This is a genomic window from Streptomyces sp. NPDC111516 (assembly GCF_055635345.1).
Window position 1 is genome coordinate 113494 of the sequence record NZ_JBVKBV010000014.1, and the last position, 55348, is coordinate 168841.

General features: G+C 68.5%; 54 protein-coding genes, 1 tRNA gene and 1 riboswitch (2 of these 56 running past the window's edge). Of the genes, 31 read left to right on the top strand and 24 right to left on the bottom strand.

The annotated features are described in order from the left end of the window. Both ACZ7L9_RS24705 and ACZ7L9_RS24710 read right to left on the bottom strand, forming a co-directional pair. Positions 1-763: the 5' portion of a PTS transporter subunit EIIC gene (locus tag ACZ7L9_RS24705; protein ID WP_471418179.1), read on the bottom strand. It extends 503 nt beyond the left edge of the window; only the first 763 of its 1266 coding nucleotides appear in the window; the start codon lies at positions 761-763; its stop codon lies beyond the left edge, outside the window. 259 nt (positions 764-1022) lie between these two features. After that, positions 1023-2333: a PTS transporter subunit EIIC gene (locus ACZ7L9_RS24710; protein WP_471418181.1), complete on the bottom strand. Its 1311-nt coding sequence runs from the start codon at positions 2331-2333 to the stop codon at positions 1023-1025. Positions 2334-2555: 222 nt separating this feature from the next. On the opposite strand from ACZ7L9_RS24710, the gene ACZ7L9_RS24715 reads away from it, so the two are divergent. From ACZ7L9_RS24715 to rdgB, 4 genes are all read left to right on the top strand, one after another. After that, the gene (locus tag ACZ7L9_RS24715; protein ID WP_014046255.1) at positions 2556-2789 is read left to right on the top strand and encodes a PTS sugar transporter subunit IIB; all 234 of its coding nucleotides are present in this window, start codon (positions 2556-2558) and stop codon (positions 2787-2789) included. Between the two features lie 217 nt (positions 2790-3006). Further along, the gene (gene rph, locus ACZ7L9_RS24720) at positions 3007-3744 is read left to right on the top strand and encodes a ribonuclease PH (protein ID WP_471418183.1); all 738 of its coding nucleotides are present in this window, start codon (positions 3007-3009) and stop codon (positions 3742-3744) included. A 102-nt stretch (positions 3745-3846) separates the two neighbouring features. Next, entirely contained in the window at positions 3847-4245 is a 399-nt protein-coding gene (locus ACZ7L9_RS24725; protein ID WP_471418185.1) for a hypothetical protein, read from the top strand. A gap of 21 nt (positions 4246-4266) precedes the next feature. Next, the gene (gene rdgB, locus ACZ7L9_RS24730) at positions 4267-4869 is read left to right on the top strand and encodes an RdgB/HAM1 family non-canonical purine NTP pyrophosphatase (protein ID WP_471418187.1); all 603 of its coding nucleotides are present in this window, start codon (positions 4267-4269) and stop codon (positions 4867-4869) included. Between the two features lie 42 nt (positions 4870-4911). Here rdgB and ACZ7L9_RS24735 read toward each other — a convergent pair. From ACZ7L9_RS24735 to bcp, 5 genes are all read right to left on the bottom strand, one after another. Then, positions 4912-4994: transfer RNA gene (locus tag ACZ7L9_RS24735), tRNA-Leu, on the bottom strand. Between the two features lie 49 nt (positions 4995-5043). Beyond that, complete coding sequence (locus tag ACZ7L9_RS24740; protein ID WP_471418189.1) at positions 5044-5709, bottom strand: HNH endonuclease signature motif containing protein; 666 nt, start codon at positions 5707-5709, stop codon at positions 5044-5046. Continuing rightward, complete coding sequence (locus tag ACZ7L9_RS24745) at positions 5706-6362, bottom strand: HNH endonuclease (RefSeq protein ID WP_471418191.1); 657 nt, start codon at positions 6360-6362, stop codon at positions 5706-5708. Before ACZ7L9_RS24745 ends, ACZ7L9_RS24740 begins: the two co-directional genes overlap by 4 nt. 163 nt (positions 6363-6525) lie before the next feature. Then, entirely contained in the window at positions 6526-8022 is a 1497-nt protein-coding gene (gene proP / locus ACZ7L9_RS24750) for a glycine betaine/L-proline transporter ProP (RefSeq protein WP_471418193.1), read from the bottom strand. A gap of 135 nt (positions 8023-8157) precedes the next feature. Then, positions 8158-8625 carry a thioredoxin-dependent thiol peroxidase gene (gene bcp / locus ACZ7L9_RS24755; protein ID WP_471418195.1) on the bottom strand — a complete coding sequence of 156 codons (468 nt, stop codon included), beginning with the start codon at positions 8623-8625 and terminating at the stop codon, positions 8158-8160. A 128-nt stretch (positions 8626-8753) separates the two neighbouring features. On the opposite strand from bcp, the gene ACZ7L9_RS24760 reads away from it, so the two are divergent. The 3 genes from ACZ7L9_RS24760 to ACZ7L9_RS24770 all read left to right on the top strand — a co-directional run bounded on the left by ACZ7L9_RS24760 (position 8754) and on the right by ACZ7L9_RS24770 (position 9994). Continuing rightward, entirely contained in the window at positions 8754-9074 is a 321-nt protein-coding gene (locus ACZ7L9_RS24760; RefSeq protein WP_389987910.1) for a DUF3618 domain-containing protein, read from the top strand. A 76-nt stretch (positions 9075-9150) separates the two neighbouring features. Further along, positions 9151-9489: a GroES family chaperonin gene (locus ACZ7L9_RS24765; RefSeq protein ID WP_030923137.1), complete on the top strand. Its 339-nt coding sequence runs from the start codon at positions 9151-9153 to the stop codon at positions 9487-9489. Between the two features lie 79 nt (positions 9490-9568). Next, positions 9569-9633, top strand: a riboswitch (guanidine-III (ykkC-III) riboswitch). A gap of 40 nt (positions 9634-9673) precedes the next feature. Further along, positions 9674-9994: a DMT family transporter gene (locus tag ACZ7L9_RS24770; RefSeq protein ID WP_471418199.1), complete on the top strand. Its 321-nt coding sequence runs from the start codon at positions 9674-9676 to the stop codon at positions 9992-9994. Here ACZ7L9_RS24770 and ACZ7L9_RS24775 read toward each other — a convergent pair. Together ACZ7L9_RS24775 and ACZ7L9_RS24780 are read right to left on the bottom strand one after the other, a co-directional pair. Then, a complete protein-coding gene (locus tag ACZ7L9_RS24775; RefSeq protein ID WP_471418201.1) occupies positions 9988-12465 on the bottom strand; it encodes a transglycosylase domain-containing protein in 2478 nt (825 codons plus the stop codon). The two genes, ACZ7L9_RS24770 and ACZ7L9_RS24775, sit on opposite strands and share 7 nt — an antisense overlap. Before the next feature lie 143 nt (positions 12466-12608). After that, positions 12609-13712, bottom strand: coding sequence for a GntR family transcriptional regulator (locus tag ACZ7L9_RS24780; protein WP_471418203.1), 1104 nt, complete (start codon positions 13710-13712; stop codon positions 12609-12611). A 528-nt stretch (positions 13713-14240) separates the two neighbouring features. Here ACZ7L9_RS24780 and ACZ7L9_RS24785 point away from each other — a divergent pair. From ACZ7L9_RS24785 to ACZ7L9_RS24820, 8 genes are all read left to right on the top strand, one after another. Continuing rightward, positions 14241-15380 (top strand): ABC transporter substrate-binding protein, encoded by a 1140-nt coding sequence (locus ACZ7L9_RS24785; protein ID WP_471418206.1) that lies wholly within the window; start codon positions 14241-14243, stop codon positions 15378-15380. Continuing rightward, the gene (locus ACZ7L9_RS24790; protein WP_471418208.1) at positions 15377-16267 is read left to right on the top strand and encodes a carbohydrate ABC transporter permease; all 891 of its coding nucleotides are present in this window, start codon (positions 15377-15379) and stop codon (positions 16265-16267) included. Before ACZ7L9_RS24785 ends, ACZ7L9_RS24790 begins: the two co-directional genes overlap by 4 nt. A gap of 53 nt (positions 16268-16320) precedes the next feature. Next, a complete protein-coding gene (locus ACZ7L9_RS24795) occupies positions 16321-17085 on the top strand; it encodes a carbohydrate ABC transporter permease (protein WP_471418210.1) in 765 nt (254 codons plus the stop codon). After that, positions 17082-19010, top strand: coding sequence for a DUF8034 domain-containing protein (locus tag ACZ7L9_RS24800; protein WP_471418212.1), 1929 nt, complete (start codon positions 17082-17084; stop codon positions 19008-19010). The genes ACZ7L9_RS24795 and ACZ7L9_RS24800 overlap by 4 nt, the downstream gene beginning before the upstream one ends. Beyond that, positions 19007-19801: an RraA family protein gene (locus tag ACZ7L9_RS24805; protein ID WP_471418215.1), complete on the top strand. Its 795-nt coding sequence runs from the start codon at positions 19007-19009 to the stop codon at positions 19799-19801. The genes ACZ7L9_RS24800 and ACZ7L9_RS24805 overlap by 4 nt, the downstream gene beginning before the upstream one ends. Continuing rightward, a complete protein-coding gene (locus tag ACZ7L9_RS24810; RefSeq protein ID WP_471418216.1) occupies positions 19771-20739 on the top strand; it encodes an aldo/keto reductase in 969 nt (322 codons plus the stop codon). The genes ACZ7L9_RS24805 and ACZ7L9_RS24810 overlap by 31 nt, the downstream gene beginning before the upstream one ends. After that, a complete protein-coding gene (locus tag ACZ7L9_RS24815) occupies positions 20736-21599 on the top strand; it encodes an amidohydrolase family protein (protein ID WP_471418218.1) in 864 nt (287 codons plus the stop codon). The genes ACZ7L9_RS24810 and ACZ7L9_RS24815 overlap by 4 nt, the downstream gene beginning before the upstream one ends. Before the next feature lie 168 nt (positions 21600-21767). Beyond that, positions 21768-24419: a right-handed parallel beta-helix repeat-containing protein gene (locus tag ACZ7L9_RS24820; RefSeq protein WP_471418220.1), complete on the top strand. Its 2652-nt coding sequence runs from the start codon at positions 21768-21770 to the stop codon at positions 24417-24419. Between the two features lie 100 nt (positions 24420-24519). Here the strand turns inward: ACZ7L9_RS24820 and ACZ7L9_RS24825 are convergent, their stop codons facing one another. Further along, entirely contained in the window at positions 24520-25323 is an 804-nt protein-coding gene (locus ACZ7L9_RS24825) for an NAD-dependent epimerase/dehydratase family protein (RefSeq protein ID WP_471418223.1), read from the bottom strand. A gap of 220 nt (positions 25324-25543) precedes the next feature. On the opposite strand from ACZ7L9_RS24825, the gene ACZ7L9_RS24830 reads away from it, so the two are divergent. From ACZ7L9_RS24830 to ACZ7L9_RS24865, 8 genes are all read left to right on the top strand, one after another. Further along, positions 25544-26470 (top strand): 5-dehydro-4-deoxyglucarate dehydratase, encoded by a 927-nt coding sequence (locus ACZ7L9_RS24830; RefSeq protein WP_471418225.1) that lies wholly within the window; start codon positions 25544-25546, stop codon positions 26468-26470. Next, complete coding sequence (locus ACZ7L9_RS24835) at positions 26467-27738, top strand: glucarate dehydratase family protein (RefSeq protein WP_471418227.1); 1272 nt, start codon at positions 26467-26469, stop codon at positions 27736-27738. The genes ACZ7L9_RS24830 and ACZ7L9_RS24835 overlap by 4 nt, the downstream gene beginning before the upstream one ends. Continuing rightward, positions 27732-28883 carry a hypothetical protein gene (locus ACZ7L9_RS24840; RefSeq protein WP_471418230.1) on the top strand — a complete coding sequence of 384 codons (1152 nt, stop codon included), beginning with the start codon at positions 27732-27734 and terminating at the stop codon, positions 28881-28883. The genes ACZ7L9_RS24835 and ACZ7L9_RS24840 overlap by 7 nt, the downstream gene beginning before the upstream one ends. 235 nt (positions 28884-29118) lie before the next feature. Further along, positions 29119-29919, top strand: a complete 801-nt coding sequence (locus ACZ7L9_RS24845) for an ABC transporter permease (protein ID WP_471418327.1) — start codon at positions 29119-29121, stop codon at positions 29917-29919. A 19-nt stretch (positions 29920-29938) separates the two neighbouring features. Continuing rightward, on the top strand, positions 29939-30799 hold the full coding sequence (locus ACZ7L9_RS24850; protein WP_471418330.1) for an ABC transporter permease: 861 nt from the start codon (positions 29939-29941) through the stop codon (positions 30797-30799). A 61-nt stretch (positions 30800-30860) separates the two neighbouring features. Further along, complete coding sequence (locus ACZ7L9_RS24855; RefSeq protein ID WP_471418232.1) at positions 30861-31877, top strand: ABC transporter ATP-binding protein; 1017 nt, start codon at positions 30861-30863, stop codon at positions 31875-31877. Positions 31878-31964: 87 nt separating this feature from the next. Further along, the gene (locus ACZ7L9_RS24860; RefSeq protein WP_471418332.1) at positions 31965-32675 is read left to right on the top strand and encodes a DUF1707 SHOCT-like domain-containing protein; all 711 of its coding nucleotides are present in this window, start codon (positions 31965-31967) and stop codon (positions 32673-32675) included. 275 nt (positions 32676-32950) lie between these two features. Then, a complete protein-coding gene (locus ACZ7L9_RS24865) occupies positions 32951-34471 on the top strand; it encodes a CehA/McbA family metallohydrolase (RefSeq protein WP_471418334.1) in 1521 nt (506 codons plus the stop codon). Positions 34472-34568: 97 nt separating this feature from the next. Here the strand turns inward: ACZ7L9_RS24865 and ACZ7L9_RS24870 are convergent, their stop codons facing one another. Beyond that, positions 34569-35819, bottom strand: a complete 1251-nt coding sequence (locus ACZ7L9_RS24870) for an SGNH/GDSL hydrolase family protein (RefSeq protein ID WP_471418234.1) — start codon at positions 35817-35819, stop codon at positions 34569-34571. 146 nt (positions 35820-35965) lie between these two features. Here ACZ7L9_RS24870 and ACZ7L9_RS24875 point away from each other — a divergent pair, with 146 nt between their 5' ends. Further along, complete coding sequence (locus ACZ7L9_RS24875) at positions 35966-37348, top strand: DUF445 domain-containing protein (RefSeq protein WP_471418236.1); 1383 nt, start codon at positions 35966-35968, stop codon at positions 37346-37348. 94 nt (positions 37349-37442) lie between these two features. On the opposite strand, the gene ACZ7L9_RS24880 is transcribed toward ACZ7L9_RS24875, so the two are convergent. Next, positions 37443-37745: a hypothetical protein gene (locus ACZ7L9_RS24880; protein WP_471418336.1), complete on the bottom strand. Its 303-nt coding sequence runs from the start codon at positions 37743-37745 to the stop codon at positions 37443-37445. A gap of 202 nt (positions 37746-37947) precedes the next feature. Between ACZ7L9_RS24880 and ACZ7L9_RS24885 the strand changes: the two genes are divergently transcribed. The 3 genes from ACZ7L9_RS24885 to ACZ7L9_RS24895 are packed head-to-tail and all read left to right on the top strand — an operon-like array spanning position 37948 to position 40793. Continuing rightward, positions 37948-39492: an MFS transporter gene (locus tag ACZ7L9_RS24885; RefSeq protein WP_471418239.1), complete on the top strand. Its 1545-nt coding sequence runs from the start codon at positions 37948-37950 to the stop codon at positions 39490-39492. Further along, entirely contained in the window at positions 39489-40166 is a 678-nt protein-coding gene (locus ACZ7L9_RS24890; RefSeq protein ID WP_471418241.1) for a TetR/AcrR family transcriptional regulator, read from the top strand. Before ACZ7L9_RS24885 ends, ACZ7L9_RS24890 begins: the two co-directional genes overlap by 4 nt. Before the next feature lie 60 nt (positions 40167-40226). Then, entirely contained in the window at positions 40227-40793 is a 567-nt protein-coding gene (locus ACZ7L9_RS24895) for a hypothetical protein (protein WP_471418243.1), read from the top strand. Between the two features lie 115 nt (positions 40794-40908). Here the strand turns inward: ACZ7L9_RS24895 and ACZ7L9_RS24900 are convergent, their stop codons facing one another. After that, the gene (locus tag ACZ7L9_RS24900; protein ID WP_471418246.1) at positions 40909-41256 is read right to left on the bottom strand and encodes a hypothetical protein; all 348 of its coding nucleotides are present in this window, start codon (positions 41254-41256) and stop codon (positions 40909-40911) included. A 246-nt stretch (positions 41257-41502) separates the two neighbouring features. Here ACZ7L9_RS24900 and cpt point away from each other — a divergent pair, with 246 nt between their 5' ends. Next, entirely contained in the window at positions 41503-42036 is a 534-nt protein-coding gene (cpt, locus tag ACZ7L9_RS24905; RefSeq protein WP_471418248.1) for a chloramphenicol phosphotransferase CPT, read from the top strand. Between the two features lie 200 nt (positions 42037-42236). On the opposite strand, the gene ACZ7L9_RS24910 is transcribed toward cpt, so the two are convergent. The 5 genes from ACZ7L9_RS24910 to ACZ7L9_RS24930 form a co-directional block, all read right to left on the bottom strand. Beyond that, positions 42237-43094 carry a hypothetical protein gene (locus tag ACZ7L9_RS24910; protein ID WP_471418250.1) on the bottom strand — a complete coding sequence of 286 codons (858 nt, stop codon included), beginning with the start codon at positions 43092-43094 and terminating at the stop codon, positions 42237-42239. 381 nt (positions 43095-43475) lie between these two features. Further along, positions 43476-44540, bottom strand: coding sequence for a pyridoxal phosphate-dependent aminotransferase (locus ACZ7L9_RS24915; RefSeq protein WP_471418252.1), 1065 nt, complete (start codon positions 44538-44540; stop codon positions 43476-43478). Between the two features lie 13 nt (positions 44541-44553). Continuing rightward, complete coding sequence (locus ACZ7L9_RS24920; protein ID WP_471418255.1) at positions 44554-45111, bottom strand: 2-hydroxyacid dehydrogenase; 558 nt, start codon at positions 45109-45111, stop codon at positions 44554-44556. A 29-nt stretch (positions 45112-45140) separates the two neighbouring features. Beyond that, positions 45141-45917: a 2OG-Fe dioxygenase family protein gene (locus tag ACZ7L9_RS24925; RefSeq protein WP_471418257.1), complete on the bottom strand. Its 777-nt coding sequence runs from the start codon at positions 45915-45917 to the stop codon at positions 45141-45143. A gap of 227 nt (positions 45918-46144) precedes the next feature. After that, on the bottom strand, positions 46145-46573 hold the full coding sequence (locus ACZ7L9_RS24930) for an HIT domain-containing protein (protein ID WP_471418259.1): 429 nt from the start codon (positions 46571-46573) through the stop codon (positions 46145-46147). A 349-nt stretch (positions 46574-46922) separates the two neighbouring features. Here ACZ7L9_RS24930 and ACZ7L9_RS24935 point away from each other — a divergent pair, with 349 nt between their 5' ends. Further along, positions 46923-47711 carry an LPXTG cell wall anchor domain-containing protein gene (locus tag ACZ7L9_RS24935; protein ID WP_471418261.1) on the top strand — a complete coding sequence of 263 codons (789 nt, stop codon included), beginning with the start codon at positions 46923-46925 and terminating at the stop codon, positions 47709-47711. A 124-nt stretch (positions 47712-47835) separates the two neighbouring features. Here ACZ7L9_RS24935 and ACZ7L9_RS24940 read toward each other — a convergent pair whose 3' ends face one another. Beyond that, positions 47836-48765, bottom strand: coding sequence for an RNA ligase family protein (locus ACZ7L9_RS24940; protein ID WP_471418263.1), 930 nt, complete (start codon positions 48763-48765; stop codon positions 47836-47838). A gap of 264 nt (positions 48766-49029) precedes the next feature. On the opposite strand from ACZ7L9_RS24940, the gene ACZ7L9_RS24945 reads away from it, so the two are divergent. Beyond that, positions 49030-50028: a hypothetical protein gene (locus ACZ7L9_RS24945; protein WP_471418266.1), complete on the top strand. Its 999-nt coding sequence runs from the start codon at positions 49030-49032 to the stop codon at positions 50026-50028. 6 nt (positions 50029-50034) lie between these two features. Here the strand turns inward: ACZ7L9_RS24945 and ACZ7L9_RS24950 are convergent, their stop codons facing one another. From ACZ7L9_RS24950 to ACZ7L9_RS24960, 3 genes are all read right to left on the bottom strand, one after another. Further along, positions 50035-50634, bottom strand: a complete 600-nt coding sequence (locus ACZ7L9_RS24950) for a DUF6058 family natural product biosynthesis protein (RefSeq protein WP_471418339.1) — start codon at positions 50632-50634, stop codon at positions 50035-50037. 306 nt (positions 50635-50940) lie between these two features. Further along, complete coding sequence (locus ACZ7L9_RS24955) at positions 50941-51129, bottom strand: DUF397 domain-containing protein (RefSeq protein WP_471418268.1); 189 nt, start codon at positions 51127-51129, stop codon at positions 50941-50943. After that, the gene (locus tag ACZ7L9_RS24960) at positions 51129-51974 is read right to left on the bottom strand and encodes a helix-turn-helix domain-containing protein (protein WP_471418270.1); all 846 of its coding nucleotides are present in this window, start codon (positions 51972-51974) and stop codon (positions 51129-51131) included. The genes ACZ7L9_RS24955 and ACZ7L9_RS24960 overlap by 1 nt, the downstream gene beginning before the upstream one ends. A 200-nt stretch (positions 51975-52174) precedes the next feature. Between ACZ7L9_RS24960 and ACZ7L9_RS24965 the strand changes: the two genes are divergently transcribed. Next, on the top strand, positions 52175-52831 hold the full coding sequence (locus ACZ7L9_RS24965; protein WP_471418273.1) for an ATP-binding protein: 657 nt from the start codon (positions 52175-52177) through the stop codon (positions 52829-52831). Between the two features lie 8 nt (positions 52832-52839). On the opposite strand, the gene drmB is transcribed toward ACZ7L9_RS24965, so the two are convergent. Together drmB and ACZ7L9_RS24975 are read right to left on the bottom strand one after the other, a co-directional pair. Continuing rightward, the gene (gene drmB / locus ACZ7L9_RS24970) at positions 52840-54684 is read right to left on the bottom strand and encodes a DrmB family protein (RefSeq protein WP_471418275.1); all 1845 of its coding nucleotides are present in this window, start codon (positions 54682-54684) and stop codon (positions 52840-52842) included. Next, positions 54681-55348, bottom strand: the 3' portion of a protein-coding gene (locus ACZ7L9_RS24975; RefSeq protein ID WP_471418277.1) for a helicase-related protein. 2557 nt of this gene lie beyond the right edge of the window; the window shows 668 of its 3225 coding nt (coding positions 2558-3225); its start codon lies off the right edge, out of view; it ends in the stop codon at positions 54681-54683. Before ACZ7L9_RS24975 ends, drmB begins: the two co-directional genes overlap by 4 nt.

Sequence of the window (55348 nt, forward strand, 5' to 3'; positions counted from 1 at the left end):
CGCCGTGGGCGCCGTTGTAATCGCCCGCCTGGAACCACGGGAACGAGTTCAGCAGGTGGTGCATGCCGACGGGGATCAGCGCACGGTTGGCAACACCGAAGATGCCCGCGCCGACGGCGCCGGAGCCGACCAGCCACTCACCGAAGTTGTGCAGACCGGTGCCGAGGACCGGCCAGATCAGACCGAAGACGATGCCGATGATCAGGCCCGCGAAGGCCGACAGGATCGGGACCAGTCGACGGCCGCTGAAGAAGCCCGCCCAGTCGGGCAGCTTCGTCCGGTAGAACCGCTGGTAGATCAGGGCCACGACGATGCCCATCACGACACCGCCGAGCACACCGGCGTTGACCGGCGCGTCGTTCATGACGATCTTGCCGTCCACGACGCCGGCGACCTGGGGCAGATTGCTGTCGGTGAAGGTGGCGAGCACCTTCTGGAAGACCAGGTAGCCGGTGACCGCGGCGAGCGCGGTCGAACCATCCGACTTCTTCGCGAAACCGATCGCGATACCCACGGCGAACAGCAGGGCCATGTTGTCGAGAATCGCCCCGCCACCCGCGGACATGTAGCCGGCGAGCTTCGTGATGAAGGTCGGGAACGAGTCGCGGCCGAGCATGTCGGCGTTGCCGAGACGCACCAGCAGGGCGGCTGCGGGCAGCACCGCGACCGGCAGCATGAGGCTGCGGCCGATGCGCTGCATGACCGCCATCACGCCGGCGCCCTTCTTCTTGGTGACCGCGGGTGCGGTGTCTGCCGTGGACATCAACTTCCTCCATGGGGACAAGGCGCCGCCCGGATCTTCGACGGGGGAGACGGCGACTCGAGAAACGCGGCAGAGCGCCGCGCGGTCTGGACCACTCAGTGGTGTAGACCAGTTGTAGCACGGTATGGGATATATAAGGAACCTGTGCATTCCGACTACTTCGCATGAGCAATCACCCACGCTCCGTGACATGACGAAGACCCCCCGGACCACAAGGTCCGAGGGGCCGCTCCCGCCGGGCCCGAGCCCGGCCCAGGTGCTACTTCGTGAGGTTTCTCTCGATCTCGTCCTCCACCTCGTCGGGCTCCCGGCCCGGAGTCTGGAGATTGAACCTGGTGATCGCGAACCGGAAGATCGCGTAATAGACGGCGGCGAAGACCAGGCCGATCGGAATGATCAGCCACGGTTTCGTCGCCAGACCCCAGTTGATGACGTAGTCGATCAGGCCCGCGGAGAAACTGAAGCCGTCCTTGACCCCGAGCGCCCAGGTCACCGCCATCGACACACCGGTGAGCACCGCGTGGATCGCGTACAGCAACGGCGCGATGAACACGAACGAGTACTCGATCGGCTCGGTGATACCCGTCACGAACGACGTCAGGGCGACCGACAGCATCATGCCGCCGACCGCCTTCCGCCGATGCGGCTTGGCGCAGTGGTAGATCGCCAGCGCCGCGGCCGGCAGGGCGAACATCATGATCGGGAAGAAGCCCGAGGTGAACTGACCGGCCGTCGGGTCACCCGCCAGGAACCGGTTGATGTCACCGTGCACGACCGTGCCGTCCGGCTTGGTGAAGTCGCCGAACTGGAACCAGACGAACGTGTTCAGGAACTGATGCAGACCGATGACCAGCAGCGCGCGGTTGGCGACACCGAAGATGCCCGACCCCGCCCAGTCCAGGTCCACCAGCCACTTGGAGAAGCTGGTCAGACCGTCACCGATCGGCTGCCACACCCACGCGCACAGCGCCGCGAAGAGGAGGCCGACGAACGCCATGATGATCGGGACGAGCCGACGACCGTTGAAGAAGCCCAGCCAGTCCACCAGCTTGACCCGGTGGTACCGCTGCCAGAACCAGGCGGACAGCAGACCCATCACGATGCCGCCGAACACCCCGGGGTTCTGGTAGCCGGCCTGCGTGACCGTGGTGTCCGGCAGCACGCAGACCCCCGACCACATCCCCGCGCCGCTGAACTTGGCTCCCGCGGCGCAGGCCACCGGGAAGGCGTGCAGCACCGCGTAATAGACGAGAAATCCGGTCACCGCGGCGAGCGCGGTCGAACCGTCCGACTTCTTGGCCATGCCGATCGCCACACCGATGCAGAACAGCAGCGGAAGGCCGAGCCCCGAGTCGAGCAGCGCGCCGCCCGCCGCCGCGAACACCTTGGCGACATCGCCCCAGTGCAGCCCCTCGTCGCCGAATACGTCCGGCTGGCCCAGCCGGTTGAGAATGCCTGCCGCCGGCAGGACGGCGATCGGGAGCTGGAGGCTGCGGCCCATCTTCTGGAGGCCCTGGAAGAGGCCGCTCCACCACGTCTTCCGTGGTACTGCGGCGCTGCTCGAGCTCATCGGCGTCCTCCCGGAACAAGGCGCGGTCGGGGGTCGTTGCAGACTGGTGTAGACCAGTTGGGGTACGGTGCGTAACCCGCCTGGAAGACCGGGCACCGGTGATCGTCATCATTGGGGACGGTCCAGTCACTCGCTCGCGAAGCTGGGCCAAACGTGCGTTACGGTGACGAAACGGACCCATGGTGGGCCGTCGCACGCATGTGAACAACCAGGGAGAAGGCCATGGCCAGCAAGGCTGAGAAGATCGTCGCCGGGCTCGGCGGTATCGACAACATCGACGAGATCGAAGGCTGCATCACGCGCCTGCGCACCGAGGTCCACGACCCCAGCAAGGTCGACGAAGCCGCGCTCAAGGCCGCCGGAGCCCACGGCGTCGTCAAGATGGGCACCGCGATCCAGGTCGTCATCGGCACCGACGCCGACCCCATCGCCGCCGACATCGAAGACATGATGTGACCGGCCGCCGAATCACCGGCTGACCTCCCGGCCGAAGCCCCGGACGAGCCCTCCGGCCGCCCCCGCCGGAACCCCCGCTGAGCCGAACGAACCAACTCGGCACCAGCCACCAGCCCCCCACTAGCACCACCACCCCGCAGGCCCCGTCCGCCCCACCGAACGGGGCCTGCACCGCACCCGAACGGGCGCCATCCCCGCACCCGATAGGGTCGATGCCATGTCTCGTATCGACGGCCGCACCCCCGAACAGCTCCGCCCCGTCACCATCGAACGCGGATGGAGCAAGCACGCCGAAGGCTCCGTACTCATCTCCTTCGGCGACACCAAGGTCTTCTGCACCGCCTCCGTCACCGAAGGCGTCCCCCGCTGGCGCAAGGGCAGCGGCGAAGGCTGGGTCACCGCCGAATACTCCATGCTGCCCCGCGCCACCAACACCCGCGGCGACCGCGAATCCGTACGCGGCAAGATCGGCGGCCGCACCCACGAGATCAGCCGACTCATCGGCCGATCCCTGCGCGCCGTCATCGACTACAAGGCCCTCGGCGAGAACACCATCGTCCTCGACTGCGACGTCCTCCAGGCCGACGGCGGCACCCGCACCGCCGCCATCACCGGCGCCTACGTCGCCCTCGCCGATGCCGTCACCTGGGCCCAGCACAAGAAGCTCGTCAAGCACGGCCGCAAGCCACTCACCGACACCGTCGCCGCGATCAGCGTCGGCATCGTCGGCGGCACCCCCCTCCTCGACCTCTGCTACGAGGAGGACGTCCGCGCCGAGACCGACATGAACGTCGTCTGCACCGGCGACGGCCGCTTCGTCGAAGTCCAGGGCACCGCCGAAGCCACCCCCTTCGACCGCAAGGAACTCGGCGCCCTCCTCGACCTCGCCACCGCAGGCTGCGCAGACCTCACCGTCATCCAGCACGAGGCACTCGCCCGAACCCTGGGCGAGTGAAGAAGCAACCAAGAACGCACCACAACGCGTCGTTACGAGCACGGGCGCACGGGTCGAACCGTGCGCCCGTCCGCGTATCCGCACCCGGGGAGGAACCGCACCATGGCCAAGGCCGACCGCCACCGCCGCAGCACCGTCGCGCTGACCCTGACCGCCCTCACCCTCACACTCACCGCGACAGCCGGCTGCGGCGCCGTCGACAAGGCACTCGACTGCGTCCGCACCGCCGACGCCATCGCCACCAGCGTCGACAACCTCCAACAGGCCGTCTCCAACGCGTCGAACGACCCCACCCGGGCATCCGAATCCCTCGACGACATCGAGAAGGAACTCGGCAACCTCGGCGACAAGACCGACAACGCCGACCTCGGCAAGGCCGTCGACCACCTCCGGGCCGGCGTCGGCAACGTCCGCGACTCGATCGACAAGGGCGACACCACCCCCGACATCACCCCGGTCACCGACGCAGCCAAGGAAATCGGCAAGGTCTGCACCCCCTGACCACCCCCGATACTGGATGACATGACCCGCCTCATCCTCGCCACCCGCAACGCCGGGAAGATCACCGAACTCCACGCGATCCTCGCCGACGCAGGCCTCGACCACGAACTCGTCGGCGCGGACGCGTACCCGGAAGTCCCCGACGTCAAGGAGACCGGCGTCACCTTCGCCGAGAACGCCCTGCTCAAGGCCCACGCCCTCGCGAAGGCCACCGGCCACCCCGCCATCGCCGACGACTCCGGCCTCTGCGTGGACGTACTCGGCGGCGCCCCCGGCATCTTCTCCGCCCGCTGGGCCGGCGCCCACGGCGACGACCGGGCCAACCTGGACCTGCTCCTGGCCCAGCTCTCCGACATCGACGACGCCCACCGCCGGGCCCACTTCGCCTGCGCGGCCGCCCTCGCCCTCCCCGACGGCACGGAACGCGTGGTCGAGGGCCGCCTGACGGGCACCCTGCGCCACACCCCGTCCGGCACGAACGGCTTCGGCTACGACCCGATCCTCCAGCCGGACGGCTCCACCCGCACCTGCGCGGAACTGACCCCGGCCGAAAAGAACGCGATCAGCCACCGAGGCAAGGCGTTCCGGGCGCTGGTGCCGGTGGTGCGGGAGTTGGTGGGGTGAGCAATGGGAATGGGCCGCCCCAAGGGACGGCCCATTGCCATGTGCGGCCGGTGGGATTCGAACCCACACGGGATTTCTCCCACGGCGTTCTAAGCGCCGATCGTCTACCCTTCCGACACGGCCGCCTGCCGCATCATCGTATCGGGCAAGACGCCGAGTGTGAGAGCGGGTTTGTCAACGTGTGTTGCGGCGGCCGCCCCCTCGGCACCAGGTGTCAGTGACGGCGTGGCAGTTCGGGCACAGCAGGCGCAGGTTCTCGGCGCGGTCGTCGCTCCAGTCACCGTTGATGTGGTCGACCTCCAGAGTCAGGGGTTTCCCCTGCCAGTGCGGACCAGTTCCACACTCCGCGCACCTCTCGGGTACGCCGATCCCAGCGAGTGCCCGACGCAGCATCGTGGTCCTCGTGCGACGCGTGCCTTCGTGCTTTACCAGTACCTCTTCGGGGCGCTTGGTGGGCGTCGTGCCCGGTAGGCCGCGCTGGTGCGCCTGCCCCAGAAAGTGTGTGGTTGTGAGTCCTTCTTCGTTGATCCACTGGCGCAGCAGGGCTCGTTGACGCCGGTTGTCCGGGCGGCAGAGCCTGCGGAGCAGCTCGGCGAGGGAACGAGAGCCCGCCACAGCCTCGAGGAGCGCGCTTGCTGAAGGACGAGTTCCAGCAGTATCAAAGCCGCAGTGGCGGAAGTGAGAGATGTCGATGTCGAAGTGAGCGAAGCGCCGGAGCAGGTACCTCCTGAGCTTGCCGTAGGGGCGTGTCCCGAAGAAGGTTATGACCGCGTCGATGTCGGAGCACTTTTCTGCCGCCTCGATCAGTCGCTCACGCGTGTACTCGCGTCTCTGGCTCATGAGCCACCGAGTCCTGCTCGACGCCCCTTGGCGCGACCACGGTATGTGTCGGTCACCGAGTGGCAGTTGGGGCACAGCAACCGCAGATTTTCCAACCGGTTGTCGCGCCACTTGCCGTTGATGTGATCTACCTCGAGCGGGAGCGGCTGACCGCACCACATTGGTTCTGTGCCACAGAGCGCACACCGCTGGGCAACGCCGAGCGCCGCCATGGCGGGTTTGAGGCGGGCACCGGGAATGCGGCGGGCGTGCGGTGAAAGGTTCTCGACCAGTAGTTCCTGGGGTGTGCGGCGGAGCTGCTTCGTCCCGGTTCTTGATGGCTGGACGAAGTGTGAGGTGTCGAGGCCGTACGCCTTGATGCGACGACTGATGTTGGTGTGGTGGCCACCCACCGCCTCAAGGCCGAGGCGTCGCAGCACCTCGTGCACGCTCTTCGAGGCAGCGACCACGGGCTCAAGAATCTGCCTCGTCCAGCGAGAGCCCTCGCGCTCGAAGTGTCCGGTGTCTATGCCCATCTTCCGCATACGTTCGCGAATGTAGCTCCGTGTCGAGCTCCGTGGGTCCACTCCGAGTCTCGTCAGCGCCTCGGACAGTGTCCGTGACGACGAGGCCGCCTCTGTGAGCCGCTCTCGTGTGTAGGGGCTTACCGGCATGTTCCCCTCCGCATCCGACCGCGCGTTCGCGGTCTCGCACGGATCAACGAGCCGTTTATCGGAGAGTCACGTCCGATATCCGACAAGATGCGGAATGGTCCGCACCGCTTCAACGTCGATTGAAGCGGTGCGGACCATTTCGACGAGGCACGGAGGCCCGGGGTCAGAACTTCGGCTCAGGCGTCTGCGCCGCGCACAGTTCCGCGGCCTCCTCGTGCGTCTCCACCGACGGCGGCGAGCCGTCCAGCGGGCGCTGCGCCGTCTCCTTCATGCAGGCCACGGCGATCGCGCCGACCAGGGCCGCCGCCATCGCGTAGTAGGCCGGCATCAGTTGGGTGCCGGTCCAGCTGATCAGGGCCGTGATCACCAGAGGGGTCGTACCGCCGAAGAGGGAGGTCGAGAGGTTGTAGCCCACCGAGAGGGAGCCGTAGCGGACGTGGGTGGGGAAGAGGGCCGGGAGGGCGGCGGACATGGTGCCGAGCATGCAGACCAGGGAGAGGCCCAGCATCAGCATGCCGGTCGTGACGGCGAAGATGCCGCCCTGCCGGATGAGGACGAAGGCGGGGAGGGAGAGGAAGAAGAAGCCGAGCATGCCGGTCATCAGGAGCGGCTTGCGGCCGAAGCGGTCGGAGAGTTTGCCGACCTGGCTGATGATCAGCATCAGGAAGACCATGACGGCGAGCAGGATGAGCAGGCCGTGGGTCTCGCTGTAGCCGAGTTCGTCGGAGAGGTAGGTCGGCATGTACGACAGCAGCATGTAGTCGGTGATGTTGTACGCGCCGACCAGGCAGATGCAGAGGATCAGGGACGGCCAGTACTGCCGGAAGATGTTGGCGAGGTCTCCCTTGGTGGTGGTCTCGACGCCGTCGGCGGCCTCCGTCGCGTGGGCGGTGCCGCCCTCCAGTTTCTGGAACGCGGGGGTCTCGTCCAGGCGCAGTCGGAGGTAGAGGCCGATCAGGCCGAGGGGGCCCGCTATGAGGAACGGGATGCGCCAGCCCCAGGCTTCCATCTGGCCGGGGTCGAGTATCGCGGTCAGCGCGGTGACGAGTCCGGCGGCGCCGACGTAGCCGGCCAGGGTGCCGAATTCGAGGAAGCTGCCGAAGTAGCCCCGGCGTTTGTCGGGGGCGTACTCGGCGATGAAGGTGGAGGCGCCGCCGTACTCGCCGCCGGTGGAGAAGCCCTGGACCAGGCGGAAGAAGATCAGCAGGGTGGGGGCCCACAGGCCGATGGAGTCGTGGGAGGGGATGACTCCGATCGCGAAGGTGCCGACGGCCATCATGATCATGGTGAGGGCGAGGACCTTCTTGCGGCCGATCTTGTCGCCCATGGGGCCGAAGAACATGCCGCCGAGGGGTCGTACCAGGAAGGCGACGGCGAAGGTGGCGAAGGAGGAGAGGAGCTGGGTGGTGTCGTTCCCGGACGGGAAGAAGACATGGCCCAGGGTGGCGGCCAGGTAGGAGTAGATCCCGAAGTCGAACCACTCCATGGCGTTGCCGAGTGATGCGGCCTTCACCGCCCGTTTGACCGCCCGGTCGTCGGTGACGGTGATGTCCGACCGGCGCAGCTTCGGGTTCTTGCGTTGGCGGATGGCGCGGAAGAGGGTCGGGTGGCGTTTGACCGCTTCCGGGTCGGCCGCCTGTTGGGGGTCGGTGGCCGCCATGGCCGGGTCCTTTCCTCGGGCGGGTGCTCCAGGAAGGGCTTCTGCGCGGTCATGGCGGTCGCAAACCGGTTCGGTGGCCGAATGGGATGTCCCTCACATCGTTCGGTTGTGCGGGGCGGCGCCGGCGGGCCTGGTTCAGATGGCGAGGTCCTTGATGATTTTGGCTACGTGGCCGGTGGCCTTGACGTTGTAGAGGGCTCGCTCGACCTTGCCGTCCTCGTCCACGACGATCGTGGAGCGGATGACGCCCGTCACCGTTTTGCCGTAGAGCTTCTTCTCGCCGAAGGCGCCGTATGCCTCCAGGGTCTTCTTGGAGGGGTCGCCGACCAGGGTGACCTTGAGGTTTTCCTTTTCGCGGAACTTGGCGAGCTTCTCGGGCTTGTCGGGGGAGACGCCGATGACGTCGTATCCGGCGCCGGTGAGGAGTTCGAGGTTGTCGGTGAAGTCGCAGGCCTGCTTGGTGCAGCCGGGGGTGAGGGCGGCGGGGTAGAAGTAGACGATGACCTTGCGGCCCTTGTGGTCGGCGAGCGAGATGTCGTTGCCGTCGGCGTCGGGGAGGGTGAAGGCGGGGGCGGTGTCGCCGGGCTGGAGTCGCTCGCTCATGGTTCTCCTCAGGTGGCACGTGGGGTGTACGGGACCGAGCGTAATAGGGGTGCCGCCGGGTGCGTGGGCGGTGGAGCTGACAGACTGTCGATGAAGGTTTACCGGACGAGGACCACGGAGGCGGCGCAGTGTCGGATGCCAGGACCCCTGCGCAGATCGAGGCGGACATCATCAGCAGGCGTGAGCAGCTTGCGGTGGTGCTCGATGAGATCGGGGTGCGGGTGCACCCGAAGACGATCATGGGTGATGCGAAGGCCAAGGCTGCCGAGGCCGTGGACCGGACGGCCGGGCGGGCTTTTGTCGCGGTGAACCGGGCGGTGTCGGATGTGAAGGCGCGGTTCGTGTCGGAGGACGGTGCTCCGCGTCTGGAGCGGGTGGTTCCGGCGGCGTTGCTCGCGGTGGGTGTCGTGGGGCTGCTGGCGGTGTCGAAGCGGCGCCGGAAGAAGTGATGGTGCGGGCCGATTGCTCCGGAGGTGTGTACCCCGGAGGCGTGTGGAGCCGCGGTGGGCAGGTAGGTTGCGGGGCGTGAGCGAGAACACCGACGACAAGCTGCCCATCCGCATGTTGCATGACCGTGTGCTGGTCCGGTCCGATACGCCTGAGGGCGAGCGGCGTTCCGGTGGCGGCATCCTGATTCCGGCGACGGCTGCGGTCGGTCGTCGGCTGGCCTGGGCCGTGGTGGTCGCGGTGGGCCAGAACGTGCGGACGGTGGAGCCGGGGGACCGGGTGTTGTACGACCCCGAGGACCGTGCGGAGGTCGAGGTGCGCGGTGTGGCGTATGTGCTGATGCGTGAGCGGGATCTGCATGCGGTGGCGGCGGACCGGTTCGAGGGGTCGGTGGATTCCACCGGGTTGTATCTGTGATCGGTGTCTGTGGTCGGCGGTAGCGACAGCTGTAGTGGTGTGGGGCCTGGTGACCGGTGTCACCAGGCCCTTTACGTGTTCTTTGCTACGGTGGGGTGACCCCCGACGAGACGCGCCGTACCGGGTTTGCAAAGACGACGCACCCCCTGTTGTTCGCCTGTTCTGTTTCGTCGGAGGTGCCGTCGTGGCGTGGGTTCTGCTGATAGTCGCCGGTCTGCTTGAAGTGGCCTGGTCGATCGGGATGAAGTACACGGAGGGGTTCACCCGGCTGTGGCCGAGCGTGTTCACGGGGCTCGGGATCGTGGCGAGCATGGTGTTGCTGTCCCATGCGGCGAAGACGCTGCCGATCGGTACGGCGTACGGCGTGTGGGTCGGTATCGGTGCGGCCGGGGCGGCGGTTCTCGGCATGGTGGTCCTGAACGAGCCGGTGACCGCCGCCCGGATATTCTTCGTCTGTCTGTTGCTGGTGGCTGTCGTGGGGCTTAAGGCGACGTCGGGTCACTGACGCGGGGTCGTGGGGGCCGGGGGCGGCGTGGGAGCCGCGGGAGCCGTGGGCGGCGGGGGCGGTGCGGGGGCCGGGGTGCCTCGGGCGCCCGGGAGGAAGTCGTAGCGGTCCCTGCCGCCGTGGTGTTCGCCGCGGGGGCCGCCGTTGTCGCCGCCGTGGTCCGGTCCGCTGTTCTGTGGTTCGCCGCCGTTCGGGTTGCCCGTGTCCGGGCCGCCGATGGCGGCTTCGTTGTTTCCGGGGCTCGGCGGGCTGCTGGGCGCGGTGTTTCCGGGATTGATCGGGAGTGTGCCGAAGGGGCCCTGCGACGGTGTTCCGGTCTCGCCGGGGATGGTGCTCTCCGCGGTGGGCGAGACGGTTTCGTCGGCGCCGATTTCGAGGGTGAGGTTGAAGTCCTCGACCGTGGTACCACGCAGCGCGGCTTCGGTGTATTGGGCCCAGGTCTGGGCGGGGGCGCCGCTGCCGTTGATGCGGCCCAGTCCGAGTGCTCCGTAGAGGGGTTTCTGTACGCCGGTTTCGGGGTCCTGGCCCATGACGGCGATGACGGTGGTGAGGTCGGGGGTGTAGCCGGCGAACCAGGCTGCTTTGTCGTCCTCGGCGGTGCCGGTCTTGCCGGCGGCGGGGTGGCCGGCGCCCTGGGCGGCGGTGCCGGAGCCGTTTTCGACGACGCTGCGGAGGATCGAGGTGGTGGTGTCGGCGGCCTCGCGGCTGACGGCCTGTTCGGTGTTCCTGCCGGGGAGTTCCAGGTCCGTGCCGCCCTTGCTGACGTTGTCGACGAGGATGTACGCGCCGTGCCTGCCGTGGTTGGCGAGGGTGGCGTACGCCTCGGTCATGTCGAGGACGCTGGCGGTGGCGACGCCGAGTGCGATGGAGGGGGAGGCGGTGAGGTCGGGGGTGTTCTTGGGGATGCCGAGGCCGACGGCGGTCTGCTCGACCTTGGCGGGGCCGACGTCTTCGGCCATTTGGGCGTAGACGGCGTTGACGGACTTGTCGGTGGCCTCGCGGACGGTGATGGGTCCGTAGCTCTTGTCGTCCTCGTTGGCGGGGGAGTATCCGGTGGGTCCGTTGGGGCCTTCGACCATGCGTTTGTTGGTGCCGTCGTACACGGTGTTGGGGGTGATGGGCCGGCCGTCCTGGGTGGTGGCGTCGGCCGCGACGGCGGAGGTGAAGACGAACGGTTTGAAGGTGGAGCCGACCTGGTAGTCGCGGCGGGTCGCGTTGTTCACGTACTGCTTGGTGTAGTCGACGCCGCCGTACATGGCGACGACGCGGCCGGTGCCGGGGTCGATGGAGGCGCCGCCGACGCGGACGTTGCGGTCGGCCTCGCGGTCGGTGCTCGTCTGGGACATGACGTTGTCGTCGACGGCTTTGACGAGTGCGTTCTGTTTCTTCTTCTCCAGTGTGGTGGTGATCCGGTAGCCGCCGGTGGCCAGGGTGTTCTCGTCGATGACCTTGTTGGTGGTGAGGTAGTCCTCGACGGCCTGGACGACGTAGCCGCGCTGTCCGGAGAGTCCGGTGGGCGGCTTGGCCTTGCCGGGTACGGGGAACTTCATGGTGGCGCGTGTGCGGGCGCCGAGCCACTTCTCCTTGACCATGCCGTCGAGTACGTAGTTCCAGCGTGCGAGGGCGGCGGCCTTGTTCTCGGGGTGGACGACGACGTCGTAGGCGCTGGGGGCGTTGAGGAGGGAGGCGAGGTAGGCGCCTTCGGCGGTGGTGATGCTGCCGATGTCCTTGCCGTAGTAGGCCTGTGCGGCGGCCTGGATGCCGTAGGCGTTGCGGCCGAAGTAGCTGGTGTTGAGGTAGCCCTCGAAGATCTCACTCTTGGATTCCTCGCGGTTGAGTTTGACCGCGATGAAGAACTCCTTGATCTTGCGGGCGACGGTCTGTTCCTGGCCGAGGTAGTAGTTCTTGACGTACTGCTGCGTGATGGTCGAGCCGCCCTGGGTGCCCTTGCCGGCGAGGGTGTTCCAGGCGGCTCGGGCCATGGCTTTGACGTCGACCGCCCGTTCGGAGTAGAAGTCGCGGTCCTCTGCGGCGAGTACGGCGTGCTGGACGGTGAGCGGGACCTGGGCGAGTTCGACGTTCTCGCGGTTGATCTCGCCGGAGCGGGCGAGGACGCTGCCGTCCTTGTAGAGGTAGACGTTCGACTGCGCGGTGGCGGTGGCTTTGGCGGGCGGGATGTCGACGAGTTCGTACCCGGCGATGAAGCCGCCGATCAGGAGCAGGGCGACGACGAGGACGGCGCCGAGGACCATCCGCCAGGTGGGGACGGCGCGGCGCCAGCCGGTGCGTTTGGGCCGTCGGGGTCGCTTGGGCTGTTTCGCGACGCCGTCCTGTCGACCGCCATGTCGGCCGTCCTGTTCGCCGCCTTGTTCTCCGCTGTTGCCGCTGCTGCTGCCGTGGGCGGACGGGTCCCTGGGGGCCCAGTTCCGGGGTTCGTTCTCCCCGCCCGGCTGCTGTGGCTCGTCGCTCATGTCCGTGCAGACTCCTCGGCCGCGGTCAGTTCCCCCATAGTGCCCTTTTCTGGGAAATAAGCACCGGATCGACCGCCGACTGAACTCCCAGAGGCCCGGCCCCGGACACCAGGTGCAGGCCCGTACTCAGCCTGAACCCAGACCTAATTCATGGCACTTCCCTCATGGCGTCCGGTGGCGCGGCGTGGTCGGGTCGCGTAGCTTTGGCCCTTCCCGTGCCCCGCGAACAGTCGTGCGGATTCCTCGGGATGGTGACCCAGCAACGCGTCCACAAGGTCTTGGTGCCGGTCAGCCATGACCATCCAGTCGCCGCTGTACATCGCGCTGGACACGACTTGCAGACGCCACAGGGCGGGTTCGAGCGTTGTCCACGCCTTCAGCAGCATCGAGTTGCCACTGAACGCGCAGACGTGCCGGTGGAAGCGCAGGTCGGCCTCCCGAAATGCGGAGATGTTCCCACGTTCCGCGGCACTGCGCATACGCGTCACCTCCAGCCGCAGTCGCTCCACCTCGGCTGTGGTGAGTCTGCCGGTCGCCCGGCGAGCCGCTGCCGTTTCCAGCAGGACCCGGACCTCTCGCGCCTCCCGCGCCTCCGCCTGCGAGATCTCCGTGACGAAGTGCCCGAGCCGCGGCCGATGGGTGATGAGGCCTTCCAGTGCTAGTCGGCGCACGGCCTCGCGGGCAGGGGTTTGGCTGGTGCCCAGTGCACGTGCCACCTCGGACTCGACGACTCTGGTGCCGGCCATGAGTTCGCCGCTGATGATCCACCCACGTACCGCCTCGTAGACCCGGTCCGACAGGAGTGCGGGCGGCCGGGGCGCGACGGTCACGGGTGCGGGCATTCGCGGGTGGCGGTGCGGCACGGCGTCGCGGACCAGCCTGGCTACGGTCGACTGGGACACACCCAGGCTGGTCGCCAGGCTGCGAGTGCCGACCGCGCGCAACGGTATGACCGCCTCCTCCATGTGTGCGCGGTCCACGAGACGGGGGCGACCGCTGCGCAAACCATCGTCCAGCCCAGCCATCCCCATCTGCACGAACCGCCGCCGCCACTTGCCGACGGTCGCTGCCGTGACGCCGAGGGCATCCGCGACGTCCTTGTTCGCGCGTCCGTCGGCGCAGCCGAGGATCATCCGGCCACGTAGGGCCAGCGTCGGGTTGTCCGCGCTGTCCGCGAGGTCCTGCAGGGCCCGGCGCTCCGTCGCGGACAGCACGAGCGGGGTGGTGGGTCGGCCTCCGTTGGACATGACCGGATATTGCCCTAGCGGCGCCGCCGGGTCCAGGCCTCGGTTCTTCATAGGTTTCGACCGTACGTGGGCACCGTGCCGTCACCTGCTCGGTGACTTGTCCGCGTCGCAGCCGGACACCGGATGCTCGTGTGCCGCGAGCCGCTGCACCCAGCACCCCTACCCGCGAGAAGGGACCAACGCGACATCGCGGGCACAGCATCAGAACGGTCTCAGGGGCGAAAGGGTGAGAGGTTATGTGATGGATTTTCGACTCACGGATGGCCGTCCACCATCTATTCGTTGACATTCTTCGGTGGCCCGCTGCATCGTCCTCCTCACTGACAGCCGATGCCATCGGCCGGTGTCGGCTCGGGTTTCGCTTCAGGCTCAGGCCACTCGGAGGTTCCAATGTCTCGTCCCGCTAGAAGGCGTCTCGGCGCCGTGATCGGTGTCGCGTCGGTGCTCACCGTGTCCGCCTGCGGGGGGCAGGGTTTCACTGATACGTCGAAGTCAGGTTCCTCGGGTGGACAGACCGGTGAGATCCGGATGCTCGTCAACATCACGCCGAACCTCAACAAGCAGTTCTGGCAAGGGCTGGTCAAGCCGTTCGAGGACGCCCACCCCGGCGTGACGGTGAAGATCGAAGGCGGCGCGACACCGGTGAAGCAGGCGCTGCCGCAGCTCCTGGCCGCGGGCAACACGCCGGACGTCGTGGAGACGCTGATGGCCGACAAGACGCTTGCTCAGCAGGCGGTCGACCTGACGGACCAGCCGTGGGTCAAGGACACGCCGCTGGCCGAGGAGGCCAAGGTCGACAACCGGTCCTATTCGGTCGGTGTCGGTGTGCAGGCTCAGTCGCTGGTGTTCTACAACAAGGATGCCTTCGCCGAGGCGGGCATCACGACGCCACCGAAGTCGCTGGACGAGCTGGAAGCCGATATGGGCAAGCTCAAGGGCGCCGGGTACCTGCCGTTGCAGACCGCCGGCGGTCCGTGGGTGACCGGCGCCCAGGCCGCCGAGTTGTCCGACCCGACGGTGTTCGGCGCGAACCCCCACTGGTACCAGGACATCGCGGCAAAGCGGACGACGCCGGGCAAGGCCCTCGGTCCGATCCTGCAGCGCTACTCGAAGTGGCTCGACAAGGGTTACATCGACAAGAACGCCCTCGGCCTGGACGACACCACCGGGCCTGCGAACTTCTTCAAGGGCAAGTCCGCGATGTACATCATGGGCAGCTGGTTCGTGAATGCCGCGGACACGGCGAAGCCGTCGTTCCCGGTGGGCGTGTTCGCCGCGCCGACCGCGCCGGGCCAGGCCTACCCCGGCCCGCAGGGTGTCAGTGTCGCCGCGCCTTACATGGTGATGAAGGCGACCAAGTCCCGCGACCTGTCGACCCAGCTGGTGAAGTACCTGGTGACCGACAAGGACGCCGTTCAGAAGCAGCTCCGTCAGGACGGCGACTTCCGCAAGGGCTTCGGTGACGGGCTCACCCCGTTGGGCGCAGAGGTGCAGTCGATCCTTGACGCGGCACCGGTGCAGGTCCCGCACGTGGAGGGTTTTGGCTCCGACCGCTTGCCCGCGGGCTTCAACGACGAGTGGAACAAGCAGGTGCAGAGCCTCTACACCGGCAAGTCCGCGGCCGATGCGGTCGCCGGGATCGACGGCTGGATGGCTGCGCACCGATGAGCAGCCGTCTCGCGCAGGTCAGGTCACGGCTCACCACGGCGAGCATGGTTCTTCCTGCGCTGATCCTCTTTGTGGCCCTGCTGGTCATCCCGGTTGGTCTCTCGGTGTACCTGAGCATGACCAACTGGGACGGCTACAGTGCCAATCCGGCGTTCATAGGTCTACGGAACTACGCCAACCTGTTCCTCGACAGCGAGGTGCTGGACGCCGCGTCGGTCACTCTCCTCATCGCGGTCGGCGGAACGATCCTGCTCAACGTTCTCGGGCTGGGGTTCGCGATGCTGGTCCACCGGAGGTCACGGACCAACTCGTTTTTCCGGATTGTGCTGTTCTACCCGCACATCCTCAGCGCGTTGGTCGTCGGGTTCCTGTGGAGTGCATTGCTGGGTACCACCGGCGTGGTCAACACCCAAATCACAGAGGCCGGTGGGCAGGTACTGCCGTTCCTGGCCGACCCGACCTGGGCGCGCATGACCCTGATCGGAGTCATCGTGTGGGCCGGGTTCGGCGTCAACCTGGTGCTCTATGTCGCCGGCCTGCAGACGGTGTCGAAGGAGCTGGTCGAGGCGGCGGTCATCGATGGTGCCTCCCGCTTTCAGGTGTTCCGGAATGTCACCCTGCCGAGTCTGGCGCCCGTAGTGACGGTCAACCTGGTGCTGTCGCTGGTGTCCGTACTCAAGACCTATGACCTGGTCGTCTCGCTCACCGGAGGCGGGCCGGCCGGCTCGACACAGACTGCGGCCTACCTGATCCTCAGTCAGTCCTTCGCCAACAGCGCGCTTGGATTCGGGTCGGCGCAGTCGGTGGTCCTCATGGTGGTGACCGGGGTGCTGGCCGTGACCGTCACGTGGCTGCGGTCCAAGTCGGACCAGGCGGTGGCGGAATGAGAAGAGTCAGGCTTGCGTTTCTGAGCGCCGTGTCGGTTTTGATGCTGGTGCCGATGTACTTGCTGGTGGCCAACGCTTTCAAGTCGCAGCAGGACATCGTGGAGCATCCGTTCTCGCTGTCGTCCGACGTGTTGACGACCAGGTACCTGTCACAGGCGCTGCACAACCCGGACTTCGACATCATCCGGGGTTATGCGGTGACGATCCTGTTCGTGGTGCTGGTGAACGTGTTGTCAGTGGTGCTGGCTGGGCCGGTGTCCTATGTGATCGCCCGTCGCCAGAAGCGTCCGTACCGGCTGCTGTTGTTGATGTTCGTTGCCGGAACGTTCATCCCCAGCCAGGTGGTGCTGATCCCGGTGGTCTACGTGTTGAAGTTCCTCGGCCTGATGAACTCGATACCGGGTTTTGTGTTGTTCGAGAGCGTGCTGACGCTGCCGTTCTCGGTGTTCCTGTACGTCGGATTCATCTCCACCATCCCGCGCACCCTGGACGAGGCGGCGATGCTGGACGGCGCGGGCACACACCGCATGTTCTGGTCGGTCATCTTCCCGTTGATGCGGCCGGCGGTGGCCACCATGGTCATCCTGAACACGTTCTCGGTGTGGAACGACTTCGCCAATCCGCAGATCATCCTCGGCCCGGGCAGTGGTCTTTACACGGTCACCACCGGTATCTACGCCGCCGTGGGGCAGTACTCCACCGACTACACCGTCGTCTTCCCGACCTTGCTGCTGGCCGTCGCACCGCCGTTGGTGGCCTTCGTGCTGCTGCAGCGACACATCATCGGCGGCCTGACCACGGGGGCGGTGAAGGGATGACCAGGATCACCGCCACGGAGCCGGCCGGCCCGCCGCCGGCGTGGGCGGTACTGCAACGGCGGCTGTTCGATGTCCTGGACGAGGCGTGGCGGGTCTACCGGGCGAGGTACTGCGAACCGGACGGCACGCTGCGGTACTTCGGGGGGATGGACAGCCGCGACGGCGCGGACGACTTCTACGAGGCGTTCACCGGGTGGCCGGTGCTCTACCGGTTGGGCGGATCGGCTGACCTGCTCGCGGCGGCCAAACAGCATTGGGAAGCGGTCACCGTTCAGTTGGAGAAGCTCGGTTTCATCGTCGACGAGTTCGAACGCGGCTACGACTGGTTCCACATCGGCGAGTCAATGACGTTCTTCTACTCGCTGTGCGCCGCCGACCCCGCCGATCCGGTGTTCCGCGAACGGGCGATCCGGTTCGCGGAGCTGTACCTCCCCGGCTCGCCGTCGGGCAACTACGACCCGGCCACCCGGACCATCCGCGCCCCGCACAACGGCGGGGGCGGGCCGCGCTACGGCATCAGCGATTCATGGCACAGCTACGGCGCCGACCTCAGCGGGATGCGACCCTACGGCCTGCCGCTGGAGGACGTGCCGGGCATCCAGGTCTGGGACGACCTCGCCGACCCCGCCAATGCGCGCCGGATGGGCCAGGCGATGGCCGAACGCCTGGGCCGCGGCGATGTGGCGGTGAACCTGGCGGCGACCAGCCTCGCAGCCAACGCCTGGCTGTACGGCCATGACGACCGTTTCCGCGGTTGGGCGCTGGACTACCTCGGTGCCTGGGAGGAGCGGGCGGCGGCCAACGAGGGCGTCGTCCCGGACAACGTCGGGCCGTCCGGCGCGGTCGGCGAGCTGCACGGCGGTCGCTGGTTCGGCGGCCACTACGGCTGGACGTGGCCGCACGGCCTGCACAGTGTGGGCATGGCCGCATGCGTGGCCGGGCTCAACGGCGTACTGCTGGACCACGACCCGAGCCGGCTCGACCTGGCCCGCCACACGCTCGACCATGTCTACGTCCTGGGCGTGCACGCGTCGGTCGACGACACCGAGATGACCATGCGGGGCCGGTGGACCGCCGAACTCGGCGACGAGACCGCGGTCCCCACCCTGCTCGCGCCGCTTCGGCACGGCATGACCGGGTGGTTCGACTACCAGCCGCCACAACTGACCATGCCGATCTGGCTGTGGCAGGCCGGGCTCGCCGCCGAGGACTGGGACCGGCTGGCCGACCTGCGCCGTCGCAGCGGCTACGACTGGCGCACCGTGCACGACTTCCGCAACAAGGAGGACGCGGGCCACGAGGCGCCATGGCTGGCCTACCTCGCCGGGGACAACCCCGACTACCCCGAGCAGATCCTGCGCGTGGCGCTGTCTCAGGTGCAGCGCAGACTGGACCTGATCGCGCGGGACACGGCTGACCCCGCCGACATCAACATCCACCACTGGCAGCGGCACAACCCGGTCACCACCGAGGCGCTGCTCCAGCTCACCACCGGCAGCCCGCAGGTGTTGTACAACGGCGGCCTGCTGCCCACGCGCGTGGTCTACGGCGACCCGGACGCCGGCCGGCCCGGTCTGCCGCCGGATGTCGCCGCACTGGTCGACGCTGTCGAGTCCGGCCGCACGTCACTCGACCTGGTCAACCTCTCCGGCACGGGCACGCGCCGCGTCATCGTCCAGTCGGGCGGCTTCGGTGGCGACCGGATCGACGAGGTCCGCTACTCCGGAGCGGAAGCCGGATATCCAGGAGCAGCCACCGACTACGCCGCGCCTTGCCGCGGCCGGACGACAACCGCCGTCGCGGTCGGTGAGGAACGGGTCGAGGTGGTGCTGCCACCGGGCAGCCGAGTGCACCTTGACCTGTATTTCACCCCGCGCGCAGGCCGACCGCATCACACCTTGTTCACTACTGAGAGGGCGTCATGACCGTCACATCCGAAGAGCCGACCCCCACCCGGACATGGGACATCCCCGTGCGCGGTGAGACCCCGCCGCCCGCCGACCCGGACCTGGTCCAGCGGCTGCACGGGATCACCGCAGCCACTGCGTGCGCCCGGATGAACTCGCTGGGCGTCCGCCGGACATGGATCGACGGACCGACCGCGCTGACCAAGGGCAGCAAGGTCGTCGGACGCGCCCTGACACTGCAGTTCATGCCGCAGCGGGAGGACATCGCGGACGGCGTGACCCAGGAGTACATCGAGCGCACGACCGCGCTGTGGGCCGTGCTCGACGAGGTCGGGCCTGGTGACGTGCTGGTCGTGGAGGCCCGGGGCAGTCACACCACCGGCTGCTTCGGCGACATGCTGGTCCGCTACTTCAGGAAGCGCGGCGGTGCCGGAATCGTCGTGGACGGCCGGATCCGGGACGTGCCCCGAGTGTCCGAGCTCGACGTGCCGATCTGGTGCACGGGCGCGACGCCGCACTACGCGTCGCAGACCGAGCTGTTCCCGTGGGCCTACAACGTTCCCGTCGCGGTAGGGGGCGTGCTCACGCTGCCGGGCGACTACGTGGTCGCCGACGACGACGGCGCGGTCATCGTGCCGCGTGGACGCGCCGAGCGCCTGCTGGAAGCGGCCGCCGATCACGAGGAATGGGAGGTGTTCAGCCGGATGCGCATCGACCAGGGCGCGCCGCTGCGCGACTACTACCCGCTCACCGAGGCCACTCGGCGCGAGTACGAGCAGTGGCGCGCGGACGGCGGGCACCTGCGGTGAAAACCGTTTCCCTGCCACGTCGTCCGGACGTGACGGTCACCGCGATCGGGTTCGGTGGAGCGCCGATCGGAGACCTGTACGAGCCGATTTCGGACGAGCGGGCCCGCGCTGCTGTCGATGCGGCGTGGGACCACGGCATCCGCTATTTCGACACCGCGCCCCACTACGGGCTCGGCCTGTCCGAACGGCGGGTCGGCGGGGCACTGGCCGGCCGGTCGGGATGGACACTGTCGACAAAAGTGGGCCGCCTGCTCGAACCGGACGGCGCCGGCGGGCTGCACCGGGTTCGCGACTACAGCCGCGACGGCGTGCGCCGGTCGCTGGAGTCGAGCCTGGTGCGGCTGGGTGTGGACCGCGTCGACATCGTGTTTGTGCACGACCCCGACGAGTACTGGGATCAAGCCCGCGCCGAGGCAGTTCCGGCGTTGTGCGAACTGCGTGACCAGGGCGTGGTCGGGGCGGTCGGGGTCGGCATGAACCAGTCGGAGGTGCTCGCCAGGTTCGTTGTCGAGACCGACGTGGACCTGGTCATGTGCGCGGGCCGCTACAGCCTGCTCGAGCAGCCCGCACTCGCCGACCTGCTGCCGCTGGCCCAGCGGCAGCAGGTCGGCGTCCTGGCCGCCGGGGTGTTCAACTCCGGGCTGCTGGCCCGACCGGAGCCCGGCGCCGACGCCAGATACGACTACCGGCAGGCGCCGCCGGATGTCCTGTCCAAGGCGCGCGTGTTGGCAGCAGTCTGCCGGGAGCACGGCACGACTCTGCCGGCTGCCGCGATGTGGTTCCCCTTCGCCCATCCTGCGGTGCTCGGCGTGGTGCTGGGCATGAGTTCGGCCGAGGAGGTGCGGCAGAACCTGGTTCTCGACCCGCCGCCAACCGACCTGTGGCGCGATCTGATTGCCCGTGGGCTGCTCGCCCCCGACGTGATCGTGCCGGAGTGACGTTGCGTACCGATGCTCACCACCATCTGTGGGATCTGGCCCGTCCCCGCCCGTTCCTCGACGGTGCGGCCATGGCGGCCATCCGCCGCGGCTACGGTCTCCCGGAGTTGCGCACCGTGGCCGAGCGATGCGGCGTGGACACGACGGTCTTGGTGCAGACGCTGACCGAGGAGGCCGAGACGGTCGACTTCCTCGGATTGGCCGACGACAGCGCCGGACTGATCGCCGCAGTCGTCGGCTGGAGCGACCTCACCGCTTCGGATGTGCCCCAACGGCTTTCGTCGTTGCGGGCGGTTCGGGGGGGCGAGTTGTTACAGGGCATCCGGCACCCCGTACAGGCCGAGCCGGACCCGTGCTGGTTGGATCGGCCCGATGTCCGGCGCGGCCTCGTCGCCGTCGCGGCGGCGGGCCTCTCCTACGACCTGCTCGTCAAGCAGCCGCAGTGGGATGCTGCCTTGCGCCTGGCCCGCGCGTCGCCCGCCCTGCCGCTGGTCCTTGACCATGCCGGCAATCCGCCCGTGAACGGCGATCTGGATCGGTGGAGCCGATGGCTGGCCGACCTCGCCGCGCTGCCGAATGTGACCGTGAAGCTGTCCGGCCTGGTCACCCTCGGCAGCCGGTCGACCGACCAGCTGCGCCTGATCACCGACCGGATCCTGTCGACGTTCGGGACCGACCGCGTGATGGCAGGTTCCGACTGGCCGATCTGCGAACTGGCAGCCCCGGTGGAGTCGGTCTGGCACATGCACGAGACGTTCCTCCAGCCCCTGACGGCCGGCGAACGGCACGCCGTGTTCAGCGGCACCGCCGAACGTGTCTATCGCACCCGCCGGGCGAGCCCACGAGTAACGAATAGCTGATCCCTGCCCGCGCGGTTGGTATTGGCAGATTCGAGAAATCTTTTCCCGCGTTCCGTATTGGCTTCCTCGGATGTCATCACCAGTCACACGCGTTCAGCCGGCGAGATTGTCGCGAATACGCCACGGCCTCACCGAGCCGACGCCCCGTATAGGAAGGAACTTGAACCAATGGCCCGTTTGCGTTTCGCCGCGGCTACCATAGCCGCCGCGACGGCGCTGGCCTTCGCCTCGCTCGGCCCGGCACAGAGTGCGGCGGCGGCGAAGCCCGTCCAGCTCTATGTCGCGCCGAACGGCAACGATGAGGCGTCCGGCAGCATCGACCACCCGTTCAAGACGCTGGAAAAGGCTCGCGATGCCATCCGCGGTCTCAAGGCCGACGATGCCCGCACCGGTCGTGTCGTCGTCAACCTGCGCGACGGGGTGTATCAGCGTTCCGGATCGTTCGAGCTGACCGGCGCCGACTCCGGAACGTCCGACGCTCCGATCGTCTACCAGGCGTACCCGGGCGAGAAGGCCTCGATCGTGGGCGGCGAGTACCTCAAGGGCGCCGACTTCACCGCGGTCAGCGACCCGGCTGTGCACAACCGCCTGCCGGCGCAGTCGCGCGACCAGGTCCGGGAATACGACCTCGCCGCCGTGGGCATCACCGACTACGGCGAGATCCTGCAGACCGGATGGGGCCTGCCCCCGGCCGATGCTCTGCCCGAGCTGTTCTTCGACGACAACACGATGACGCTCGCCCGCTACCCGAACACCGGCTACGTCAAGACCGGCACCATCATCGACCCGGGCGCGAACCCGCGCGCCGAGGGGGTAGCGCCTAAGACGCGTCCACTTCCCCCGATCTACGACCACGGCGCGACGTACGGCTATACGGACCCCGAGCCGGCGAAGTGGCAGAACACCGGCGACATCTGGATGTACGGCTACTGGTACTGGGACTGGGCCGACGGAAACCTGCGCGTCAAGTCGATCGACACAACGAAGAACACCATCTCCACCGCGACGGCATCGCACTACTCGGTGCGCAAGGGCCAGCGCTACTACTACTACAACATCCTCGAAGAGCTCGACTCACCAGGCGAGTACTACATCGACCGCACCACCGGAAAGCTCTACTTCTACCCGCCGTCGTCGCTGGCCGACCAGACAGTCGGACTGAGCACCGAGACCGCGCCGCTGGTCTCCCTGGACGGCGCATCACACGTGGCGTTCGACGGACTGACCTTCGGGCTCTCCCGCGGTGACGCCGTGCACATCTCCGGCGGCACCGGCAACGTCGTGCGCCACAGCGTCTTCAAGGACCTCGGCGGGGTCGCCGCGAACATCAGCGGTGGCACGGACAACGGTCTTGACGGCAACGAGATCACGAAGACCGGTACCGGCGGCGTCATCGTCAACGGGGGCGATCGCCGGACGCTCACGCCGGCCCGGAACTACGCCAACAACAACGTCATCCACGACTACAGCAGACTGGCGCTGACCTATCACCCGGGCGTGCAGCTGCTGGGCGACGGCAACGAGGCCGCGCACAACGAGATCTTCGACGGACCGCACCAGGCGATCGCATTCGAGGGCAACGACCATGTGATCGAGTACAACGACATCCACAACGTCGTGCAGCAGACCGCCGACGCCGGCGCGATCTACGCCGTGCGCGACTGGTCCGCGCAGGGCACGGTCATCCGGTACAACTCCATCCGCGACGTCGGTGGACCGAGTGCGCCGTCGAACGACCAGAGCGGCATCTACCTCGACGACATGACCAGCGGAATCCGCGTCTACGGCAATCTGCTGCGGAACGTGCCGAGGCCGTTCCTGATCGGTGGTGGCCGGGCCAACGTGGTCGAGAACAACATGGTGATCGACAGCCCGCTCCCGCTCTCCCTCGACGACCGCGGCCTGAACTGGGCCGCATACCACTGCGCCTCAGGCGGCACCCTGCGGACGAACCTGGAGACCATGCCCTACCAGGCCGAACCGTGGCGCAGCCGCTACCCGAACCTGGTGACGATCCTCGATGACGTGCCCTGCTCGCCCAGGCACAACTCCGTGCAGCGCAACGTCTTCCTCCGCACGCCGCAGATGAGCATTGCGGCTGAGGCCCGCACCAACGGCGTGATCACCAACAACTGGGTGACCACCGAAGATCTGCACTTCGTCGACTACGCCGGCGGCGACCTGAGGCTCCAGGCGGACTCGCCGGTCTTCTCCAAGGTGCCCGGATTCCAGTCCCTGCCGCTCGACCAGGTGGGCCCGGGCAAGCCCGGTCTGGAGATCGGCGTCGAGGGCTGGACGGGCTCGGCAGTGGCGACCGACGCGCAGGCACACACCGGAAACAGCAGCTACTCTCCCCGTCCAGGCCGCGATTTCCTCACCCACTCGGTGGGAGCGGAAATCGACGGCACGGTGTCGATGTGGTTCTACGACGACGCGACGCAGAAGTCGCTGGCCGACGCCGGAGATGTGCCGACGGGCGTCGGAGCGTCGGCGCCTCGCATGCTCGGGGTGAACACCAAGACATCGACGACGCACTACGTGTATCGCGTGGGTGACACCTGGACGGTGACGGATGTCGCGCGCACAACCGGGTGGCACGAGTTCACGTGGGTGTACGACGGTACCGGGAAGGTGGCGATGTCGGTCGACGGAACACTGGTGGCCACGGCGGACAACAGCCCGACGTTCAACACCGTGCGGCTCGGTCACTGGTGGCCCCAAGGCCGCACCGGCAAGGTCTACTTCGACGATGTCAGCATCCTCGCACCGCCGGTGCCGCTGCCCGCTCTCCCGCCGCTCGGCGACGGCACCACGGGCTGAGAACACGGTCTGGTCCACCAAGCGCCGTTGAGCACGCCGCCCCGACCGGTTGTCCGGTCGGGGCGGCGTACTCACGGTGTCAGGACTGGCAAGTGTGCCGTCACGTCCCCATGTCGAGGTCCGGGGAGCAGAACGATCCGCCGAGGTAGCGGTCGAACTCGCCAGTGAGGTGCGCGACGTCGGCTGCGTGGAGTTCCGCGTCGTCCCTCGGTTCATAGCCCAGGGCCTGGGCCTCGGCCAGGCTCCATCGGCGGCGCGTGTTGGCCGAGACACCCCAGGCGATCGTGTAGCCAGGACTGGGGGCGGTGAGTGCCGCGTTCAGCAAACGGGCGCAGTCGTCGGGTGACAGCCAGGCCGAGAGCATGCGCGCGTTTGCGGGCTTCTCGAAGCACGAGCCGATGCGCAGGCAGACCACGTCCAGTCCGTAGCGGTCGTGGTACAGGCTGCCGAGTGCCTCGCCGGCTACCTTGCTGACGCCGTAGAAGGTGTCGGGGCGGGGCTGGAGGTAGTCGGCGGCTTCGGTGCCGTCGTCGGGGTGGAAGCCGGCCACGTGGTTGCTACTGGCGAAGATCACGCGTGGCACACCGGCGCGGCGGGCGGCTTCAAAGACGGTGTAAGTGCCGTGGATGTTGGTGTCGAGGATCAGTTCCCATGGGTGCTCGGTGCTCAGCCCGCCCAGGTGGATGACGGCGTCGACACCCGCGCAGGCCTCGTACATGGCGGTCAGGTCGGTGATGGAGGCCTGGATGGTCTCCACCGCTTCCCCGACGGCGGGTTCGGGCAGTGGGGCACGATCGAGCAGTCGCAGGATCCTGCCGGGTCGGGCCAGTCGGTCGCGCATCAGGGTGCCGACGCCGCCGGCGGCTCCGGTGATCAGGATGCATTCGGGCGATACGTCGGGCAATGGTTGCTCCTCTGGTGCGTACGGCCGCGTCTTGGCTTCATGGGCGACCGTTGTTCACATCGGTGAACACTCTAGATGGCCCACATGTACCCGTCGAGGGCCTTGCGAACCGGACCTACTCACTGTGTGGACCACCCTTGACGACCCTCTGGATGGCGACCTACCGTTCTCGTGCTGTTCGAGAATGTATCCGCTGTTCACATATATGAAATGAGTTACCGTGCCCTCTCTGAGCGGAGTCCTCTTCTTCCCGGTGACGCCTTTCGACGCCACCGGTTCACTCGACCTCCCAGCACTGCGTGCGCACCTGGCCGCCGGCCTTGCCGCTGGGCCCGGAGGCGTGTTCGTCGCCTGCGGCACCGGCGAGTTCCATGCCCTGGCCGCGGATGAGTACGAGCAGATCGTGCGTGCCGCCGTCGCGGAGGTGGCCGGCGCCGCCCCCGTCTACTGCGGCGTCGGTGGTGCGCTGCCCACAGCGGTCCAGCTGGCCCGAACCGCCGCGGACGCCGGAGCCGACGGGCTGCTGCTGCTGCCGCCCTACCTCGTCGCGGGGCCGCCCGCCGGCCTTGTGGCCTACACGCGCGCGGTGGCCGGTGCCACCGAGCTGCCGCTGATCGTCTACAACCGGGACAACGCCCGCTACACGCCGGCCTCCGCGGCCGCGGTGGCGCAACTTCCCACCGTCACCGGTTTCAAGGACGGCGTCGGCGATCTCGACCAGCTCAGCCGAATCATCGGCGCCGTCCGCGGGGCGCTGGAGGGCTCCGACAAGGACTTCCAGTTCTTCAACGGCACGCCCACGGCCGAGGTCACCGTCCCCGCCTACCGAGGCATCGGCGTGGACCTGTACTCCTCCGCCGTCTTCTGCTTCGCCCCCGAGATCTCGCTCGCCTTCTACGAGGCCGTCACCACCGGCCGCACCGAGCTGGCGGACCGGTTCCTGACCGAGTTCTTCCACCCCCTGGTCGAGCTGCGCAACACCACTCCCGGCTACGCCGTCTCCCTGGTCAAGGCCGCCGTCAGGCTCCGGGGCCTGGACGCCGGTTCTGTACGGGCCCCCCTTGTCGACCCCACTGAGGAACACCTGGAGCGGCTCCGGTCCATCCTGGAGGCCGGCCTCGCCCTGACGGAAAGGAGCCAGGGATGAGCAGCGTCCGCATCAGCGCGATCACGGTCACCCCGGTCGCCTTCCATGACCCGGCCCTGCTCAACGCGGTCGGCGTGCACGAGCCCCATGCGCTGCGCGCCATCGTCGAAATGGAGACGGATGCCGGCGTCAGCGGCCTCGGCGAGACCTACGCGGACGCCGCCCATCTGGACCGTCTGAACGCCGTCGCGCGCGCCCTGGTCGGCCAGGACGTCTTCGCACTCAACACGATGTTCGACCTGACGAAACGGACGCTGGGCAGCGACCGCGGGGGCGACGGCCACGGTCTCACCGGCATGATCACCACCAGTAGCACCGTCGACCGGGTCCACTCTCCCTTCGAGGTCGCCTGCCTGGACATCCAGGGCAAGCTGCTCGGCCGTCCCGTACACGACCTGCTCGGGGGCAAGGTCCGCGACGCCGTGCCGTTCAGCGCCTACCTCTTCTACAAGTGGGCCGCCCATCCCGGCCACGAGCCCGACGCCTGGGGCGCAGCCCTCGACCCGGCAGGGATCGTCGCCCAAGCCCGCACCATGGTCGAGCGCTACGGCTTCACCGCCATCAAGCTCAAAGGCGGCGTCTTCCCACCGGACGAGGAGATCGCCGCGATCCGCGCCCTGCGCGAGGCCTTCCCCGACCTGCCGCTGCGCCTGGACCCGAACGCCGCCTGGACGCCTCAGACCTCCCGGCGAGTCGGCCGCGAACTCGCGGGCGTGTTGGAGTACTTGGAGGACCCGACCCCCGGCATTCCCGGCATGGCTCAGGTGGCCCCCGAGGTGCCGATGCCACTCGCCACCAACATGTGCGTGGTCGCCTTTGACGAGATCGATCCTGCCGTACGCGCCGGCTCGGTCGGTGTGATCCTCTCCGACCACCACTACTGGGGCGGCCTGCACCGCTCCAAGCTGCTCGCGGGGATCTGCGACACCTTCGGGCTGGGCCTGTCCATGCATTCCAACTCCCATCTGGGCGTCAGTTTGGCCGCCATGGTCCACCTCGCCGCCGCCACCCCCAACCTCACCTACGCGTGCGACACCCACTGGCCGTGGAAGCGCGAGGACGAGGACGTCGTCCTCCCCGGCCCGCTCGCCTTCAAGGACGGCTCGGTCGCCGTCCCCACCACGCCGGGCCTGGGCATTGAACTCGACCGCGACGCGCTCGCCCGCCTGCACCGGCAGTACCTCGACTGTGGTCTGCGCAACCGTGACGACACCGGCTACATGAAGCGCATCGACCCCACCTACGAACTGGTCAAGCCCCGATGGTGACCAGCATCGGCTACGCCTACCCCTGGGACCTGGACGGCGACCCGCAGGCAGCGGGCCGCATCCGGGCCACCGGCGTGGACGCGGTCGCCCTGGCGGCCACGTACCACGCCACCCGAGCCGCCACCCCGCTGCACCCGACCCGGCGGCTGGTCGAGGCCGCCCATGCCGCCTGCTACCTGCCCGTGCGATCCGAAGTATGGCGCGGCCGCCGACTGGCCCCCCTCACCCCCGCGTGGCTCCCCGGGCCCGACTCCTTCGGCCGGGCCCGGGATCAGCTCCGCCTGCCGGTCCATGCCTGGACCGTGCTGACCCACAACAGCGCGCTCGGCCTGGCCAACCCCGATCTCATGGTCCGTAACGCGTTCGGCGACAGATATCCGTACGCCCTCTGCCCCGCCGCCGAGGAAGTCGCCGACTACGCCGAAACGCTGGTGGACGAGGTGGTGCGGCTCGGACAAGCGGCGGGCATCGTGCTGGAGGCCTGCGGACCGCTCGGCATCGACCACGGCGGCCACCATGACAAGGCCGAGTTCGCCTGTTGGACCCCGACCCAACGCCAACTGCTGTCGCTCTGCTTCTGCCAGGCGTGCCGCAGTGCGCACACTCGCGTCGGACTCGACACCGAAGAGATCGCGGCCCGCGTCCGCGCCGCATGCGGACCTGAGGCGATCAGCGTGGAGCAGGCGCTCGGCGCCGAGACGGCCGCGGCCCTGCGCGCGGTGCGCACCGGCACCGCCTCCGCCTTTCGCCATCGGATGATCGCGCAGGCACGGGCCGCCCAGCCAGGCATCCACATCACTGTGCACGGTTCCCCCGACCCATGGGCGACCGGCGCGTTCCCCACACTCGCCAACGACCCGGCCCTTGGCGCCGAAACCCTGGTCACCAACGCCTGGGAAGGCCCCGAACGGTCCGAAGCCGCCATCCGCGCCACGGTCGCGCTCGCCGGCACGGGCAGTCGCGTCGGCGCCTACCTGCGGCACGACGCTCTCGGCACGCGCTCGCCCGAACACCTCGTCAGTCGGCTCCGTGACTTCGGCGTGAGCGAATTCCATCTCTACCATCTGGGGCTCGCCCCGCAGGCCGGCCTCGACCTCTTCGGTCGGCTGACCGCCGCCGCCCGGGCCGGCCGCAAGCCCGCGTGACCGTCCCGCCACCGCACCACAGCCGAGGAGAGACACCATGAAACACGACTGGGCGCACCCGGGGCCGAGTTCCACCACCCCCGCGCTGCACGAGCGGGTCCGTCGGCTGCCTGGCGTGACATCCGACTGGACCACATCGCATGAAAAGCAGTCGCGGCGGCCGTCTCCGTCGGACTAAGGTCTTGCGCTTTGGTGTCCAACGCCGTTGGGTGCCGGAGCACAGGGGGTGAATGCGGTGCGGCTGTACGCGGTGGTGGCGGCGGGAGGGTTCCGGCGCTATGCCACATACCGGACGGCGACGGCGGCAGGAATCTTCACCAACACCGTCTTCGGGTTCATCATGGCGTACGCCTATGTGGCGCTGTGGGACGAGCGTCCGCAGCTCGGTGGTTATGACATGTCCGAGGCGCTCACCTATGTGTGGCTGGGGCAGGCGCTGCTGATGACCTGCGCCATGCTGGGTGGCGGTTTCGAGGACGAGCTGATCGAGCGGATTCGTAACGGCGATGTCGCGGTCGATCTCTACCGTCCGGTGGACCTCCAACTGTGGTGGATGGCAGGCGATTTGGGGCGGGCTGCGTTCCATCTGCTGGGCCGTGGCATCGTGCCGATGCTGTTGGGTTCGCTCGCCTTCGATCTGGCGCTGCCCGCCTCGCCGGGGATCTGGCTGGCCTTCCTCGTCTCGGTGACGCTCGGTGTCGTGGTCAGTTTCGCGATCCGCTATCTGGTGGCGCTGTCCGCGTTCTGGCTGCTGGACGGGGCGGGGGTGTCGCAGATGACGGCCCTGGCCGGGATGTTCTTCTCCGGGATGCTGCTCCCGCTGACGCTGTTCCCCGGGGTGCTGGGCGACGTGGCGCGGGTGCTCCCGTGGTCCTCGCTGCTCCAGGTGCCGGCCGACGTGCTGCTCGGGAAGAGGACCGGCTGGGGGGTGGTGGAGGCGTACGCCTTCCAGGGTGGCTGGGCGCTGACGCTGCTGCTGGTGGGCCGGCTGGTGCAGTCGGTGGCGACGAGGAGGGTGGTGGTCCAGGGTGGCTGAGACGGCCGGTGCGGTGGAGGTGGCCGGGGCCGGGGCGGCGGATGCGCCCGAGGTGGTGTTCGTCGAGCGGTCGAGGCTGGTCGAGGGCGTCCGGGCCTACGGGCTGATCGCGGCGATGTGGCTGCGCTCGACGATGGCGTACCGCGCCTCGTTCGCCATGACGGCGTTCGGGAACTTCGCGGCGACCGCCTTCGACTTCGTCGCGATTTTGCTGATGTTCTCGCACGTGGACGCGCTGGGCGGATACACGCTGCCGGAGATCGCGTTGCTGTACGGGGCCTCCGGCACCGCTTTCGGCCTTGCCGACCTGGTGCTGGGTTCGATGGACCGGCTGGGGCGGCGGGTGCGCGACGGCACGCTCGACACGCTGCTGGTACGCCCGGTGCCGGTGATCGCCCAGGTCGCGGCGGACCGGTTCGCGCTGCGCAGGCTGGGGCGGATCACCCAGGGCGCTCTGGTGCTCGGGTACGCGCTGGTGACGCTGGACATCGGGTGGACGCCGCTGAAGGTGGTGATGATTCCGCTGATGCTGCTGAGCGGGGCGGCGATCTTCGCGGCGGTGTTCGTGGCCGGGGCGGCGTTCCAGTTCTTCGCCCAGGATGCCTCGGAGGTGCAGAACTCGTTCACGTACGGAGGGAACACGCTGCTCCAGTACCCGCCGTCGATCTTCGCGAAGGACCTGGTGCGCGGGGTGACGTTCGTGGTCCCGTTGGCGTTCGTGAACTGGTTGCCCGCGCTGTACGTGCTGGGTCGGGACTATCCCCTGGGCCTGCCGGACTGGGTGGCGTTCCTGCCTCCGGTGGTGGCGGGCCTGTGCTGGCTGCTCGCGGGCCTGGCCTGGCGTGCGGGGCTGCGCGCGTACCGCAGCACGGGCAGTTGACGGAACACCGGGCGGGGCAGAGCAGGGCACGGCAAACACAAGGGCAGGGGCACCGGACGACATGAACAGCGACAGCGACACCGACTGCGGCAGCGAAACCGGCATCGGCACCGACTTCATCGAGCTCGACAAGGTGGAAAAGGTCTTCGACGTGCGTCGCAAGACCGGCTTCATGCGGGGTGAACGCCGCCAGGTGCGGGCGGTCGATTCCATCAGCTTCCGCGTCGCGCGCGGCGAGATGGTCGGCTACATCGGCCCGAACGGCGCGGGGAAGTCGACCACGATCAAGATGCTGACCGGCATCCTCACCCCGAGCGGCGGCCGGCTGCGGGTGGCGGGCATCGACCCGTCCAGGGAGCGGACCAGGCTGGCACACCGGATCGGTGTGGTGTTCGGCCAGCGCACCACGCTCTGGTGGGACCTGCCGCTGCGCGACTCGTACCGGCTGATGCACCGGATGTACCGGATTCCCGACGCCCGCTACCGCGAGAACCTGGACCGCTGCGTCGAACTCCTCGACCTGGGCGAACTGCTGGACGTACCCGTACGGCAGCTGTCGCTGGGGCAGCGGATGCGCGGGGACATCGCGGCGGCGCTGCTGCACGATCCCGAGGTGCTGTACCTGGACGAGCCGACGATCGGCCTGGACGTGGTGTCCAAGGCCAAGGTCCGGGGGTTCCTGCGGGACTTGAACGCCGACCGCGGTACGACCGTGCTGCTCACCACCCACGATCTGACGGACATCGAGCAGCTCTGCAAGCGCGTGATGGTGATCGACCACGGGCGGCTGATGTACGACGGTGCACTCGCCGGACTGCACGAGGTGGGCGAGAGCGAGCGGATGCTGGTGGTCGATCTGGAGCGCCAACTCCCGCCGATCCGGCTGGAGTCGGCGACCTCGGTGCGTACGGTCAAGGTCGAGGGGCCGCGCCAGTGGCTGGCCTTTCCGGCCTCGGATTCGGCCGCGCCGCTGGTCGCCCGGATCGCCGCGGAGTATCCCCTGGTCGACCTGTCGGTGCGGGAGCCGGACATCGAGGCCGTGATCGCGAAGATGTACGTGTCGGCCGGCGGCAGGTAGGTGCGTGCGGATTCGGCGGATGGGCGGATCGGTGACGGGAGCGTGGGCGTTCAATAGGCTGAGCGCATGACAAGTGACCTCCCGGACATGCGTGCTTCCGATGCCGAGCGTGAGCGAGTCGCCGAGACCTTGCGTGACGCGGTGGCCGAGGGCAGGCTGGAGATGGACGAGTTCGAGCACCGGCTCGATGCGGCCTACAAGGCGCGTACGCACGGGGAGCTGGAACCGCTCGTGCGTGACCTCCCGGCACCGGGCACGGCGGTGGCCCCGTTGGGTCCGGCCCCGGCAGCCGCGGCGACAGGTTCGGCGGTGCGCTGGGCGGACCGGATCGGCAAGCCCGCCACGTCGGGCGGTGCGTTCGCGATGTGGAGCGGTTTCCGTCGCCGGGGAAACTGGACGGTGGGCCGGAAGTTCACCGCGTTCGCGATGTGGGGCGGCGGTGAGATCGACTTGCGCGAGGCCGACTTCGAGGACCGCGAAGCGGTCATCCGCTGCTTCACGATCATGGGCGGTATCCAGGTGACGGTCCCGCCGGAGCTGAACGCCGAGGTCAGGGGCATCGGCATCATGGGCGGCTTCCACGAGCGCGCGCCGAAGGACCAAGGCGTCGTGTCCCCGGACTCCCCACGCGTGCGGATCATCGGTCTCGCGCTGATGGGAGGCGTCGGCGTGGAGCGCAAGCGGAGCAAGGCGGAGAGGCAGCGGCTGAAGGACGCGCAGCGGGCGCGGGAGTTGGCGGAACGCGAGCGCGGGCGCGAGCGGGGCCGGCTGGATAAGGGCGAGGGCCGCGGTGACTAGCCCAGTACCCGGGCGCCCCGGGTGATCGCCGCGATGCTGCTCGTCATCGCCGTAAGAACCCACCTGTCATCGGCCTGTCATGCCGAGCTCATTCGCCGTGCACGTGGCTGGACGATGGTCATAAGGCTTCTGATGGACCCATCGCCAACCTGCTGAGGACAGACATGTGCCGTGACGGACACTGCGAACATGCGGCAGATCCCCTGGTACCCGATGCCGCGGGCGCCGACGGCTCGGCAGCCGCACCGGGACGCCGACGGCTGCTGGCCGCGGGGATGGCGGGCGCGGCCGCCGTCACGCTCGCCCCGGTCTCCTTCGCGCAGGCGGCCGACGGCTCGTCCGGCGGCACGCCTGCGGCCAGTGGCGAGGAGACCCGCGTCATCGCCGGATCCCTGAAGACCGGTGCCGCGGACTTCGTCTACCTCCCGGTGGAGGTCCCCAAGGGTGTGCGGCAGATCGCCGTCTCGTACTCCTACGACAAGCCGGCCGTCCCCGCGGGCACCCCGGGCAACGCCTGCGACATCGGCGTGTTCGACGAGAAGGGAATCGCGCTCGGCGGTCGCGGCTTCCGCGGCTGGTCCGGTGGTTCCCGCACCTCTTTCGAGATCAGCAACAGCGACGCCACGCCGGGCTACCTGCCCGGTCCGGTCAACCCCGGGACCTGGAACATCGTCCTCGGCCCCTACCAGGTGGCGCCGCAGGGCATGAACTACCGGGTCGAGGTCACGCTCACCTATGGCGAGCCCGGACCCGACTACGTGAAGAACTACCCGCCGCAGCGGGCCAAGGGCCGCGGCCGGGACTGGTACCGCGGCGACTGCCACCTGCACACGGTGTACTCCGACGGCAAGCGCCTGCCCATCGAGGTCGCGGACGGCGCGCGCGCTGCCGGGCTGGACTTCTTTGTCTCCACCGACCACAACACCCCCGCCTCGCACGCCGTGTGGGGCCAGTACGCCGGGCCGGACCTGCTGATCATCGCCGGTGAGGAGGTCACCACCCGCAACGGACACTGGCTGGCTCTGGGCATTCCGGCGGGTGAGTGGGTCGACTGGCGCTACCGCTCGCGCGACGACGCGTTCCAACGCTTCTCGCGTCAGGTGCACCGCGGCGGCGGCCTTGTGGTGCCCGCTCACATGTACTGCGCCTACGTGGCCTGCCAGTGGAAGTTCGGGTTCGAGGACGCCGATGCCACCGAGGTGTGGACGGGGCCGTGGACCTACGACGACGAGCACGCGGTCAGCACGTGGGACCAGAAGCTGGGCGAGGCGCTCCGTACCGGCCGGCGCTGGCTCCCGGCGATGGGCAACAGCGACGCGCACAGCACTCCGCAGGTCATCGGCCTGCCGCACAACGTCGTCCACGCGGACGACCTGGCCACCGACTCGATCCTCGACGGTATCCGCGCGGGCCGGAACTGGATCGCGGAGTCGTCCTCCGTCGAGCTGACCTTCACCGCCGGCGGGAACGGCAAGCAGGCCGGTATCGGCGAGAAGCTGAGGGTGCCCGCCGAGGCGCCGGTGGACATCCGTCTGGATGTCCAGGGCGTACCCAACGGCACGGTCCGGTTCATCACCGACGAGGGTCAGATGCACCAGGGCACGCTGGGTGCCTCCGGTACCGGCTCGGTGGTGTGGCGGACGACCGCCTCGCTTGCGGCGTACGTGCGCGCCGAGGTCCGCCACCGGATGCCGGACGGCACCCCGGGCCAGGGCAACACCATGGGCGAGGCTCTGATGTTCGGCCCGATGGCCGCACTCACCAACCCGGTCTTCCTGGAGAAGAAGGGGGCCTGACGAGAACCCGCACGGCCGACGAACGGCGCACGGCGCGCGTCGGCGTCGGCCGAGCCGAGGTTCCGTGATGAGGCCGTCGCGTTCGGCCGACCGGCCGTCAGAACTGGTCGGAGAGGGGCCGGTCGTGTCGCAGGGCCGCCAGGTCCACCCGTGATCCCAGTCGGCGGTAGCCCGTGTCGTTCAGGTGGAGGTGGTCGCCGGAGTCGTAGGCGGGCAGCAGCCGGGTCGGGCGGAACGGGTCGCGGGCCGCCTCGTCGAAGTCGATGAACGAGTCGAAGACCCCGCCCGCCCGGATCAGCTCGTTGACCCGTTCCCGTACGGCGTTCCGTGCGGGTGTCCAGGTGTGGAACCCCTTGTACGGCATCAGTGTCGCCCCGACGACCCGCAGCCCGCGTGCGTGGGCGCGCCGGGTCAGGGAGTGCAGGGCGTCCGCGATGCGCTGCGGGTCGGTTTCCTGCGGGAACTGCTGCACGTCGTTGATGCCGAGCGCGATGACGACCGTCTGCACCCCGGCGACGTCCAGTACGTCGCGGTCGAAGCGGGCGCTCGCCCGTACGCCGCGGCCGTCGCGCAGGATGCGATTGCCCGCGATGCCCGCGTTGACCACGCCGTACCGGCCGCCGAGCCGGTCGGCGAGCACGTCGGGCCAGCGGCTGTTCGCGTCGAGGGTGGAGCCGGTGCCCGCGGTGAGCGAGTCGCCGATCACGGCTATCGTTCCGGCGGCGGACCCGTTGTGTACGTCGACGGCGGTGAGGTAGCGCCAGTCGGTGGTGCGCCAGGTGCCCCGTTCGTCCTCCACGTACGACGTCTGGTGCGCGCCCGGGTGGACGGTGACGGGGCCCTCGGCGGTGGGGGTGCGCAGGGTGACGACGAGATCGGCGTCGGCGGCGACCGGGACGAGGACCGGGTCGCTGACGGCCTGTCCGCCGGCGGCTATGGTCACGGCGCCCGTGCCCCCGAACGTCACGGGGCGGGTGTTCACCGTGGCGTGGTCGATGACCAGCGGGTACGTACCGAAGAGGTTGGAGAGGGTGATGCGGGCCGCGTCGCCGCCGATGCTGGTGTGCACGACGTTACGGATGGTGCGCCGGCTCGGATCGCCGCCGTGGTAGGTGTCGGTCACCCCGGCGGTGGGGGCCGCCGCCCAGGTGCCGAGCCAGAGGCCGGTGGAGTGGGCCGGTGCGGCGGGCGTACGGGCGACGCCCCGCGGGTCGGGTGCGGCGATCTGCTGTGACCGGGTGCCGGAGCCGGTGAAGAGCAGGGATCCGGCGAACGCCACACCGGCGGCGAGCGCGGCGGTGCCCGCCACGAGGGTGATGAGCAGGGCGTACCCCTGGCGCCTGGGCATGGGCGGTGGTTCTCCTCGTGGTCGGTCGGGCTGATCCCATGATGAGGCAGGGCGTCGGGAACTAGACGTGCGGCCCGGGAGTAGGTCAGGTAGGGACAATGCGTACGGGACACCGGGGGCGATGCGTACGCGGACGGGTGGAGCGGATGGAACGGATCGATCGGACCGGACCCGGGGAACAGGGTGCGGGGCAGCAGGAGCGTGCCCGGGAGCTGGAGGCGGGTGCGGCCCGTCCCGCGTCCGGTGGCCGCCCGGGCCCCCTCGCCTCGTTCGCGTACACCGCGGCGGACGAGGAGAAGCGGCGCGGCGTACGCAGGATGAAGACCACGGCCACGGGCCTCCTCCTGCTGGTCGCGCTGGTGTACGCCCTCGCCACCTGGGCGAAGAACGCGGGTGTGGGCGGCTGGCCGGGTTTCGTCGCCGCGGCTGCCGAGGCGGGGATGGTGGGTGCGCTGGCCGACTGGTTCGCCGTCACGGCGCTGTTCAAGCATCCGCTCGGCCTGCCGATCCCGCACACCGCCATCATCCCCACCAAGAAGGACCAGCTCGGAGCCTCGCTGGGTTCCTTCGTCGGGGAGAATTTTCTCTCCGGTGATGTCGTACGCAGCCGCATACACGCCCTCGGTATCGGTGGCCGGGTCGGGTCCTGGCTGGCCGAGCCGGCCCACGCCGACCGGGTCACCGCCGAGCTGTCGACCGCGCTGCGCGGCGCCCTGACGGTGCTGCGGGACTCCGATGTGCAGGCCGTGGTGGGTGAGGCGATCACCCGGCGGGCCAACGCGGCGGAGATCGCTCCCGGCCTCGGCAAGATGCTGGAGAAGATCGTCGCCGACGGCGGCCACCGCAGGGTGGTGGACCTGATCTGTGTGCGCGCCCACGACTGGCTGGTGCTGCACGGCGATTCGGTGATGAACGCGGTGCAGGGCGGGGCGCCGGGCTGGACGCCGCGGTTCGTCGACAAGCGGGTGGGGGAGCGGGTCTACAAGGAGCTGCTGCGCTTCGTCACGGAGATGCGGGACATGCCGGGGCACCCGGCACGCGCCTCGATCGACACGTTCCTGACGGACTTCGCGGCCGACCTCCAGACGGACGAGGACACCCGGGCGCGGGTGGAGCGGCTGAAGTCGGAGATCCTGGGGCGCGCCGAGGTCCAGGAGGTCATCGCTTCGGCCTGGTCGTCCGTACGCACGATGATCATCACGGCGGCGGACGACGAGCAGAGCGAGCTGCGGCTGCGGGCGCGGGCCTCGCTGCTGACGTTCGGCGCGCGGCTGGCGACGGACGGGCGGATGCAGGCCAAGCTGGAGGGCTGGCTGGAGGACGCGGCGGTCTATGTCGTCACGACGTACCGCGCGGAGATCACCTCGCTGATCAGCGACACGGTCGCGAGCTGGGACGCGGCCCAGACGTCGAAGAAGATCGAGGCGCACATCGGCCGTGACCTGCAGTTCATCCGGATCAACGGCACGGTGGTGGGTGCGCTGGCGGGGCTGCTGATCTATACGGTGTCGCGGGCGCTGGGGGCGTAGGGCCCGGCCGGGGTCCGCGGGGGGCGCGCCCCCGCGGACGTACGGCTCCGGACCGGTCCCGCCCCGTTCAACGGCCGCTTCGATTCAGAGGGGCTCAGGCGGCCCGGCGGGTGACCGCCCACGACGCGGCGGCCACGCCTCCCGCCACGGCGAACACGGCGGGCCAGGCACCGACCTTCTTGGCCAGCGGGTGCGAGCCGGCGAACGCGGCGACATACGCGGTGGTCAGCCCGGCGGCCGCACGCGGTCCGGCCTGCCGGTTCCACTGGTACGCGGCCACGGAGCCCGCGGCGGCGAGGGCGACCCCGCCCAGCGGCCGCTTCTTGGTCCATCGTGCGACGGCGTACCCGCCGACCAGTCCGCTCGCCGCCACCGCCGCTGCCGGAACCTTCGCCATCGCAGCCACCTTCGCCTTCTTGTCCGAGTTGTCCGGGCTCGGAGCCCGGGTCATTCGAGGCTAACGCGGTGCCCGGACAAACGGTCGCGGAGGGGGTGCACATGCGTTTACTCTGGGGGTGAACGCATGTACACCCCTGCGTCGTGCTCTCGTGCGGCGCCCGCGCGCGACACCCTTGCCGCCGAGCACCGTACGGAGAGCCATGCCCGCGGACATACCCGCCGACATACCTGCCCCGACCGCCGCCACGAATGAGGCCCCGCACCCCCGCTTCGCCGTCGGCGTGCTGGCGTTCTGCGGTGTCGTGGTCGCGGTGATGCAGACGATCGTCGTACCCCTGCTTCCGCACATCCCGGCCCTGACCGGCGCCACCCCGGCCGCCGCCAGCTGGCTGGTCACCGTCACCCTGCTGACCGGCGCCGTGTTCACACCCGTCCTGGGCCGGGTCGGTGACATGTACGGCAAGCGGCGGGTGCTCATCGCCTCGCTCCTCGTGCTGGTGGTGGGCTCGGTCCTGTGCGCGGTCAGCTCCCACATCGGCGTGCTGATCACCGGCCGCGCTCTGCAGGGTGCGGCGCTCGCCGTCGTCCCGCTGGGCATCAGCATCCTGCGCGACGAACTCCCGCCCGAGCGGGTGCTGTCCGCCGTGGCGCTGATGAGCTCGACGCTCGGCATCGGTGCGGCGGTCGGGCTGCCGGTCGCGGCGCTCGTCGTGGAGAACTTCGACTGGCACACGATGTTCTGGGTCTCGGGCGTGATCGGCGTCATCGACATCGTGCTGGTGCTGTGGTGCGTACCGGAATCCCCGCTCCGCACCCGTGGCCGTTTCGACGCCGTCGGTGCGTTGGGGCTGTCCGGGGCCCTGGTCTGTCTGTTGCTCGCGGTCACCCAGGGCGCCGACTGGGGCTGGACGTCGGTGCGTACGGTGGGTCTGCTGGCGGCCGCCGTGGTGGTGGCGCTGCTCTGGGGCGCGTACGAGCTCCGCGTGCCGACGCCCATGGTCGATCTGCGGGTCTCGGCCCGCCCGGCCGTCCTGCTCACCAACGTCGCCGCACTGCTGATCGGCTTCGCCTTCTACGCCAACTCCCTGGTCACCGCGCAGATGGTGCAGGAGCCGAAGGCGACGGGTTACGGGCTCGGCGCCTCGCTCGTCGTCAGCGGGCTGTGTCTGTTGCCGGGCGGCGTGATGATGGTGGCGCTCTCGCCGGTCTCGGCGCGGATCTCCGGAAGGTACGGTCCGAAGGTCAGCCTGGCGCTGGCGGCGGGTGTGATCGCGGCCGGATACGTGGTGCGGTACTTCACCAGCCACAGCCTCTGGCTGATCATCGCGGGTGCGACAGTCGTCGCCTCGGGCACGGCCATCGCGTATTCGGCACTGCCCGCGCTGGTCATGCGCGGCGTCCCGGTCAGCGAGACGGGCGCGGCCAACGGCCTCAACACCTTGATGAGGTCGATCGGGCAGGCCTTCTGCAGCGCGACGGTGGCCGCGGTCCTCGCCAACCTCACCTTCCTGGTGGGTGGCCGGGCCGCCCCGACGCTCCACGCCTACCAGGTGGTCTTCCTGATAGCGGCGGGCGCGGCGCTCGCGGCGCTGCTGGTCACGCTGTGCCTGCCGGGCAGCCGTGCACCCGTGGCGGCGGGTACGGGTACGGTCGAAGGGAGCAGCCGCAACGTCCCGGGCGACCGCAAGGACGGCGTGCGGACGATGCCGGTCCAGGAGATCCGGGAGACCCAGGAGGGCGCATGATCAGCGGCCAGGCCACCGTACCGGGACCGGCGTCGGCGCCAGGACCGGCGGCGGGACCGGAGCCGACCACGGCCACCGCAACCGCCATCTCCACCGCCACCGGTGCGGCCACCGCCACCGCCATCTCCGCCGTCACCGATCCGGGCACGGGCCGGGACTCGATCCTGCGCGCCGCGCGCCGGGCGTTCACGCAGCGTCCGTACGCCGATGTGACCATCAGGGGCATAGCGGCCGACGCCGGAGTGAGCCCGTCCCTGGTCGTGAAGCATTTCGGCCGTAAGGAAGAACTCTTCAACACCGTCGCCGACTTCGGCCCGGCCGCCGCCGAACTCTTCGATGCCCCGCTCGACATGCTGGGCCGCCACATGGTGGTGACGCTGGTGCGCCGCCGTCGCGAACTGCAGTCCGACCCACTGCTGCGGGTCGTGTTCTCGCTCGGCAACCGCGACGAACGCTCCCTGCTGCGCGACCGTTTCCACGAACAGGTCACCGACTCCCTGGCCGCCCGCCTCTCCGGGCCCGAACCCACCCTGCGTGCCGAGCTGATCGCCGGACACCTCCTCGGCCTCGGCGCCACCCTCAGCCTCCACCGCGAAGGCGCCGGCGCGGACGCCACCCCCGAACACATCGCGGACCTGTACGCGCCCGCGTTGCAGGCCTTGATCACGGAGTGAGGGACCGGCGGCGCCGGGCCGGGCATGTATGGTCTGGGCCATCCGGACGAGGGGGGCCTCATGTCTATCCGCACCAATGTGCGCACCACCGCAACGGCCGTGGCCGCGGCAGCAGTTCTCGGGTCGGCCCTGGTGGGCTGCACCGGCGCGACCACGTCGCAGGGGCCGGGTGACGACGTTCCGTACGTGGCGCCGTCCGTGAACGCGTCGGTCATGGCCAAGACGGCCGAGGACGCCGCTGCCGAGCAGAGCGCCTCGGACGCGGCGAGCGCGGCGGCGGAGGCGAATGCGGCGGCCGAGGAGGCCGGCAACAGACCGGAGGCCGTACGCGACGCCTTCGCGGGCCTCCAAGCGACGCTGAAAGACACCTGCACCCCGGGATCACCGAACTGCGCCTACTTCCTGGGCCGGGTCCACGACGAACTGGTGCGCCTGGAGAAGGCGATGAAGGCGGACGGTCAGGGCCCCGCCCACTTCAAGGAGCCGTTGGCCCGGATCAGCACCCTGCGCAGGACGCTGAACGGTGACACCACCACGGACAACCTGGAGAAGCACCGCTCCGAACTGCTCGGCACCCGCGACCGCATCAACACCTGGATGCAGGGCCACCCGGAGGACTACCGCTGACGCCCGCCGGACGGCCGGTCGCGCCGCGGCGGGGCGAGGGCGCCGACGCGGCCACGCATCACCCCGGTACGAGCGCGACGCGGCTCGTACCGGGGCGGGCGGGTCGGGGAGGGGATCAGCTGAAGACGACCGAGCGGAGCTTCAGCCGGCTGGAGGCGTGGCCGCCGAAGGGCCGGAGGGTGAAGTAGTCGCCCTGGCAGTCGGCGTCGGTGAAGACCGTCGCGGTGGCGTCGGTGAGGTTCAACGGAGTGTGGGCGGGGTTCGACGAAGCGGGGTCGGCGACCTCGGGCAGGGTGATGCACATCCGGCTCGGCGGGTCGACAAGGAAGCCGAGCTGTGGCGAGCCGTCGAGACCGGTGTACGTGTACGCGAAGTCGCCGGAGGCCGCACCGGCCGAGGTCGGCACGGCCATGATGAGCGCGAGCGCGCCGAAGGCGGCGGCCACGGTGGAACGAAGACGCATGAGGGCACTCCTTGTACGGGGGAAGCGGAAACGGCCCAAGTGTGAGTCCCTGACCTGCGGTTACGGCCGAATGCGGGTGCCGTCACCCGGACGGGAGCCGCTGAATCGGTTCTGCCGACGGCCATGTGGGTCATGCGTGTGGCCCCCAGAGTTGACCACCGAGGGCGGGACCGGTCCGCCGGCACCCGCCCTTTCCGTCCCGTGGGTGGGCGCGATGTCGGTGGGGGCGCGTCCTAGGGTGGCCCGATGAAGACGCAGATGATTGTGCTCAACGGTGGCTCCAGCTCGGGGAAGTCCGGGATCGCCCGGTGTCTGCAGTCGGTGTTGTCGGACTCGTGGCTGACCTTCGGGTGCGACACACTGGTCGACGCGATGCCCGCGGCCATGCGTGCGTCGGACGCGGGCATCGAGTTCGCTCCCGACGGGGAGGTGATCGTCGGCCCCGAGTTCCGTACGTTGGAGACGGCGTGGATCGAGGGCGTCGCCACGATGGCACGCACCGGAGCCGGAGTGATCGTCGACGAGGTGTTCCTCGGCGGCGCGGCTTCCCAGCAGCGATGGCAGAAGGCGCTCGGCGGGCTGCGGGTGCTGTGGGTCGGAGTCCGGTGCGAGAGCGCCGTCGCCGCGGCCCGGGAGATCGCGCGGGGTGACCGGGTACCCGGCATGGCGGCCGCACAGGCGGACGTGGTCCACCGGGGCGTGACCTACGACCTGGAGGTGGACACGACGCGGAGCGAGTCCATCGAGTGCGCGCGGATCATCGCCGGCCACATCGAGTGACCGGGGGCAGTCCACCGCGCCACTGATCGATTCCGGACACAGCACTGCAGTTCGCCGGGTTCCGGCTCACCGACGACCGCCGGTGCACGGGTTCAGGAGCGTCTTCGCCCCGCCCGTGACGGCCTTCGCCCCCGTGACGGCCTGCGGGCCGTGACGGGGGCGGGTTCGAGCGGCTACTGCTGATTCCCTTGCGGGAGACGTCAGTTGGCGGGTGCCTGGTAGAGGCCCCGGCCGGCCCGGTGGGCCCGGGAGGTGGCGACGAGCCGGTCGAGGGTGCTGCGTACGGTGTTGATGCTGTTGGGGGTGAGCTCACGCCCCAGCGCCTTCGTGACTTCGCGGGCGCGGACGGGGGTGTCGCCGAACGTCGACAGCACCTTCATGGCCATCTCGGTGAGGCTGCCGCTGTCGTCGACGACCGGTGCGGCGGGCGCCGCCTTCTTCGGCGCCTTGGCCTTGGCGGGCTTGGTGGCGGCCTTGGTGGCGGGCTTGGCGGCGGCCTTGGTGGCCTTGGCTGCCGCGGCGGGCTTGGCGGCGGCCTTGGTGTCCTTGACGGCGACGTCCTTCTTGGCCTGGCCGCGCGTGCTCTGCGGCTTGGCCGTAGCCTGCTTGCGAGCCTTGGGCGCGGACGCCTTACGTGCGGTGCGGCGCGCAGGGGTTGCCGCCGTCGCCTCCTGCTCCCGCTCCTGCGGGGCTTCTGCCTGGACGGCGGTGGCGATGGACTTCTGCGCCTGCTGCGGAATCCGGGGAGCGACAACGCTCTCCGCCCCGGCCTCGGCTTCCGCCGTCACGTCCTCAGTCTTGACGTCCCCTGCCGGGACATCCGCAACCTTGGTGCCCTCGGCCCGGATGTCCTCCGTCCCCGTGTTCGAGGAGGGAACAGGAGCAGTGGACAGCACGCGCAGAGCCGTCAGCGCGGTACGCACCGACTCCAGGCGCTCGGTGACTGTCGCGAGTTCCTTTTCGAGGGTCTGCTGGTGCTGCTCCAGACGCGGAAGTTCCGCCTGCAGTACGGCAGTTGTGGCATCGATGGTGTCGAGAGTCTTGGTCTCGGAGGTCATGTTGTCGTCCTTCTCTCCCGGCCGACCGTTGGTGACCGATGTGTTGCAGCGTAAGGGGCGTTGTGTTGTGGCCGGAAATCGACGCGTCGGCGCGACCGGCCAGGAGCCACTTTCCGCACGGACCGCCAGCCTCCTGAAACGTCCCGTCGGGCGTCCCGGAAACCGGTCGCAAGGCACTCGTTCGGCCCCGGCGCCGTCGCCGGCGAACGCATCCAGCGGGTCCTGCAAGGCCGGGCCGATGCCGACGGACGCAGCCTGGAGGACGTCACCGACGACGCCCTGAGCATCCAGTCCCTCAAACGGCCGCCGCGAGCAGCCCGGCCAGGGTCTCGCCCTCGGTCATCCGGTCCCCATCGGGGTCCGGATCGGCCGTTCGACGTCTCAGGGCTGCGACCAGCCGGGGTAGAGCAGATTCACACGCACGTTGTTGTCGAAGCCGTCGAGTCCGAAGAAGCGCTGGTCCATGACGATGGCTTCCTTCATCGACGCGTCGTCCAGCACGGCGAAGGTGTAGTAGCCCGCCTCCGGCGGAGCGGCTTCCTCACGTATGACGCCGATGCCGAGCAGCCGGTCCCGTTCCGCCTGGATGTGCCGCACCAGCGCGTCGTTCGACTCGTCCGAGTCGAGTACCTCCATGATCCGACGCGCGAAGTGCTCGTTGGCCGCGCCGGTCGCCCCGGTGATGTTGGCGCATGCGTAGCGGACCGATTCCCGGAGTTCCGGCGGCAGCAGCAGGTAGGCGAACCGTGTCCCGTGAACGGCCAGACTCTTGGTCGGACACACGAGGCGGAACGTGAGATCCCGGTCGAGACGGGATGTCGGCTCGGCACGTGAGGACCGGTCCCAACGCGCGTACTGGAACGTTCCGTCGACCAGCACCAACGAGCCCGTACGGCGCTGCCACTGCGCGACCCTCTCTATCTGCCGTTCGTGCACCGTGGTGCCGAAGACCCAGATCGGGTCGCAGAGCACGAGAGCGGACTTGCGTTCCGGCAGGTCGAGCTCGGCGGCCTCACTGTGCAGGAGATCGGTACTGACTTGGCGCATGGGGATGCCGAGGGAATTGCAGAAGTAGTAGCAGGAGTAGTAGACGGGAGGTACGTAGCAGACCTCCTCCACCCCCATCTCCTTCAGCGCGAGGAAGGAACCCAGCAGAAGGGGGCTCGACCCGCTGGACACATAGACGGCGTCCCGTTCGTAGGCGACGCCGTCCGCCTTGGCGTGAAACCCCGTGATGGCATCGGTCAAGGAGGCCGAATCGGAGAGGAAGTTGTAGTTCTGGAGCGTTCCGGGATCCTGCGCCACCACATGCGTGCCGTCGAGATACCGGCCCGCGTACGGGTGTGTGGTCTGCCAGCCGGACAGGAAACGGCCGGACTTGTTCGTACGCGAGGTGCTGTCCAGCTCACGGTGCAGGCGCAGCATTTCCGCAGGCGAAACGCTCATTCCAACCCCCCAGTCAGACGATCCGGTGGGCCGGTCGGCCCGCCAGCGCGCTTTCGATCGTGCCGATCCATGTATCCGCTCGCCGGTGCACACTCTCGGCGGTGTACCAGCCGTGGGCCGGTGTCAGTACGGTGTTGGGCAGCCCGGTGTAAGGGGCCGGCGAGCCGATGACATCGAGGCCCGCTCCGGCGATGGTTCCGTTGCGCAGAGCGTCCGCGAGTGCCTGCGGATCGATGAGTTCGTCCGAGGAGATGTTGACGACGTACGCCGTAGGCTTCATCAGGGCGAACGTCCGTCGGTTCAGCAGATGGTGGCTTTCGGGCGTCAGTGGCAGACACAGGAACACCACATCGGCGGTTTCGAGCAGCTCCTCCTGCCCGACCTGCGTGGCGCCCTGGATCGTCCTGGTGCTCCGGTTGGCGAACCGGACCCGCATGCCGAGCCCCTGGGCGATCGCGCAGATGCGTGTGCCGATGTCGCCTGCGCCGATGACACCGGCGGTCTTTGCCTCGACTTCGAGGGACAGATGCCCAGAGGCGGCGGCTCCGGGAGTGGTCGGACGAGGGCTCACAGAGCCTTGCTTTCGGCCCTGTTGAGACCTCATACAGCCTTGACCATGGGGGTGATGTCGACCAGCACCACCGCACGTTCACCCGGGCATGATTCGTTTCCTCGACGGATCGGATCGACGTGATGGCTGACCCGCTCGTCGTGGATGCCGTAGGACTCCAGCGCCTCCTCCAGATCGAAGGACGCCTTCAGTAGATCGGGGGACACCTCACCGGGGCCGTTGCCCGCGCACGCCACATCTGCGACGTAGTTCGTACCGCCGATGGCGTTCCGCTTGTAGATGAGGTGGGCGAAGTGGAAGGGCTCGCCGTCCTGGTGAAGGAAGTTGGGCGAAGACACGGCCGTTCCCTCACTGTCCTCGACGGAGAGTTTGATGAAGTGCACGCCCACGTGCATGGGCAGATTCTGCTCCCGCTCGCTCCACCAGGTCTGAGCGAAGTCGAACAGGACGATCCGCTCCAGCAGGGGATTGGACTCCGCCCGTGCGGAGATCGCGGGAAAGAACCGGTCCATCCCCTTGTGTTCCGGGTTGTAGCCACCCTGGAAGTAGTGGGTGACTTCGCCCAGGCGGTCGTCGCCGACCTTGGGCACCCAGTGCAGCTTCTTCTCCCAGGGAAGAAGCACCGCGCAGGAGTGCCGACGGTAGCGGTGCAGCAGAGGATCTCCGTAGGGGTCCGGCGGGAGGTCGGCGAACTCCTCCTTCAGCTCCCCGAGCCAGGTGTCGATGAGGTCCGGCTCGAATTCCCTGGACAGCGAGAACCGTTCGAAACCGTTGGCCGCCAGCGACGGCCCCTGATGCCCCTGCACGCCGAAGCCCCTCCCGTATGCCCCTGTTACGCCTGGTGGACGATGCCCCCCCGGGAGTGACATGCCCAGGTCGAAAGGCTGTCAACCCCTCTTGTCGGCGGTGCTGTTGACGCACCGGCTGTATGGATTTTGATCTCCGCGTTCACTGCGAGGGCGTCCATGGGTAGGCTCCAGCGGGACTTGTCGGCCAGGAGGCAAGCGCACCCGCTTGCGACCAGACGGAGGTGTCATGACTTCGCCGGCCTCGGCCGGCGCGGCTCGTGCCGGGGCGGGCGGGTCGGGGAGGGGATGGTCTGCGAAGCTGCTGCCCCGGCAGAACTGATGACGTTCATTCCGTCAGGCTGCAGGGCTGCGCGCAGCCCGTTCCTTACAGTCGAAACGGCCTGCATGAGGCCGGCCAGGGGCGGACCCGGCAGGTCGAAGAAATCGGTGTAATGGGATTTCGGAATGACCAGCGTGTGCCCAATGGTTGCCGGTCGGAGTGGAAAGAACGCCAGATTCCCGTCATCCTCGTAGACCGATTCTGCCGGGGCTTCCCCTGCTCCGATGCTGCAGAATTCACATTCCGGCAAAGCTACCTCGCAACATATGAGGACTCGACGTGTTCGCCGAGGTCGTTGCAACCGTCTTCGTGGATTGAATTGTAGGCGGGGCATGGGTTCCGTACGGCGAGGTCCGGGGAGGTCGGCCGACGTAGGTTGAGGTCGGTGTTCCGGCGGGGGCCCAAGCGGTACGTCCGCCTCGACTGCCGTCACGACCGCGGTCGAGTGGTCACGCGATCCTGACCCGTCTGACCAGGTCTCAAGACCGGTGCTGCCCGGCGCCCTTGCGCCGAGAGCTGGCCCGGATTTCCGTTCCCAATCGTTATGCGGGACTAATGGGGCAAGCGATGCACCATGTGACACAAGTGGTCAGAGGTGCATTGACGGGGCGCTCACAGTCGCAGGAAGCTGGGGGATCCACTCCCCCCACGGCAGACCATTTCATTCAACCGTTGGATTGCCCATGCGCACAGTTGCTTCCGCAGGCACGCTCACGGCCGCCGTCACCGCGGCCCTGCTGCTTGCCCCTACGGCGTACGCCACCGCACCCGGCGACAACGGCACCGTGAAGATCCACGATGCCGCGACCGGTGAGGAGCTTCGTAAGAACGAGCCTCACGTGTGCACCTTCTATCTCGACGCCTTCGGTTTTGATGCCAGTCAGAACGTGGACTGGCGCATCGAAGCCTGGGCCCCGACCGCCCACGTCAAGGGCGAGGTCGTGAAAACCGGTTCCCTGACGCTCGACGACAAGGGACACCGCCGTTCGGAGGACCAGTCCCTGCCCGACGGCCACTACAAGCTGTTCTGGAACTTCGACGGCGAGCACGGCAAGGCCAAGCACAAGGTCTTCTGGGTCGACTGCAACGACGACTCGAAGCCGGGCGGCGGCAAGCCCGGCGGCGGCAAGCCCGGCGACGGTAAGCCGGGCGACGGCAAGCCGGGCGACGGCAAGCCCGGTGAGTCCACCCCGTCGGCGCCCCCCACCGAGCCGGGCTCCGTCACGCCGTCCACCCCGGCGCAGCCGAGCGAGGCGCCCACCTCGTCCGCCCCGGAGGGTGGCACCGCCGAGAAGCCCTCGCCTGCGGCTTCGTCCTCCGCCCCCTCGTCGTCACCGTCCGCACACAGTGAGGGCGACCTCGCCGAGACCGGTAACGGCGCGCCCGTCGCCCTGCTGTCCGCAGTGGCCGCCGCGCTCGTCGCGGCCGGCGGTTTCCTGGTGATCCGCCGCCGCAAGGCACAGCAGCACTGATCCGCATCGGAGCCCCCGGGCTCCGTGGTCGGTGAGCTCGTTGATTGACCTCTGCCCGTGGTCAGCCCCCCAGGCTGGCCACGGGCTTTGAGGTTCTCGGGGCGGTCGGGCGCCGCGGAACTGATCAGCGGCTACGTGCGGGCTGGGTGCGCCGTTTGAGGGTGCGTCGGTAGTCCTGGAACCGGGCCTTGGCGATCACCGAACGGTCGCTGTTACGGAGCACGATGCCCTCAGGGCTGCCGCCCGCGCCCTCGTCCAGGGCCACGCGGGTCGTCGGCAGATGACCGGCCAGGAACGCCTGCATCTCGGCGATGCCGGTCGGCAGCTCACCCGCGTCCACCGTGGCCAGCCGCGGCACCAGCTCGATGCCCTCCGCCGTAGCGGATCGCTTCAGTTCGCTCTCGTCGACGAACCGCTGCCCGCCGTCCTCGCGCCAGCTGGAGATCTGGGCCCGTGGCCGCTCCAGGACATCGAGCGGAATGTCGGCCGCGTCGAACAGGCGGTAGCTAACGGTGCGGCTACCGGTGTACTCGCGGCTGGCCGCGGTGACCTTGCCGCCGTACACCTCCAGGTACAGGACCCGGATGCCGCTGGTGGGCGGGGTGACGCGGTCGGCGAGGGGGCGCAGCGCGTCGGCGATACCGAGTGCGGGATTCCCGATCAGGTCGCCGCGGGCGTAGAGGAGCTCCTCGCGGCTGCCGAGGACGTAATCACCGCCCGGGAAGCTGACGATCCGGCCGTTGGTGCCGTCGACCTTCTCGGTGAGGTACACGTCCCCGTCGAAGACAGCCGCGTCCTCGATGAGGCCACCGTTCTTCGGGTCGAGCGCGTGGTAGGTGGGGATCGACGGGTACTTGGTCGCGCTGTTGAGGGCGGCGAGGTCGATGGCGCGGAGCATGCTGTGCTGTCCTTCCTGAAGCGGTGAGGTCTCGTGGATGCCGGGGCCGAACAGAGCTGTGGCCACGAACTCGTCGTACGACGGCAGGAGTTGGTACGAGGCATCCCGCAGCGGGCGTAGGACGACGCCGGTGGATGCGGCCCGTTCGGCGAGCATGTACGGCGGCGCGGTGTTCGGGCAATGCGTTTTGTTCCCGACGTGTTCTCGACGCCCACCCGGGCCAGGGCTGTGCCGCTCAAGCCGGTACTCAAGCCGGTCCCGATGCGAAGTCCCGTTCGCGTGGCGGGACATGAAGAACGTGCGGTACGGTGACGAAAACATCACGCTCTGTGCGTCACCGCGCACACAGAGCGGCCCCCGGCGGTGCCGCAAACACCAACCGAGGGCCTACATCACCAGTGGAACCAGAGGCCACCGGAAATGCTGCGTCATGCTATCGCGCCGTCTGCGCGCTTCACGAAGGCATCTCACGATGTCGTACGCCACTCGCGTCTGAGCAGTGACGCGAAGATCCTGCTCCTGTACGTCCAGGGCCTGCCCGACGATGCCACGTACAAGCCGTTGAGCGAACTCGCCGGCAAGCTGGGCATCAAGGGCCGCGCGTACCAGAAGGCGAAGGGGCAGCTCGTCGAGCACGGGTACGTGCACGAGTGGCGGAGCCAGGGCGAGAGCGGCCGCTGGCTGACCGAGCAACTCGTCGCGAACAACCCCCTGACGAGTGAGCAGGCACGACACCTGCGAGGCACCCCCTCCGCGCCCGCACTCGCACCCGCGCCTACGATCCGGCCGCCGAGTACGCACTTCCCGACGGTCGGCGAACCGGCTCCTCGGACGGTCGGTGGCTATAAACCCGCAGAAGACCACAGTGATAAGACCACTCCCCACCCACCCCCCGAACCCGAGCCGACGCCCGAGCCCACCCCGGAACCGGCACCCGAACCGACCCCGTCGGATTCGACACCCCTCCCTGCCCAACTTGCCGCAGCGGAACGGGTCCTGCTCTCCCTGCGCCACTCCCGCCGCGAACTCCACCTGGGCGTACGCGAAGCCCGCGCCCTCGCCCTGGAGGCCGTCAAATGGCTGGAGCGCGGCGTGAGCGAATCCGACCTGCGCCACGCCCTGCTCGCCGAACGCCCCGACAACGGCGTCCACTCAGCCGTCGGCTTTCTGCGCTACCGCCTCATTCAGAAACTCCCCGAACCCCCGGTCCAGGACCAGCCCTACGAACGCCCACCCCTGCCCGAGCTGACCGAATGCACCGGCCCCGGCGACCCACACGTCTTCCGCCCCTTGTACGGCGAATCCGAATGCCCCTCCTGCCGCCGCGCCGCCGCCCACCCCGAAACCGAACCCCTCTCCTGGCGCGAACGCATCGCCCGGATCAACGGCGCCCCAACACCCCTGCCGGCCGAGACCTGACCCGCGTCACGGGCGAGGGAAGCAGGCGCGCATGGCGTCGATGCAAGTGTCCCGTGACGTGGGCCCGCCGAACCGAAGACGGTCATACGCGGTGAACGCCGGTTCCAACGCGTCGAGTTCGTCGATCACAGCGTGCAGCCGCTCGGACCACTGCACCGAGCCGGCATTCGGCTCGTTCGCTGCGGCACTGATCGCGGTCGTCAGGTGATCCTTGCGCTGAATGGCGGCCGGGGTCACCGAGTGCAGGCACACGTACTGTCCGCTGAGATAGGAATCCCACTCCGCCTTCCCGGTGATCGGGTCGGCCCAGTGAGCGGTGAACCACGCTTCGAGCAGGTCCACGCCGCCGGCTTCGTCGGCGAGAGCGAACAGGTCGGCCGGCACCATCTCGGCACCATCGGAACGCAGATATCCCGGAAGCGGCAGACGCCGCCCCAGCATCAACCGGCGGACCGCATCGGCATCACGGCCATGGACTGCGCACAGTTCCTCCAGGACAACGAACTGCGCACTGACATACGCGTCATCGGCATCGGTCATCGGATGGTCGCCGTTGACCTCGCGGAACTGCTCGGCGAGCTGCTGCTTCAACTCTGTATCCAACATCGAGTGGCCCTCCGGCGTCACCAGCGCGGGCATCTCCCGCACAGGAATCCGCACGCTACGGGCCGGACGGTTCGGCACCCACCGAACCATCGATGGAACCACGACGCCGCGAGGACGCCCTCGCCCTCGACTTCGCCCACCGATCCACAACTCTTGACAGTTACCGCGCGGCCCACACTTCACCCATGCCGCCCGGACCGAGCCGCTCGCCCAGCTCGTACCGACCCGAGATCAGCTTCCCGCGCTCCATCGCTACCCCCGTGGACTCCGGAATGCCAATCGTCAGGGTACGACCGGCGCCATCAGCTACGGGCGCAGAGAGGTGACGAACCGCGCCCACGCGGTGTGAGGTACGGCCATGTGGGGCCCGCGAGGCCGCTTGGAGTCCCGTACGCCGACTGCCGAGCGCAGGTCCGCGACCTCGACGCACTCGCCGCCCGTGCCATTGCTGTAACTGCTCTTCCGCCACTGCGGGAAAGCGGGAGGTCGGGTCATCAGGAGTACCCCTTCAGGATTTCGCGGATCAATGAGCTCGAACGCTCGGGACCGAGGGCCAGCGCCCTGAGATGGTCGAACGCCTTCGTGTACAGGCTGACATCCGCAGCACTTTCGAGGTAGACCGAGTCGGTCAGCCCTTCGCGGTAGACGACGTCCGGGTCCTCCTGCTCGGGGAAGCCCAGGATGGTGAATGGGCCTGTCACCGGGTAGGCGCCGGAATCGTACGGCAGGACCTGCACGGTCACGTTCCGCAGACTTGCGAGATCCACGACGCGTTCGAGTTGTCCGGCCATGACCGATCGACTGCCGACGATATGCCTGAACGTGCTTTCGTGGATCACGGTCCAGAAGTCCGGTGGAGTCTCGGCCATGAGCAGTTGCTGCCTGCGCATGCGCACTTCGACCAGTTGCTGGATCTCTTCGTGGGACCGGTCGGCGGACGCACGGCTCAGTTCCGCCGCGTACTCCGGTGTCTGGAGCAGCCCGGGGATGAACTCTCCCTGGTAGCTGCGTAGACCGGAGGCGGCCTGTTCGAGGCCCACGTACACCGAGAACCACGAGGGAATGGCGTTGCCGTGCGCGTGCCACCAGCCCTTGGTCTTGGACTCCTTCGCGAAGGATCGCAGCAGGTCCCGCAGCTCGGCGGAGGTGTCGTAGAAGCGGCAAAGCGCGTCCACATCCGAAGGCTGCACGCGCCCTTGGCCGGTCTCCAGCCGATTGACCTTGGAGCCGCTCCAGTCGAGCTCCTTGCCGACCTGGTTGCAGGTCAGGCCGCTCTCGTCGCGGAGCTTCTTGAGCTCGATCGCCAGTCGGCGACGACGTGCTGTGGGTGAACCGGCCACTTCAACTCCCCTTTGTGCAACGAAGGTTCCATCCCATCGGAATTGATGGTCTCGGCCAATCACCCGAAGGAGCGAATCTCACCGTGCACATTGCATGAAGGGATCTGAGCTTGGCATTCTCCGTGGTGGAACGACTGTGAGTCACCGCGCTTCACGAAGGGTGAGGCGCGGGTTCTCGCTCCGGCGAAAGGCGTGCGCTCGTGGTGAACGGGATCGACGGCTGTATGACGCGAAAGCCGTGGGAGTTGCCCTTCCTGGCGGAGCCCGAAGAGGTCGCCGGGCTGAGGCGAGTCGTGCGCCTGCATCTGCGCTTGTGGGGGCTGTCGGACGTGAGCGACGCCGCAGAGACCTGCGTCAGCGAGCTGGCGGCAAATGTGATTCGGCATGTCGGTGAGGGAACGCCATGCACGCTCACGGCTGAGATGCGGGACACGCATTTGCGGATCGGTCTCCGGGATCCGGACACTCGCGCCCTCCCGACGCTTCTCTCGGCCGGTCCGGACGCCGAGGCGGGGCGCGGGCTGGCGTTGGTGGATGCCGTGTCGGAGCGCTGGGGCGTGATTCTCGGCGCGGACTCCAAGCTTGTCTGGTGCGACCTGGTCACCCAACTCCGCTCGCCCGCTGGGCATATCGATGACCCGAGGGTCGCGAAGAGCGAGGCGTGTCTGACCCTCTACACGGGAGGTGTGGCGCAGGGCTCCGGGAGGGGGCGCACCCGTGCTGCGCTTCAGCAGGAGGCGGCGATCGACCTGATCGCCGACCTCCTCCACTGGCTGAGAGCCCACGGCTACGACCCGGACGAGGCGCTGGACCGGGCCCAGATGCACTTCGAGGCGGAGCTGAGCCAGGCCGGATGACGCCACGGTCAGAGCAGCAGCGCCTCACTGAAGAACCCGATGGACGGGTCTTCGGGAGTCCCGATCAGCAATGCCCGGTCGAGGAGACCGTTGTTGTGCTCACAGCTCGTTTCGGGCAGCAGCACGCAGGCATGGCAGGCGGCCAGGTTGATGCCGCCGACCCCGCTCGCCTCGGCCTCCACGCAGAGGGGATCGGCCGAGCACCACCGGGCCCTGTCGAGGGCAGCGTCCAGCGATTTCCTGAGACGGTCCGGCTCGCCCTGGGCGACCAGGCCACCGAGGCTTCCGGCGGAGTCACTCGTTGCTGTGCAGACGAGGATGCCTGCCATGGTCTCGTGCGCGTACAGCCGCTCACGCAAGGACGCGGCCGGGTAACCACCGTCCAGGCTCCACTCGTTGATCAGCACGTGCGCCAGGGTGTGCAGGAGCACCATTCGTGGTGTGGCAGGCGTGTCCGGCACGGAATCCGCATCCTGGGCGCGCTCACGCATCATGCGCAGGTGGTTGTTCCGTATCCGGTCGACCCTGGCCGCGACCGCCATGCTCTGCGACCAGGAATCCAGGCGGTGCTCGTCGAGCCTCAGGAAGACGCCCTCCCCCTGGACCTCCATGGCGGGCAACCAGTCCGTCTCTGCTAGCGACAGCGCGGCCTCGTGCACATCCGCGCGGGTCTCGGGTGTGTCGACCCGCGAGAAGGACTTGAGTGCACGAACTTCTCGCAGCCGCTTGACCAGCATCGGGCCCGTGACCCCGTACGGGTTCAGGACGGACGGGGACGATCGGGGCGGCTCGCAGACGAACTGATCCTCGTGGTCGGTCTCGCTCTCGGGACGGCCCGCGATCAGCCGTTCGTACTCCTGCTTCCGGAGCGCGACGTAGGCGTGGTCCTTGCTCTGTTCCTCGTCGGGGCCCGCATCCTCGTGGTTTTCCGCTTCGAGAAGGGCGAGGACCTTCTCGGTCGAGAACTCGTACTTCTCGTTCATCGTGACGGCCTTGAGGTAGATCTCGATCCCGGCCCTGTTCCCGGCCGCGTACATCTCTCGGAGCTGATCCATGTGGACCTCGAGCCGGGTGAAGTGTCCGTCGCTATATGGCGGGATCGACAGCGCCGTCCTCACGATTGGCTGCCAGGCGACGGAGGAGCCGCGCTGGAGCGTACGTGGCCGCTCCGAGCAGTGATCGGCCGGGGCGTCCTTCAGCCAAGGGCGCCGACCGCTGCAGAACACCTTCAGGTCCGACAGCGCGGTGCCGCGAAAGGCGCCCTCCATGGACACCTCAGGGATTCCGCAGGTGCAGGAGATCAGGATCGAGCGGAGAGAAGCTGTCTTTCCGCTCGTGCGCAGCCGCATCTCGCCGCCGCAGAGTCCGGAGCTGCTCTCCTGGCGATTCTTGCGGTGCGCCCACTTCCAGTACGGGAAGTCGTCGATGTGACCCTTGGCGCAGGCCATGACGAAACGCGACGGAACGAGTTCCTCCTCGCAGTCTCCGCACTCGTTCTTTCCCGGCGGGGAGTTGAACTTCCGCACGTGCTGGAGGGTGCGGCAACTCGGACAGGAATGCCACAGAGGGAAGCGGCGGACGTGAACGCCGTCCTTGCTCGTGTCGTCGGAAGCGGGCGGCAGACGGAACGACTTCACGCCGAGTACACGCGCCAGTCGTCGCTCGTGGATGGTCGGTGCTTCGCTGATGTTCCACGAGTCGATGCCGGTCACGATGAACGACTCGTTGTCGACGGCGACCAGCGAACCGACGCCATAGGTCGTGATCATCTGCGCCCGACGGACCGAGCCGCGACGGGGATAGCTGCGCTCCGGAGCGCCGGTCCGGCGGCGTCGGGAGGGGGGAGGGGTCATCGGGTTGCCTCCATGAACAGGGCGGACTCGGCATCGACATCGCGCAGACTCCACAGGGTCGGCCACGCGTCTTCGTTTTCGTCGTCGAACCCGCACAGGAGTGACGGTGTCCTGCGACCTCGCTTGGGCTCATACAGGAGTCCGCCGTGTTTCTCGGCCTCCGAGGCCCACCGCTCGACGAACTCGTCGAAGGCGGCGGCCGTCGCCGCGTACTCGTCCTCATCGACTGTCCGGACCCGGGTGAGCAGTGTCGTCCTGACGATCTGCTTCAGCTCGTCCCGAAACTCGTCGATCCGCCCGGCGCCGTCATTGGGTCGCGCCTCAGGGATCAGGATTCGGGCCAGCGCGACCACCACGGCGTGCAGACCCCTCTCGCGGGAGCGGGAGGAGAACGGCGTCACGCTGGTCGATTCGACCTCGCGATACAACGCGGAGTGGAAGTGCTGAAAGCTCTCGTAGTGCGAACGGTCCCGCGAACGATTCGAGTTGAGCATCACGGCCACCAGGCCCGGATGGCGCCGACCCACTCGGCTGGTCGCCTGGATGTACTCGGCCGTGGTCTGCGGCTGCCCCATGACGGCCATCAGTCCGAGCCGGTCCACATCGACACCGACCGAGATCATGTTGGTGGCCAGGAGGACATCCACGACATCGGGGTGGGGCA

Bases quoted from the DNA above. Each gene is read 5' to 3' on its own strand.
- ACZ7L9_RS24710 (WP_471418181.1), bottom strand. From the start codon at position 2,333: ATGAGCTCGAGCAGCGCCGCAGTACCACGGAAGACGTGGTGGAGCGGC.
- ACZ7L9_RS24715 (WP_014046255.1), top strand. From the start codon at position 2,556: ATGGCCAGCAAGGCTGAGAAGATCGTCGCCGGGCTCGGCGGTATCGAC.
- rph (WP_471418183.1), top strand. From the start codon at position 3,007: ATGTCTCGTATCGACGGCCGCACCCCCGAACAGCTCCGCCCCGTCACC.
- ACZ7L9_RS24725 (WP_471418185.1), top strand. From the start codon at position 3,847: ATGGCCAAGGCCGACCGCCACCGCCGCAGCACCGTCGCGCTGACCCTG.
- rdgB (WP_471418187.1), top strand. From the start codon at position 4,267: ATGACCCGCCTCATCCTCGCCACCCGCAACGCCGGGAAGATCACCGAA.
- ACZ7L9_RS24740 (WP_471418189.1), bottom strand. From the start codon at position 5,709: ATGAGCCAGAGACGCGAGTACACGCGTGAGCGACTGATCGAGGCGGCA.
- ACZ7L9_RS24745 (WP_471418191.1), bottom strand. From the start codon at position 6,362: ATGCCGGTAAGCCCCTACACACGAGAGCGGCTCACAGAGGCGGCCTCG.
- proP (WP_471418193.1), bottom strand. From the start codon at position 8,022: ATGGCGGCCACCGACCCCCAACAGGCGGCCGACCCGGAAGCGGTCAAA.
- bcp (WP_471418195.1), bottom strand. From the start codon at position 8,625: ATGAGCGAGCGACTCCAGCCCGGCGACACCGCCCCCGCCTTCACCCTC.
- ACZ7L9_RS24775 (WP_471418201.1), bottom strand. From the start codon at position 12,465: ATGAGCGACGAGCCACAGCAGCCGGGCGGGGAGAACGAACCCCGGAAC.
- ACZ7L9_RS24780 (WP_471418203.1), bottom strand. From the start codon at position 13,712: ATGTCCAACGGAGGCCGACCCACCACCCCGCTCGTGCTGTCCGCGACG.
- ACZ7L9_RS24785 (WP_471418206.1), top strand. From the start codon at position 14,241: ATGCTCGTCAACATCACGCCGAACCTCAACAAGCAGTTCTGGCAAGGG.
- ACZ7L9_RS24790 (WP_471418208.1), top strand. From the start codon at position 15,377: ATGAGCAGCCGTCTCGCGCAGGTCAGGTCACGGCTCACCACGGCGAGC.
- ACZ7L9_RS24795 (WP_471418210.1), top strand. From the start codon at position 16,321: ATGTACTTGCTGGTGGCCAACGCTTTCAAGTCGCAGCAGGACATCGTG.
- ACZ7L9_RS24800 (WP_471418212.1), top strand. From the start codon at position 17,082: ATGACCAGGATCACCGCCACGGAGCCGGCCGGCCCGCCGCCGGCGTGG.
- ACZ7L9_RS24805 (WP_471418215.1), top strand. From the start codon at position 19,007: ATGACCGTCACATCCGAAGAGCCGACCCCCACCCGGACATGGGACATC.
- ACZ7L9_RS24820 (WP_471418220.1), top strand. From the start codon at position 21,768: ATGGCCCGTTTGCGTTTCGCCGCGGCTACCATAGCCGCCGCGACGGCG.
- ACZ7L9_RS24835 (WP_471418227.1), top strand. From the start codon at position 26,467: ATGAGCAGCGTCCGCATCAGCGCGATCACGGTCACCCCGGTCGCCTTC.
- ACZ7L9_RS24840 (WP_471418230.1), top strand. From the start codon at position 27,732: ATGGTGACCAGCATCGGCTACGCCTACCCCTGGGACCTGGACGGCGAC.
- ACZ7L9_RS24855 (WP_471418232.1), top strand. From the start codon at position 30,861: ATGAACAGCGACAGCGACACCGACTGCGGCAGCGAAACCGGCATCGGC.
- ACZ7L9_RS24860 (WP_471418332.1), top strand. From the start codon at position 31,965: ATGCGTGCTTCCGATGCCGAGCGTGAGCGAGTCGCCGAGACCTTGCGT.
- ACZ7L9_RS24865 (WP_471418334.1), top strand. From the start codon at position 32,951: ATGGCGGGCGCGGCCGCCGTCACGCTCGCCCCGGTCTCCTTCGCGCAG.
- ACZ7L9_RS24870 (WP_471418234.1), bottom strand. From the start codon at position 35,819: ATGCCCAGGCGCCAGGGGTACGCCCTGCTCATCACCCTCGTGGCGGGC.
- ACZ7L9_RS24875 (WP_471418236.1), top strand. From the start codon at position 35,966: ATGGAACGGATCGATCGGACCGGACCCGGGGAACAGGGTGCGGGGCAG.
- ACZ7L9_RS24880 (WP_471418336.1), bottom strand. From the start codon at position 37,745: ATGGCGAAGGTTCCGGCAGCGGCGGTGGCGGCGAGCGGACTGGTCGGC.
- ACZ7L9_RS24885 (WP_471418239.1), top strand. From the start codon at position 37,948: ATGCCCGCGGACATACCCGCCGACATACCTGCCCCGACCGCCGCCACG.
- ACZ7L9_RS24890 (WP_471418241.1), top strand. From the start codon at position 39,489: ATGATCAGCGGCCAGGCCACCGTACCGGGACCGGCGTCGGCGCCAGGA.
- ACZ7L9_RS24895 (WP_471418243.1), top strand. From the start codon at position 40,227: ATGTCTATCCGCACCAATGTGCGCACCACCGCAACGGCCGTGGCCGCG.
- ACZ7L9_RS24900 (WP_471418246.1), bottom strand. From the start codon at position 41,256: ATGCGTCTTCGTTCCACCGTGGCCGCCGCCTTCGGCGCGCTCGCGCTC.
- cpt (WP_471418248.1), top strand. From the start codon at position 41,503: ATGAAGACGCAGATGATTGTGCTCAACGGTGGCTCCAGCTCGGGGAAG.
- ACZ7L9_RS24910 (WP_471418250.1), bottom strand. From the start codon at position 43,094: ATGACCTCCGAGACCAAGACTCTCGACACCATCGATGCCACAACTGCC.
- ACZ7L9_RS24915 (WP_471418252.1), bottom strand. From the start codon at position 44,540: ATGAGCGTTTCGCCTGCGGAAATGCTGCGCCTGCACCGTGAGCTGGAC.
- ACZ7L9_RS24930 (WP_471418259.1), bottom strand. From the start codon at position 46,573: ATGCCCCGCCTACAATTCAATCCACGAAGACGGTTGCAACGACCTCGG.
- ACZ7L9_RS24935 (WP_471418261.1), top strand. From the start codon at position 46,923: ATGCGCACAGTTGCTTCCGCAGGCACGCTCACGGCCGCCGTCACCGCG.
- ACZ7L9_RS24940 (WP_471418263.1), bottom strand. From the start codon at position 48,765: ATGCTCGCCGAACGGGCCGCATCCACCGGCGTCGTCCTACGCCCGCTG.
- ACZ7L9_RS24945 (WP_471418266.1), top strand. From the start codon at position 49,030: ATGCTGCGTCATGCTATCGCGCCGTCTGCGCGCTTCACGAAGGCATCT.
- ACZ7L9_RS24950 (WP_471418339.1), bottom strand. From the start codon at position 50,634: ATGTTGGATACAGAGTTGAAGCAGCAGCTCGCCGAGCAGTTCCGCGAG.
- ACZ7L9_RS24955 (WP_471418268.1), bottom strand. From the start codon at position 51,129: ATGACCCGACCTCCCGCTTTCCCGCAGTGGCGGAAGAGCAGTTACAGC.
- drmB (WP_471418275.1), bottom strand. From the start codon at position 54,684: ATGACCCCTCCCCCCTCCCGACGCCGCCGGACCGGCGCTCCGGAGCGC.